The sequence below is a fragment of the Bacillus cereus group sp. BfR-BA-01453 genome, assembly GCF_022662915.1.
GTDB lineage: Bacteria > Bacillota > Bacilli > Bacillales > Bacillaceae_G > Bacillus_A > Bacillus_A paranthracis.
Map to the genome: position 1 here is coordinate 1 of NZ_JAKUEN010000024.1, position 43,422 is coordinate 43,422.

The following is a 43,422-nucleotide window of genomic DNA, read 5'->3' on the forward strand; positions in this document are numbered from 1 at the left end:
GGCATGAGGCAAAGTCTCCTTTCATTTTAGGTTCTGGATAAACCTAGGGGGTACTTTGCCTTATTTTTTGCCTAAAAATGTTTACACATACTTTTATACATCATCGATATAAGTGGAGAAATCGCCGATATATTTGAAAAATCGCTGATATAATCTGGTTGGTACTGGATGGGGTATATGGAAAAGAAGTTGCCGTGAAGGTAACTTCTTTTTATTGTAATGTCGGGGTATGCACAACAACATAAAAAAGCTGGAAGAACATCTTCCAGCTTACGAGTTACTTTCAATTTGGCGACCGTTTTCTTCTTCGTTGTCTTGTAATAGGTTGAATACATCTGCTAGACAGAATGCAATGAACCAAGTCCATAGACCGTGGAAGAAAGCTGAGCTTAATTGAAGTGGTAATGTATAGTTAGTCATTGAGTAGGAAATACATCCGCCAACGATTCCGATCATTGTTAATAACATTGTTTTTTGCGCATTTTCTTCTGGATTAAAGAGGAAGAAAATGTATCCACCTAAAATTGAAGCGCTTACAAGTGTTTCGATTCCATTAAAAATGATATTCTCTCCAAGCTGAGTGTTTGTCCAGAAGCAGATTGTTCCGCCGATAATAGCAAACAGGACAGCTATTGTATATCGTATATATTGATTCATATGTTCATCTCCTTATGTAATAAGATGATTTGGAAGTCAAAAAGGTAGGTATAGTATATTGAAGTGAGTTTTAGTTGTACGTATCTTTTTATAAAAAGATCATTGAAGAGTGATCGGTTTTTTAAACCGTTACGTGTATGGTGATTGAAATATACCCGACTTCTCGTTTCTTTTTGTTTGTAAAATATGAGAAACTTCCAAGTCTATATACTCTTTTTTTGTGAGTCTGTTTTCATTATAACACATTTAGAGGCATAATAATAGAATTATCTGATTTTGTAATAAGTGTAAAAAATAAAAAGCGCAAAGAAATACCAGTAACGGTGCAGTTTAGAGGAAGAAGGATTTTCATTTACTATGATGAAATATGTAATCAAGGTGGGATATAAGAAGGGGACTTAAATACTATAAAAATGTTTTATGCCATGAATGGAAGGGAGGAGAGCTAACTTGGAATTCACAACAGAAAGATTAACAGTTAGACCTTTTAAGAGTACCGATTTACAGGATGTATTTTCCATTTATAATAATGATGATACATGTAAGTTCCTATTACATAATAAGTGGACTCATGAAGACATGCAGAAAAGATTTAATAAGAAGCTAGAAAATAATGTACTTACTAAAGATTCAATATTAAGTTTAGCAGTTATATACAAAACGAAAGTAGTTGGTGATTTATCTGTATGGTACACAAATATGAAAGACACTGTTGAGATTGGTTATAGTTTTTCAAATGAAGTAACTGGAAGAGGTTTGGCAACAGAAGCAGTAAGTCGTTTGGTATTTAAATTATTTAATGAATGTAATGTACACCGTATACAAGCTAATCTTGATGCACGAAATACAGCTTCACAAAAATTGTGTGAACGAATAGGCATGAGAAAGGAAGCACATTTCATACAAGATTTCTGGAATAAAGATGAATGGACAGATAGTATTGTATATGGAATGCTATCCTCCGATTTGTAGTAATAAACTTAATGATTGTATTATGCTAAAGGGTACGTGAGTTGAATAACAAAGGGCATAACATACTATATGTTATGCCCTTTCATGTATTGACCTTTTTATATGCGTTTGAAACGGCCGACAATTTCAACTGTTTCAGTAATGTTCATAAATGCTTTATTATCCACTTGACGGATAATACGTTTCATTTCGCCTAACTCATAGCGAGTCACGACAGTGTAAATCATTTTTTTCTTATGGTTTGTATAGCCGCCGACAGCATCTACCATTGTCACGCCACGTATGCCGTGATGTAGTAGGGCGCTTTTTATTTCCTCGCCTTTTTCTGTAATTGTCATTATCGTTAATTTAATATGTTTCGTATGCACAGCATCGATCACTTTGCTGACTACAAATCGACTAATTAACGTATAAAGTGTAATATCCCATCCGAAAATAAATCCTGCTACAACAAGTAAGATTAAGTTGAATACAAATATGATTGCTCCAATTGAAACATCTCGATATTTCGCTACAATCAATCCAACAACATCAAAACCACCTGTTGAAGAAGCAAATCGGAATATGATTCCTGAAGCTGCTCCGCAGATTACACCGCCGAATACAGAAGATAGTAAAATATCGTCTGAAACTTGGTGTACAGGGATAATGTTCATCGCTAACGATGATACAGCTACAAAGTACGCTGTTAAAAAGGTTGTCTTCTTGCCTAAGTAAAAGTGACTTAAAATAAGAAGAGGAATGTTTAGTAAAAAGATAAGTGCACCGATATTGTAGTGCATTAAATAACCGATAATCATCCCTACTCCAGCGAATCCACCGCTAATCATGTTATGCGGGATAAAGAACATATTCATAGAAATTGCATACAAAATAGAAGCTACGAAAATAACAATCAACTGTATGATAAATTCTAAGTGAAATGTTTTAGCTGCTGGGAAGGATAAAAAGGCGGTGTCGGGAACGTAATCGGCGTCTCCTAGTTGACCCATAGTATGTTTCATCTCCATATTCATTTTTGATTACAAGAAGAGAATAAAGGTTTTTTCAAAAACTGGCAATAGTTTTATTATAATGCAAAAATTTTATAAATTTCTAATAAATCAAGCCTATTCATTGATGTGTGTGAATATACTAAAGAAAGCGAATACAATGTTTCTTAATTATTATTTTCTTGAGAAAATATGCAAAATACTTTTTTTGACGATAAAAGGAAATAGAGAATGTTTGCCGAATGTGCTAAAATGACCTTATTAAGGATGTGAAGCGATGGAATTTTTATTGCAGGATGCAATTCTATATATATCGTTTGTAACGACAGCACTTTGTTTATTAGAAGTTTTCTTCCTTGCTAACGTTTCTCGCTTTGTGCGTCAGCAAGCATCGAGCGGTAGACAAAGAGCATTTGCGTTAGTTGATACATGTGAAGATAGTGCGGGGAATGTACCGCTATTTTCTATTTTTTATAAATATGGAATGATTCGTTCTGTGCGCAGACAAGAATCGAGTGAAGAGAATGACGAGGTCGGTCCGTATACACCAATGTTTCGCTAAATAATTACGAAACATTGGAGGAATGAACATGTTAAAATCATACCGAGCTGTGCTCGTTAGTTTATCATTATTACTTGTTTTTGTTTTATCTGGTTGCAGTAATGCAGCCCCAATTGATGCACATAGTACGGGAATTTGGGATCATTATTTTGTCTATCCAATCTCGTTTATGATTCAATTTGTTGCTCATCATATACCGGGAGCTAGCTTCGGGATTGCTATCATTATTATGACGCTCGTTATTCGTTCAGCAATGATTCCATTAGCTGTTTCGCAATATCGTAGCCAAGCGAAAATGAAGAAAATGCAACCTGAATTGCAGAAGTTAAAGAAAAAATACGGTGATGTAAGTAAAGATCTTGAAAAACAAAAACAGTATCAAAAAGAAATGTCAGAACTAATGAAATCAGGCGGTTGGAATCCACTTGCTGGTTGCTGGCCAATCTTTATACAAATGCCGATTTTCTCTGCTTTGTATTATGCCATTAGCCGAACAGAAGAGATTCGCACATCTTCGTTTTTATGGGTGAACTTAGGACATGCAGATCCTTATCATATATTACCGATTATTGCAGCATTAACGACATTTATTCAGATGAAAGTTTTCCAATCTAATATTACACCTGGAGAACAAGTACAGATGCTAAAGATGCAGCAAATTATGATGCCAGCAATGATTCTATTTATGGGATTCGCAGCACCATCAGGACTTGTGGTGTACTGGATAACAGGTAACTTATTTACAATGACACAAACAATTGTATTAAGAAGAATAATGGAACGTGAAGAATTACAATTACAAAAAGCATAGAATAACGCCGCTCATCATGAGCGGTGTTTTTTTGTTAAGTCGTTAAGGAAATGTTAAGAAACCAACATTACTATAGGCATTGTATACGAGAGTGTACATGCATTAGAAATATGAAGGAGGAAATTTCCTATGAAGAAGAAAACAGTTGGGTATTTAGCGATTGCAGGTGCTTTATCATTCGGAATCATTGGGGGAGTCGGCATCCCGGCATTCGCGGCAACGAATACTCCAGCAGCTGAGCAATCTACAAAAACGGCGAAAAAAGATTTAGATGACGCTACAAAACAAAAAGTAAAAACGATTATGAATGATACAAAGAAACAGTTAGAGGAGCTAGGTGTAAAGCTTCCAGAGAAAGAAAAACATAAAGAAATGTTTGCGGGATTAGATGAACAGGCGAAAGAAAAAGCAAAATCAATTTTAGAGCAAGAGAAATCTGGAAAATTAACAAGAGAACAAGCAAACGAAGAATTAACAAAACTAGGAGTGAAGGTGCCGGAAAAGGGTAAACACAAAGAAATGTTTGCGGGATTAGATGAAGCGACAAAAGAAAAAGCAAAATCAATTTTAGAGCAAGAGAAATCCGGCAAATTAACACGTGAACAAGCAAAAGAGGAGTTAACGAAGTTAGGCGTGAAAATGCCGGAGAAGGGTAAGCGTAAAGATATGCTTGCTAATTTAGATGAACAGGCGAAAGAAAAAGCAAAATCTATTTTTGAACAGGAAAAGTCCGGGAAATTAACACATAAGCAAGCAAAAGAAGAATTAACGAAACTAGGTGTAAAACTTCCAGAGAAAGAGAAGCATGAAGACATCTTTGCGGGATTAGATGAGGCAACAAAAGCAAAAGCAAAAGCGATTTTAGATAATGAAAAGAAACAATTAGAGGCATTAAATGTGGATCTTCCGCATCATAAGTTTTTTATGAACAAAGAAGATAAATAAGCGAATTACATATCTTTCGTGTGGGCAACCGGAAGATACGTATGCGAGGAGGCTGTTTTTGGAACAGTCTCCTCTTACTTATTGTCGTTTTTTGTTGGTAAATCGATATATTTCGAAAATCGCCGATATAAATTAAGTTGCGGTCGATATATTTTGAAAATCGCTGATATAAATTAAGTTGTGGTCGATATATTTGAAAAATCGCTGATATAATTTTTTATCGCTACACTGTTCCAAAGATACTAGGAAATTAGAGAAGTGTCGTAACTTCTGTTATAATATAAGAAGAGAAATATTTCGCATGTTATATAAAAAAATATATTGATTTTTTCTAACAATTCAATATAATGAACAATAACTACAAAATTCGACATCGAGAAGTGATGATGAGGACACGATCAATTTTTTACGATTCTCAGAGAGGGAAGCCTTTGGCTGTGAGCTTCCTAATACGAAAAAATGGATTACCACCTCTGAACTGCAGCAGTGAACGAACATCTAGTAATTGCTTGCCGGCAAAAACCGTTATTTTAGACTTGAGAAATTGGTGAAGTGTGTTACTTTGCGAATTGAAACAAGGGTGGAACCACGAATATAACACTCGTCCCTTTTTTAGGGAGGAGTGTTTTTTTATTTCATTTTTGCATCACACTAGGATTGGAAGGAGGATACGCAGCATGCATCATGATGAGAAGAACAAAATTGGTTTAACGGTAGCACTTTCTATCGTAGTAGGAACGATTATTGGGTCTGGTGTGTTTATGAAACCAGGCAGCGTATTAGATTACTCAGGGAGTTCTAATATGGCGATTCTTGCTTGGGTAATTGGTGGTCTGTTGACGCTAGCAAGTGGTTTAACAGTAGCTGAAATAGGAGCGCAAATCCCGAAAAATGGTGGGTTGTATACGTACTTAGAGGAGATTTACGGAAGTTTTTGGGGATATTTATCAGGCTGGATGCAAACAATTGTTTATGGGCCAGCTATTATTGGAACATTAGGGCTATACTTTAGTTCTTTAATGATTAATTTTTTCTATTTAGATAAAGTATGGAATTTACCAATCGCAATTGGAACAGTTGTGTTCCTTGGCGTTGTAAATAGTATGGGAACAAAATATGGAGGTATCGTCCAAACAATCACGACAATCGGGAAGATGATTCCAATCGTATTAATTGTTGTGTTAGGTTTCTGGAAAGGGAATAGCGATATCTTTAATGTAGTTGTGCCAATATCAGAAAATCAAAGTATCGGGATGGCAATTTTAGCAACATTATTTGCTTATGACGGCTGGATTTTACTTGCTTCAATTGGCGGAGAAATGAAGAATCCAACAAAGTTATTACCGAAAGCTATGACAGTTGGGATTTTAATTGTAACAGCTGCTTACGTATTAATTAATTTGGCGTTACTGAATGTATTACCAGCAACGCAAATTGTAGACCTTGGAGAAAATGCAACAGCGACAGCTGCAGGAATGCTACTTGGAGAATATGGCGGGAAAATTATTAGTATCGGTATTATCGTTTCTATTTTCGGTTGTTTAAATGGAAAGATTTTAACGTTCCCACGTATCCCGATGTCGATGGCAGAACGTGGACAACTTCCATTTGCTAAGTTTATTGCGAAGGAAAGCCCAAGATTTAAAACACCAGCAAATGCGATTACTGTTGAAATCATTTTAGGAATTATTTTAATGCTTATTAGTGATCCGAATAAGCTATCTGAGATTTCCGTATTCATTATTTATATTTTCTACGTAATGACGTTTATTGGCGTCTTCATTTTAAGAAAGCGCAATAAGAATAAAGAGCGTGCATACAGTGTACCGTTATTCCCAATCGTACCAATCGTTGCGATTTTCGGCTCGCTCTTTGTAATTGGTAGTGCCATTATCAATGATCCGGTAAGTTGTTTCTTATCAATTGGAATTGTCTTTACTGGGCTGCCGGTGTATTGGTATTTAAATAAGAAGAATAAAGTGTCATGATTGAAGGGTAGGCGTATAATACGCCTACCTTTTTTACTGTAAAAAAATTGTACTTGTTTTCAATTTCTATTTTGGTTACTATAGTCGTAGTAACCAAAATAGAAAGCGTGGGGAAAGACTTGAATTTTCGTGTGTATATTTTAGCTATCGCGGCTTTCGTAGTCGGAACGGTTGAGCTAATTATAGGAGGAACGCTTGATTTAGTTGCCAATGATTTAGGTGTATCTATTAGTGCAGCTGGTCAGCTAATCACAATATTTTCAGTAGTATTTGCTTTATCAGGTCCTGTTTTATTAGCATTAACAGGGAAGTTTGACAGAAAAACATTGTATGTTGGGGCATTATCAATTTTCTTAATCGGAAATATTATTTCAGCATGTAGTGTGAATTACGGGATGTTAATGTTCTCAAGGGTGATTTGTGCGGCGAGTGGTTCGCTTATTATTGCACTGTCAGTAACACTTGCTTCTAGCGTTGTAGAACCGCATTTTCGTGCGCGTGCAATTGGAATCATTTTCATGGGGATTAGTGGATCACTTGTACTTGGAGTACCGCTTGGCCTTGTACTCGGAAATGCATACGGATGGCGTGCACCATTTGTACTCATTTCAATCTTAACAGTTATGGCAATCGCTTGTATTTCTCTATTTTTAACGAAAGTACCACCGACATCGGTATTATCAATAAGAGAGCAAATTGCTACGTTAAAAGATAAAAAAATCGTCAGTGCACAGTTAACGTCATTCTTATTTTTAACAGGTCATTTAACACTATATGCATATTTAACACCATTTTTAAAAGATGTTATGCATGTGGAAGCGAATTGGATTAGTGTATTTTACTTCATTTTCGGAATCGCAGCGGTACTTGGAGGCGGCCTTGGGGGCTTTCTTGCTGACAAATGGGGATCGAAGAAAAGTATTATCTCAATTATTATCGTATTTGCGTGTGCAATCTTCCTATTGCCGATGATGACATTCTCATTCCCGCTGTTCATTATTATGATGGGACTTTGGAGTATGCTGAGCTGGGCTATTTCGCCAGCACAACAAAATTATTTAATTGAAATTGCACCGGAATCAGCTGGTATTCAGCAAAGTTTAAATAACTCTGCCCTTCACTTAGGAATTGCGCTCGGTTCAACAGTAGGCGGAGTTGTTATTGAGAAATCGTCTGTTATATATAATGCTTGGGTAGGAGGCGGCTTTATTATATTAGCGCTGCTTTGTGCAATTTTCTCGATTACGAGAGGACGTTCTACTCAGTTTGCAAAAGAAGAATCTATCGTTTGATAGGTTCTTTTTTATTTGTAAAAAATTGCAGGTTTTAGTAGGAAGATGGAGAATTTGTATGTAGCGAGGTGATGTACATGTATACAAATTTTTCAATTATCGGCTTTCTAATTTCAATGCTTCCGTTGTTTCTCGTTATTCTTGCATTTAGATGGGTTCGTTTCATCTATCAAAATTCAGAGAAACAAGTGGAGCAAAATGAGAAAATGATTGAGCTGTTGATGGAGATAAAGGAAAAAGATAAGTAATATGTATTCATTTGAAATTTGTTTCTCGTAAGATATGAAGGCACTTATAAAGTGCCTTTTTTATTATGTTTGAAAATTGGAAACATGTAATGTTTATTTGTCAATAGCAGCATGACAACAAAACGTTTTAAAATGGCTTATTACTGTAAAACTTTCTCAACAATTCGACAAGATACTACAAAAAAAACACCTATTCTCTTTTTTTCACTATAAGTACAATGAAACAGTAAGATTGCTTCATGTAGAAATTTATATATGGTGGTGGAGAGAATGAAACGAAAGATGGTAGGAAAATGGTTTAGTTTTTTAAGTGCTCTTATTATTTTATTAGGAATTGCAATGCCACAAGTAAAGGCAGAAGTAATGAACAGGGAAACATATAAGATGGATTGGAGCTATAGTAATTCGAAACAGCGTGAAATAAAGACCGAAATAATTAAAACGGCTTCGGGGAGTATTGCGTATTGTTTAACGCCTGATTTACGTTCTCCCAATGGGGATGATTTGCCTGAAATGGGGAAAACATCTGATGCCGTATATCGTGTTTTATTAAATGGATATCCTCAAAAAGGCCCATCTGAATTAGGTGTAGCGACAACGGAAGAAGCGCATTATGCTACACAATTAGCAGTATGGATTGCAGCAAATGAATTAACGGAAGAAGATTTAGTTGCAAAAAATGAACGTGTACATAATCTTATGAAGCGTTTAGTAGAGGCTTCAAAAAAAGAAACTGGATCACAAAATGTATTCTTTAAAGTTAATCCTGTAGATTCACAAACTGCTACACAAAAAGGTGATTATTTAGAAACAGGATTTTATGCAGTGCAAACAAATGCGGTTTCTGGCTCTTATACAATTCTTCCTGAAAATGCTCCTAAAGGGCTTCGAATTGTAAATGAAAATGGTGAAGAGAAAAGTACATTATCAATTAACGAAAAATTCAAAATCTTAATACCGAAAAATACGAGTAGTGGTAACTTTAAAATGAAAGTGAAGTCTACTTTAACAAATTTACAAGCAATAGCTTTTAAAGGATCAGAAAAAGTTCAAAATACAACGGTATTGTTACAAAGAAATAGTGAGAAAATCAGTACAGATTTAGTTGTAAATTGGGAATCAGTAGGCTCTTTAAAGATTATGAAATTAGGAGAAAAAAAGGAAGTATTAAAAGGAGCGGTGTTTGAAGTTTCGAATGAAAACTTTAAACAAAATGTTACGACTAATGATAAGGGCATTGCGGAGTTAGGTAATCTTCCAATCGGTATATATAGCGTCAAAGAAATTCAAGCGCCAGCTGGATATGTGTTAGACGGAAGCGTTAAAAAAATTGAAGTGAAAACTGGTGAAACAGCTGTATTAGAGCTTAAAAATGAAAATGTAAAAGGTGAATTAGAAATAACGAAAGTAGATGTAGCGGATGGGAATACGAAACTGCCGAACGCAGAATTTACAATCTACAACGAACAAGGGAAAGAAGTAGTAAAAGGAAAAACGGATGAAAAAGGTGTAGCGAAATTTAAATTACCATACGGAAAGTACACGTATAAAGAAACAATAGCGCCAAATGGATATGTAATAAATGAAGAGACATTCGCCTTTGAAATAAAAGAGAATGGAGAAATTATTAAACATATCGTTCAAGATAAGAAAGTAGAAGGTGAATTAGAAATAACGAAAGTAGATGTAGCGGATGGAAATACGAAACTGCCGAACGCAGAATTTACAATCTACAATGAACAAGGAAAAGAAGTAGTAAAAGGAAAAACAAATGAGCAAGGTGTAGCGAAATTCAAATTACCATACGGAAAGTACACGTATAAAGAAACGATAGCACCAAATGGATATGTAGTAAATGAAGAGACGTTCGCCTTTGAAATAAAAGAGAATGGAGAAATTATTAAACATATCGTTCAAGATAAGAAAGTAGAAGGTGAATTAGAAATAACGAAAGTAGATATAGCGGATGGGAATACGAAATTGCCAAATGCAGAGTTTACAATCTACAACGAACAAGGGAAAGAAGTAGTAAAAGGAAAAACAAATGAGCAAGGTATAGCGAAATTCAAACTATCATACGGAAAGTACACGTATAAAGAAACAATAGCACCAAATGGATATGTAATAAATGAAGAGACGTTCGCATTTGAAATAAAAGAGGATGGAGAAATTATTAAACATATTGTGAAAAATAAGAAAGAAGAAAAGGCATCGTTTCCTTCTAAGCCAAATAAGCCAACACCGAATGGAGAAGTGAAACCTTCTGCTGATGTGAAGCAGGTGCAACAACATAATACTCATAATGAAGTGCGTTTGCCAGCTACTGGCGGCATCGGCAATGAATTTACGTCTTTATTCGTTTTAGGAATTGGTTTTATTATTGCTGGTGCTTATGTGTTAAGAATGAAAAATAGAAAAGAAATGTAGAAAAAAACGCCTTGTAATAGAGGCGTTTTTTTAGTATCTCAACTTCATCAATAAACTTTTAATTTCCTCATCTTCCATAAAGAGGTCATGGTGTTTCTGGGTAATCTTTGCAAGTGCAACGTCGTGATAGAAAAATTCTGTAAAGAACTTTACGAAAGGTTGTGACATTGTTTTCATCGCTTGCCATGACTCTTGCTCTACACCAGCAAATAAAATTTCACGGTCGTCAACGATGAGCAGTAAGTATCGCTCTAGCGCGTTAGGCTCTTCGGCTGGGATTAGAAAATGCATGTTTTCTAAGTCTGTTTTTACTTTTCCAACTATAAGGGATTCGGTTTTGACGCCTTGTTTTGCTTTTTCTTCTAATAAAGGAAGATATTCTAAAAGAGTATCATTCCAAGCTGAAATGCGAATTGATTCTTTTGCACTTTCGATGAGCTCTTTACTTTGAACGCGAATAGAAGATTGCATTTTTAAGCTCCACACACGGTCATCTGTAAATGATTTTTTCGATATAGTTGTCTCTAATTCTTTAATATTGGATTGAAATTCTGTCGTTAATTTTTCAATTGCTAGCTTGAGTGGTAATGCTGTATACATCTTTTTCTTCTCCGAAACAGAATCCATTACCATTCCTTTATCGATTAGACGTGCAAGCACTTCATATATTTTTGCTTTTGGCACGCCAGAATGCTTCACAATCGTTGTAGCATCTAATGGCTCGTTGCTTGATACGACAACTTCGTAAGCTTGGCTTTCATATTGTGAGAAACCGAATTTTTGTAACATAGTTACCTCCGAACGAATGAGATTATAGTTTAAGGATAATGAACTATTTGTTTTTGCACAAGTGGTAGTAGGTTTTCTATTCAGATTGAGGTGAGAATTAGTTTCAATTTTTTAATTTTATCTATTATACTTAATATAATGATTAATAAGATTTAAATTCAATGCGAAGGGGATGCTTTGGGGAAGATGTTAAGAAGTTTACGTTTAAAAATTGCGGTAGTATTTTCGGTACTTATTTCTATGATGTTCGTAATATTGGGTACAGCTATGTATGAATTACAGAAAGAGAAGGAAGTGCGCTCCTTAGACCAGTATTCTCAAAATACGATGGATCTTGTGACAGAGCAACTTACAACATTTGTTCAAAGAACGGATGAAGATATGGGGTATTATGCGAACAGTGAAATGATTCGTAATATGCTTCAAGATGGAGTTACTCCAGAAGAGGAAGCATTTTTGACGAAAGAGTTTTCGGAGTACAAAAAGAATCATCCTGGCATTTTAGACTTATATATTGGTACGAAAGATAAAAAAACATTAAGTGCCAACCTTGCTGAAGGTGGACAAGTGCCAGAAGGATATGACCCAACGACAAGACCTTGGTATAAAGACTCAGAAGCTGATGTGAAAACGGTTCACTGGGGACAACCCATGTATGAAATTGCAACAGGGAAGTTAAGCGTGGGAGTTTCTAAAGCAATTACAGCTCAAGATGGATCTATATTAGGTGTTGTTGCGATGGATGTATCGCTCGGAACAATTCAGAAATTACTTCATAATATTCAATACAATAACGGCGGAGAAATGTTTATTATAAATGATAAAAATATGGCTCTTGTTTACCCAGAAAAGATAGGGAAAGATGTTTCGAAAGAGCCACTTGTGAAGAGTTTAAATAAAGATGTAACAAAGTATGCTGTCACTACATTAAAAGGTGAAGATGTAGTTGCATATAGTCAGTCATTTGATTTGATGAAATGGAAGATAGGAATTTTTTATCCGAAAGAAACGATTGATGGGCTATTAAATAGTACGAGAAATACAGTCATTATAATGGCATGTATTAGCTTATTAGTTGGAATTGCAGCTTCATACTTGTTCTCAAGAAGATTAGCAAGACCGCTGCAACTATTAACGAATCACGTTCAAAAAGTAGCAGAAGGTGATTTAACGTTGCAAATGAAAGTGACAAGTAAGGATGAAGTTGGAGAACTGACGAACCATTTTAATCATATGGTTGAGCAAATGAATGAAATGGTAAGCAAAATTAAAAATAGTGTATCAACTGTGCAACAATCAACGAATAATCTACATTATTTAACGAATGAAACTGTAGCAGCTAGTAAAGAAGTGTCAGGTGCAATGGATGATGTGAGCGGAGGAGCGTCCACTCTTGCTAATAGTGTCGATGAAGTTTCAGAACAGCTCGAGAATATGGCACAGTCAGTGGAACAAATGAATAATTCGGTCGGTGATATAAAAGATGTGGCTGGCAAAGCTGAAGAGGCATCTAAGCAAGGATTAAATACGATGCGTAATTTAGTTCGTACAAGGAGCCAATCATCTTCGATTGTTGTTCATACAGAGGAAGCATCTGGAAAGTTAGAACAACGAGTTGGATCGATTCAAAATGTTGTAGAGCTTATAAAAGGTATTTCGGATCAAACGAATTTACTTGCTTTAAATGCTTCAATCGAGGCAGCACGTGCGGGTGAACAAGGTAAAGGCTTTGCTGTTGTTGCGGAAGAGGTTCGGAAATTAGCGGAACAATCAAAAGAAGCAACAGTAGAAATTGCGACGATGATTGGTGATGTACAAGTAGAGGTAAGAAGAGTTGTAGAAGTTGTAAGTAAATTAAAAGATATTGCGGATATACAAAATAATGTTACGACAGAAGCAGAGGCGGAATTCCGCACAATTATGTCAGTTGTTAATACCATCAGTACTTCAGTGGAACAAATTGTAGAAGAGGTACATAACATCGGTCATGAGCAAGGGGAAATTACAGCGGTCATGCATACAATTGCTGGTACGAGTCAAGAAAGTGCAGCTGTTTCGGAAGAAGTAAATGCTGCAACTGAATCACAAGTGAATCATCTAGAAAAGGTAGCTCATACGATGGAAAGCTTGACCGAGCATATGAGAGACTTGGAAAGATTGGTTGAGCAATTTAAAATAGAGGAATAACAAATTAGTAAAATGATGCGTATTTCGGTAAAATAGATAATGGATATATAAGAAGCAATTATAGGAGGAAGACTACTATGGCAATTGTTGACGTATCGATTATTCCAGTAGGAACAGGTAATCCAAGTGTTAGTGAATATGTAGCAGAAGTACAAAAGGTGCTAGAGAAAAATGCAGATCGCGTGAAGTATCAATTAACACCAATGAATACAATTATTGAAGGAGATCTTCCTGTCATTCTAGAAGTAATTCAACAAATGCATGAAGTTCCATATACGAAAGGTGCACAGCGCGTTGCAACAACAATTCGTATCGATGATCGTCGTGATAAAGTAAGCACAATGGAGAAGAAATTAAACTCTGTTCGATCAAAATTATAAAGAAAAGCAGCGATCTTCGCTGCTTTTTTCATATAGGAGGTAGATAAGATGAGTGAAAAATTTAACGAACAATTTGACGGGTTGTTAGAGAAATACACGGAACTATTACTTGGAGAGAGCAATGAAGAGAGAAAAGAACAGGTACAGAAGTGGGCACTGTATTCTTACATAGCGAAGACGATGCCGGCTTTAGTGAAGCATTGGAATGAGACGTATCCCGATGCGAAAGAAGAGATGGTGCAGTTAATTACACATATTAAAAGGCTGAATGAAGAGAAGAGAAATGAGCAATAAAAAAACTTGAGGTAAATATAATCTCAAGTTTTCTGTATTAATATCCTCATATAATTTACATGGAATATAAAGGGTTTTATAGGCATGTCGAATATTTTCGGCATGCCTATTTTGTGCCTATTAAACTCTATTTTTCTAAATGTCGAAAAATATTTCAGACATATTTATAAGCGAGAATATAGGTTTTTAAATGTTTTTATAGTATTTTATAAATTATCTAAATAATTATTTGTATCCAATAATTTTAAACAATGATATAATTTCGAAGAGGGGTAAAAAACAGATAAATTAAGTCATAGGGGTGAATTACATGGAACAATTAATGCGAAATTCGTTTCTTTTCTTATCTAAAAATAAAGCGCTAACAAAACTGGCTAAAAAGTACGGTTTACGCTTTGGCGCAGGTCGCTTTGTCGCAGGGGAGACAATTGAATTAGCGACAGCAGCTATTAAACAATTAAACAAGCAAGGACTTTGCGTAACAATCGATTATTTAGGGGAATTCGTTGATAATGAAGCGGAAGCAAATGAAATGGCTAACCAATCGATTGAAGCAATCCGTGCAATTGGAAGAGAAGGTCTTGATTCGCAACTTTCTTTAAAGATGACTTCTATGGGGCTAGATATCTCTGATGAAATCGTAATGAACAATATGCGCCGCATTTTAGAAGCTGCAAAAGAAAATGGTGTGTTCGTTACAATTGATATGGAAGATTATACACGCTGCGGAAAGACAATTGATATCTTTAAACAGTTAAAGTCTGAGTACGATAATATTGGTACTGTTATTCAAGCTTACCTATATCGTACAGAAAAAGATATTGAAGACTTAAATGCTTATAATCCTAATTTACGTCTTGTAAAAGGGGCTTATAAAGAACCTGAAGAAGTGGCGTTCCCGGACAAGAAAGATGTAGATGACAATTATAAAAAGATTATTAAGATGCACTTATTAAATGGAAATTATACTGCAATTGCTTCACATGACGAAGCGATTATTGAATATACAAAAAAACTTGCCGAAGAACACAACATTCCAAGGGATCAATTTGAATTCCAGATGTTATATGGTATTCGTAATGAGCGTCAACTTGAGCTAGTAAAAGAAGGTTACAAAATGCGTGTTTACGTACCTTATGGAAACGACTGGTATGGCTACTTCATGCGTCGTCTAGCAGAGCGTCCAGCAAACGTTGCGTTCGTATTAAAAGGTATGGTTAAAAAATAACCAAGGAGAAAATACTCCTTGGTTATTTTAATTGCTGAAATGCGTAATGTGCCATTTTCTTCGTATCAGGATACAGTTGCTTGCGAGTAGAAGATAATACAACATTAATGACGCGTTTACCGTCTTTCTCATCCACTGTTACGACTGTATATTTTCCGAGTGCTGATAGACCGCTTTTACTTCCAATTGCATATGGATCATCATATAGTTCTTCTCGTCCATAGTTTGCAATCTTTGGAGAGCGTTCTGAAGTATGTAGAGTTGTACGCGTTGAATTCATATATTCTAAAACAACTGGGTACTTTAATGCTTCTTTCGTAATTATAGCAATGTCATATGGTGATACTTTGTTTCCTAGTGCATCAGCACCACTTGCGTTTTTGAAAGTCGCATGCTTTGTACCGAGTTCCTTCGCTCTAGCATTCATCATTTTTACAAATTCATTTTTTGATCCTGCGATATGTTCTGCGATGGATTCAGCTATTGGGTCTGCACTAATGATAAGCATCAGTTTTAATGCCTCATCACGTTTTAACTTTTCCCCAGCACGAAGTTTAATTTTCTTACTTTGACTTTCTGTTTTAATTGCGTTTTCTGTAACTGTAATTTCCTCATCCTCTTTTACATTCTCTAGTAAAAGAAGGGTTGTCATCATTTTGGCTATACTAGCCGGATAAGAGCGTTCGTCTTCTCGTTTTCCATACAAAATTTCACCTGTGTCTGCATCGATTGTAATCCCGTATTGCCCAGTGATGCTAGGTTGATCGGCTCTTACAGCTTGTTGTCTTTGTGCGTAAGAGAAGAAAATCATCCCTGTAAATAGTGTGGCAATCATTACAATCATAACTATTGTTCGTTTCATTATAATTCCCTCATTTGTTACAAATAAATTGGGCAGAAAAAGCAGCCATTACCCATTATGCCACGTTCTCTGCCCAAAAATATAGCGTTATTTTTCGCCTATATTATGCTTCTTATATTGTTGGTTATTACCTTGACGTCCTTTTTCCACGCCTCGATCAGTTGGTCCAGCGTTTCCTGTCACACTTGCTGCGCTAATTCCAGCCTTTGAAGGGTTCTTCTTAAGTTTTGCCATATATATTCCTCCAGTTTCGTCAGATTATAAAAAGGGAAAGTGTATTTTAGTGAAGAAAATACATATATAGCATAGCCAAATAAAAGAAAAATATTTATTTCAGAAAATTTTATCAATAAATATATTGCGAAAATTTAAACAGTATCATATATTTATTAGTAGAGGCTCACTCATTGATTGCGACTTATGTCGAAAAATTGAATGAGCATTCATTCAAGAATAGGGGGAGAATTGGATGTTCCAAATTAAAAAGGCTGCTGTTCTAGGGTCAGGCGTAATGGGTTCAGGAATTGCGGCACACTTAGCTAATATTGGTATTCCGACATTATTGCTTGATATTGTACCACCTGCGCTTACGAAAGAAGAAGAAGCGAAGGGACTTACATTAGAACATAAAAGTGTGAGAAATCGTTTTAGTAATACGGCACTACAAAAACTATTAAAGCAAAAACCAGCTCCTCTGACAGTGAAAGGAAATTTAGCACTGATTGAAGCAGGTAACTTAGAAGATGACCTTGAGCGTCTAGCTGATGTAGATTGGATTATTGAAGTAGTAGTTGAAAACTTAGATATTAAAAAGAAACTATTTGAAAAAGTAGATGCTGTTCGTAAACCGGGTTCTATCGTAAGCTCGAATACGTCAGGCATTTCAGTGGAAAAAATGGCAGAAGGTCGTTCAGACGACTTCCAGAAACACTTCTTAGGCACACACTTTTTTAACCCACCACGATATTTAAAACTTCTAGAGGTAATACCGACGAAAGAAACTGATCCACAAGTATTAAGCTTCATGAAACTATTTGGCGAAGACGTTCTTGGAAAAGGCGTTGTTATCGCGAAAGACACACCAAACTTTATTGGAAACCGCATCGGTACGTACGGTTTATTAGTAACTCTTCAAGAGATGGTAAAACGCGGCTATAGCATTGGGGAAGTTGATTCAGTAACAGGCCCACTTATTGGTCGTCCGAAGAGTGCAACGTTCCGTACATTAGATGTTGTCGGATTAGATACATTCGTACACGTTGCAAATAACGTATATGAAAACGTACAAGAAGAAGAGCGCGATGTATTTAAAGTACCAGCTTTCATGCATGACATGCTTGATAAAAAATGGCTTGGAAGCAAAACAGGTCAAGGCTTCTTCTTAAAACAAGGAAAAGAAATTTTAGAATTAAATCCAGAAACGATGGAGTACGAAGCTCGTAAAAAATTAAAAGCTGCATCGATCGAGTTAAGTAAACAAGAAAAAGGTTTATCGAATAAATTGAAAGCGCTTGTATATGCGAAAGACCGCGCAGGAGAGTTGTTATGGAACATCATTACACCAACTCTTTTATACTCTGCAAAACTTCATAAAGAAATTGCTGACGATATCGTTGCAATTGACCAAGCGATGAAGTGGGGCTTCGGCTGGGAGCAAGGACCGTTTGAAGTTTGGGATGCAATCGGCGTTGAAAAATCCGTTCAAAAGATGGAAGAAAACGGCGTAGTTGTTCCGACTTGGGTGAAAGAAATGTTAGAGAAAGGTTTCACTACTTTCTACAAACATGATAACGGAGATAGCTACTATTACGATAATGGCGAATATAAGCTAATTGAGCGTAATAAAAAAGCAATTTCTCTTAAGCAATTAAAAGCGAAAAATGGCGTATTAAAGAAAAATAGCGGAGCGAGCTTAATTGATTTAGGCGACGGCATCCTTTGCTTAGAATTCCATTCGAAGAGCAATGCAATCGGCATGGATATTACGCAAATGATTAACTACGCTGTTGATGAAGTAGAAAAGAATTATAAAGGTCTTGTTATCGGTAACCAATCGAAGAACTTCTGCGTTGGTGCGAATCTAGCAATGATCTTAATGGAAGCACAAGACGACAACTACTTTGAAATTGAGTGGGTTGTGAAAAACTTCCAAGATGCGATGATGAAAATTAAATACTCTTCTAAGCCAGTTGTAGCAGCGCCATATGGTATGACGCTTGGCGGAGGTACAGAAGTTTGCTTACCAGCAGCGAGCATTCAAGCTTCTAGTGAAACGTATATGGGCTTAGTAGAAGTTGGTGTTGGCTTAATCCCTGGCGGAGGCGGTAATAAAGAGCTATACATTAAACACTTAAATAAAATGGCAAACGGCGTAGAATTTGACTTGCAAAAAGTTGCAAATAAAGTGTTCGAAACAGTCGCAATGGCGAAAGTTTCAACTTCAGGACAAGAAGCGGTTTCTCATAACTTCTTAGGTGATAAAGACGGTATTAGTGTGAATGGTGATCACTTACTATACGATGCAAAACAGAAAGCACTTGCTTTATATGAAGCTGGTTATAAAGCACCGATTCGTAAAAAGATACCGGTTGTTGGTGAAACAGGATATGCAACTCTTGCACTTGGTGCAGAAGCAATGCATTTATCTGGCTACATTTCAGAGTACGACCTTCATATTGCGAAGAAACTTGCATATGTCATCGCAGGCGGAAAAGTGCCGTACGGAACAGAAGTTGATGAGCAGTATTTATTAGATGTAGAACGTGAAGCATTTATTAGCTTAGTAAGTGAGATGAAATCACAAGCAAGAATGCAGCACATGCTTGTAAAAGGAAAGCCATTACGTAACTAATAACGAGGGGAGATATCGTTCATGAGAGAAGCTGTCATTGTTGCGGGAGCAAGAACACCAATTGGAAAAGCAAAGAGGGGTTCATTAAAAACAGTTCGTCCTGACGATCTAGGGGCGTTAGTAGTAAAGGAAACGTTAAAGCGTGCGAATTATGAAGGACCAATCGATGATTTAATTTTCGGTTGTGCGATGCCAGAAGCAGAGCAAGGTTTAAATATGGCTCGTAATATCGGCGGATTAGCAGGACTTTCTTACGATGTTCCAGCTATTACAATTAACCGTTACTGTTCTTCAGGTTTACAAAGTATCGCTTACGGAGCAGAGCGCATTATGCTTGGTCACTCGGAAGCGGTATTATCAGGCGGAGCGGAATCAATGAGTTTAGTTCCGATGATGGGACACGTTGTTCGTCCGAATAGTCGCCTTGTAGAAGCAGCTCCAGAATATTATATGGGTATGGGACATACAGCAGAGCAAGTTGCTGTGAAATATGGAATTTCTCGTGAAGAGCAAGATGCATTTGCAGTAAGAAGTCATCAACGTGCTGCGAAAGCATTAGCTGCAGGAAACTTTGCTGATGAAACAGTATCTGTAGATGTAACGTTACGTACTGTTGGAGCAAATAACAAACTGCAAGAAGAAACAATTACTTTTGCGCAAGACGAAGGTGTAAGAGCAGAGACGACGCTAGATATTTTAGGTAAATTACGTCCAGCATTTAACGTTCGCGGTTCTGTAACAGCTGGTAACTCTTCACAAATGAGTGACGGCGCAGCATCTGTACTATTAATGGATCGTGAAAAAGCAGTGAGCGATGGTATGAAGCCACTTGCGAAATTCCGTTCATTTGCAGTAGCTGGCGTACCACCAGAAGTAATGGGAATCGGCCCAATCGCTGCCATTCCAAAAGCGTTAAAATTAGCTGGCTTAGAGCTATCTGATATTGGCTTATTCGAACTAAATGAAGCATTCGCTTCTCAATCGATCCAAGTTATTCGTGAACTTGGTTTAGATGAAGAAAAAGTAAACGTAAACGGCGGTGCAATCGCACTTGGACATCCACTTGGCTGTACAGGAGCAAAACTAACACTATCTCTTATTCACGAAATGAAACGCCGCAACGAACAATTCGGTATCGTAACAATGTGTATCGGCGGCGGAATGGGAGCAGCGGGAGTGTTTGAATTACTATAAAAAAAGTGCAGGTGGCTTGCTCAGAACAGGAGGTCGTTGGAAGCCCTGACGAAGAGGCGCTTTTTGCCTCACAGGAAGGGGTGAAACGACCGACTGTTCTAGCCACTGGAACTGGATTATGAAAAAAAGTGGAAGCGGCTTGCTCAGAATGTGAGGGGGATGGAGCTTCAGACGTAGAGGCGCTCTTTGCCTCGCAGGAAGAAGCGAAGCCACCGAACATTCTAGCCGCTGGAACTGGATTGAAAAAAGTGGAAGCGTCTCGTTCACAACGAGACGCCGACAATGCAAAGAATGGAAGCAACAAAGGTTTATAAAAAATAAACGGGAGAGCTAGCTTCTTTCGAAATGAAAGAAGCGGCTTATGAAAATATGAAGGAGGAAATTTTCATGGAAAAAACAGTAGGAAATGCGGTTAAAGGCGGTAGCTTTTTAGTAGATGAGATTACAATTGATCAAGTGTTTACGCCAGAAGATTTTTCATCTGAGCATAAAATGATTGCAAAAACAACAGAGGACTTTATCGTAAATGAAGTTCTTCCAGAGCTTGAATATTTAGAGCAACATGAGTTTGATCGTTCTGTTCGTCTTTTAAAAGAAGCTGGGGAACTTGGTTTATTAGGCGCTGACGTACCAGAAGAGTACGGCGGAATTGGTCTTGATAAAGTAAGCTCAGCGTTAATCGCAGAGAAATTCTCTCGCGCTGGTGGTTTTGCAATTACTCACGGTGCTCACGTAGGTATCGGATCTTTACCAATCGTGTTATTCGGTAACGAAGAGCAAAAGAAAAAGTATTTACCATTACTTGCAACTGGTGAAAAATTAGCTGCATACGCATTAACAGAGCCAGGTTCAGGATCTGACGCATTAGGTGCAAAAACAACGGCACGTTTAAATGCAGAAGGTACACATTACGTATTAAATGGTGAAAAACAGTGGATTACAAACTCTGCATTCGCTGACGTATTTATCGTATACGCAAAAATTGATGGAGAGCACTTCTCAGCATTTATCGTAGAGAAAGACTACGCTGGTGTATCTACAAGCCCAGAAGAAAAGAAAATGGGTATTAAATGTTCTTCAACTCGTACGTTAATTTTAGAAGATGCGTTAGTACCGAAAGAAAACTTACTTGGTGAAATCGGTAAAGGTCATATTATCGCATTCAACATTTTAAATATTGGTCGTTATAAATTAGGTGTTGGTACAGTTGGGTCTGCGAAACGTGCAGTAGAAATTTCAGCACAATATGCAAACCAACGTCAACAGTTCAAGCAACCAATCGCTCGTTTCCCATTAATTCAAGAGAAACTTGCGAATATGGCAGCAAAAACATATGCAGCTGAAAGCTCTGTATATCGTACAGTAGGCTTATTCGAAAGCCGAATGAGCACATTATCTGAAGAAGAAGTAAAAGACGGTAAAGCAGTAGCAGCTTCTATCGCTGAATATGCAATCGAGTGCTCTTTAAACAAAGTATTCGGTTCTGAAGTACTAGACTATACAGTAGATGAAGGTGTTCAAATTCACGGTGGTTACGGATTTATGGCAGAGTACGAGATTGAAAGAATGTATCGCGATTCTCGTATTAACCGTATTTTCGAAGGAACGAATGAAATTAACCGCCTAATCGTACCAGGTACGTTCTTACGTAAAGCGATGAAAGGTGAATTACCACTTCTTCAAAAAGCACAAAAATTACAAGAAGAGTTAATGATGATGATGCCAGAAGAAGTAGGCGATGAGCCATTAGCACTTCAAAAATATTTAGTAAATAACGCGAAGAAAATCGGCTTAATGGTAGCTGGATTAGCTGCTCAAAAATACGGTAAAGCATTAGATAAAGAGCAAGAAATTCTTGTGAATATCGCTGACATCGTAAGCAACTTATACGCAATGGAATCAGCTGTTCTTCGTACAGAAAAAGCAATTAAAACAACTGGTCTTGAAAAGAATAAACAAAAAGTGTTATACACTGAAGTATTCTGCCAAGAAGCATTTAACGAAATCGAAGCACATGCGAAAGAAACACTTATCGCAGTTGAAAACGGCGACATGCTACGTATGATGTTATCATCATTACGTAAATTAACTCGCCACACACCACTTAACGTAATTCCAAAGAAACGTGAAATCGCTGCGAAAATTTTAGAAGATGAGCGTTATACAGTTTAATACCTTTAAAGAACAGTAGTCGTTTATACGGCTACTGTTCTTTTTTCTGAAAAAATGAAATTTTTAGTGGCATAAAACTAATACCATTAGTATAATAAAACTAACGGTATTAGTTTTCGTGAAGAGGGAGATGGGAATATGAGAATGATGCATGAAAAAACGGTATATCAATTGTCATTTTTGCCAAGAGTGTTTCCTGTGAATTGTTACTTTGTGGAGGAAGAAGATGGTTTAACTTTAATTGATGCTGCTTTACCATATAGCGCAAAAGGAATTTTACAGGCGGCTGAGAAAATAGGAAAACCAATTACTAAGATTGTATTAACACATGCGCATGATGATCACATCGGTGCATTAGACGCATTAAAGGAAGTAATTCCTCATGTTCCAGTCTACATTTCTAAGCGGGACGCAAAGCTGTTAGAAGGAGATACGACGTTACAAAAGGATGAACCAAATACGCCAATAAAAGGCGGTGTACCTAAAAAGATAAAAACGGTACCTGATATTTTATTAGAAGATGGTGACCGAGTTGGATCGCTGCTTGCGATTATGACACCGGGACATACACCGGGCTCCATGTCGTTTCTTGATATAAGAAATAAAGCTCTTATTGTTGGGGATGCATTTCAAACAAGAGGAGGTACGGCTGTTTCGGGACAAATGAAATTTTGGTTTCCGTTTCCAGCGATGGCAACGTGGAGTAAAGAAATATCATTACAAAGTGCAGAGAAGTTAAGAGAATATGAGCCGTCCTTGCTTGCGGCAGGGCATGGGAAAATGATAAACGATCCAGGGGCTGTCATAGAGCTTGCTATTAAGGAAGCGAAGCGAAATATAGAAAGTAGAAAAGAGGGTTAATTTATGTCACCGAGAATCGGACTTACATTACAGAAAATTGTAGAAACAGCAGCAGAAATTGCAGATACAAATGGAATACAAGAAGTAACGTTAGCTTCATTAGCGCAAACATTAGGGGTACGTTCACCTTCGCTATACAATCATGTGAAAGGTTTACAAGATGTACGGAAACATCTTGGTATTTACGGAATCAAGCAGCTGTATAACAAACTGGAAGAAGCGGCCGAGGGTAAACGGATGGATGAAGCAATTCATGCTTTAGGAGAAGCGTATGTAGCATTCGTACGTAAACACCCTGGACTGTATGAAGCAACCTTTTTACGAGATGAAGAAGTAAGAAAAGCAGGTGACGGAATTGTAAAGCTTTGTCTTCAAGTTTTACAACAGTACGGCTTAGAAGGAGAGAATGCACTTCATGCGACACGTGGATTCAGAAGTATTTGTCATGGATTTGCGTCGATTGAACAGCAGGGCGGATTTGGTTTGCCGTTAGATTTGGATATAAGTTTACATGTATTGTTGGAAACGTTTATTAAAGGATTACATGTAATGCGAAAATGAATAAGAAGAAAGAAAACATCTGATTATGCTTTTGTACGGTAAGTTGCGGTTTGTTGGAGGCACATGACAAAAGGATGTGATGTGAAATGTTTGCAGGGCATTTTGGCTTAGCGGCAGTAGTAAAAGCCAAATCACCTAAACTACCACTTTGGGCTCTTATGGTAAGCACACAATTGTTGGATGTCATTTTTTTGCCGCTGTATATTTTAGGAGTAGAGACAATTGAACCTATTAATAGTAATGGTTATGGTGAAGCAATCATTCACGCGGATTATTCACACTCTTTAATCGGAGCACTGTTTATTGCTTTTGTTGCAGGAATAGTCGGTACGAGGCTGTGGGGAAAGCGAAATGGCTTTGTTATTGGAGCTGTAGTTTTTAGTCATTGGATTTTAGATTTACTTGTGCACCGTGCTGATTTGCCGTTACTTCCAGGGAATTTTGGAGACTTACCTATGCTTGGGTTTGGTTTGTGGCGATTTCCGGCTATTAGTATCATATCGGAATGTATTCTTATTGCGATAGGTGGTATATTATATTTCCGTTTTATTGTTTCAAGTGCGGGCGAACAAAAGAAATTTATAGCAAGAATAACCGGCGGGTTGGTAGTTATATTATTAATTTTTTCGTTGCTCATCAGTATAGTGTCTTGAATATGGATAGCCGGAAACCTTAGAAGCGATTCTAAGGTTTTTTAGTGCATATGATTCGAAAAGAATGGTAGGTGGGGGTGGATGGATTAAAGTTTCATTTTATTGATGTTAAAAATAATTTACATCATGTTAAAAATAAATTACAATTGAAATATAGAAAATAATGTAAAAAGGAGAGGTTATGAAACAGAGTGGAATTTTACAAAATAATCTCGTTGTACTCAGAGCGGAAAAACGCTGGTCACAAACTGATTTAGCGAACAAAGCTGGGGTAAGCAGACAAACGATCGCCTCAATTGAAGCGAATCGTTACAATCCATCTTTAATTTTAGCTTTTGAAATTGCACATATTTTAGGTAAGGAGTTTCATGAAGTTTTTCAATATAAGATAGAGGGGGAAACGGAATGAGTATTGTAATAGGGATCATAATCTCAGTAGCAGGACTAATAGGTGTTTTATATGCAACACGTTTTCAGAAGAATGAGGGGGAAGACGAAAGAGGCGAGCATATTACAGGAAATGCTGCTAAAATTTCATTATTTGTATTTTTATTTCTATATTTAGTTATCTTCTTAATTGGGAATGTATATTCGTTAACGGGCGAACAGTATAAATTAGCAAATGCATGTTTATTAGCTGGAGTGCTTTGTTCTTATGCTTTAACTATCGTAGTTTTGAAAAGAAGATATTAGATGAGAAAGAGCCTCTAGTGGTTTAGAGGCTCTTTTTTGTTAAATGATATTATTTTGCAGGTTTGAAAAATGTGCATATAGCTAAGGACAGGCAAACGAAAATAAATGCAATAGGATCTTGATATGGACTAGGCTCAGAGCCCTTCTGGATTTCTGTAAGGAAGTCGTGGGTTTTCATGTTCATTGCTCCTTTAACTATTAAGTTTTATATGATGCGAGGTTTATGGTGAATAGGAAGTGTTTTTTGAAATTTCATATAATAATTATTGCATAGCAATTCTATTCCTAAAACTATAAAATATAAAGTTTTTATAATATGTAAAATTGCATATTATTCTTTTTGTAAAAATTGTTATATTATCTTTATATTTAAATTAAATGATTTTAATGATATAAATGAGAATAACTGGAGGGATACTGTGAGTAAAACAGTGTTAGAAGCGTATAGTGCAGAAAGAAAAATAGAGAATATAACATATAAAAATCTATTTGTAATGATAGCAATGATTATAGGGATTTCACTCCTAGGAGGATTATTCCTTGGTTTAGCCTTTGGGATTTATGGAGAAGAAGCATTAAGTACTAAATTAGAAGGATATTATTTGCTCTTATTCGATGCATCTGTTGTTGCTATCGTTTTATTAGCTTATAAACCGGTTCTTCATTTTATTAAATCTATTTGGGATTTATCCGTTTTGAAGAGTGGGAAGACATATTTATATCTATTAATTGGTTTTATTATCATTGCAGTATCACAATATTTAATGTTACATGTATTTAGCTTTGAAAGTGCAGCAGAACAAAAGGAACAATTAGGGAGTTTAGGGCTTCAAAATAGCATACAAAGTATTATATATGTGTTAAGTGTTGCTATCATTACACCGGTTAAAGAAGAAATTCTATTTCGAGGTATTTTATATCGATTTTTAGAAAAGAGATATAATTTTTTAGTTAGTATCATGATTTCTTCCTTCGTTTTTGGAATTCTTCATGGAGGTCTTCTAATTACGGCAACGATTATGGGAATGGTATTTGCAATGTTATACAAAAAGACACAATCTATTATACCTAGTATTATTTTACATATTGTATGGAACTTACTTGTGAGTATAAGTATGATTGTATCTCTATAAAAATAAATACATAACCAGTATAAAAGATGAATGGCTTAGCTATTCATCTTTTATTTTGTATGCACGTGAAAAAGTTAATTTATGTATACAATCAAAAAATAGCTAAATACTAACAGTGAACGAACAAAGAAAGGTAGGAGTATTCTATGCAAAACTTAACAGAGCTTGAAGTAGAAAACTTACGTCATTTAATTGGTGGACACGCAACAATTATTAACAAGTTAGAGCAGTATGCACAAACGTGTACAGATCCACAATTGAAACAAATGTTACAAAAGGATGCGCAAGATGCACGAAATACGAAGCAACAATTAATGACTTTCCTAGGATAGGAGGAAGCGGAAAATGAATGAAAAAGATATGGTAAATGATTATTTAGCAGGGTTAAATGCAAGTTTAACAAGTTATGCAAATTATATTGCTCAGTCTGATAATGAACAGTTACACCAAACGTTAATCCAAATTCGTAATCAAGATGAAATGCGCCAACGTAATATGTATGAATACGCAAAGCAAAAAAGTTATTACAAACCGGCAGCACCTGCAAATCCAATGATTGTACAACAATTAAAAAGCCAATTAAGTGCGGAATAACAGAAAAAAGAAAACGAGCGAATCTATTCGCTCGTTTTCTTTTTGTATATGTCAATAAATACATAATAAATATTTTTCCAGTTGTAACAAATATGACGAAAATGGAATATAACAATTCACAAAAAGGACAAAAACTTTGCTCAATATTTCACAAAGTATCCATGGTTTCTATCGTGGGAACCTCTATAATTAGGAGTGTAAGGAACAAAAGAAATAGATTATATGATCAATTAGGAGAGATTGCTATGAAAAGACATACAAGAAAAATTGCAATTATCGGTACTGGATTAGTTGGATCAAGTTGTGCATATTCCATTGTCAATCAAGGCATTTGCGAAGAGCTATTATTAATTGATATAAATCATGAACGTGCAGTTGGGGAAGCAATGGATTTATCACACTGCATTAACTTTACAAATACAAGAACAAAAGTATATGCAGGAAGTTATGAAGACTGCAAAGATATGGACATTGTTATTATTACAGCAGGACCAGCACCAAAACCAGGGCAAAGTCGCTTAGATACTTTAGGAGCAAGCGCAAAGATTATGGAAAGTGTTGTTGGCGGCGTAATGGAAAGTGGATTTGATGGTATTTTCTTACTTGCATCAAACCCAGTTGATATTATTACATATCAAGTGTGGAAATTATCTGGATTACCTAGAAATCGTGTGATCGGTACTGGTACATCACTAGATTCTTCTCGCTTACGAACAATTTTATCTGAAATGTTACATGTAGATCCTCGTAGTATTCACGGGTATTCATTAGGAGAACATGGTGATTCTCAGATGGTTGCTTGGTCACACGTAACTGTTGGTGGAAAACCAATTCTGCAAATATTAGAAGAACAAAAAGAACGATTTGGTGAAATAGATTTAGATGAAATCGTTGAGAAGACTGCAAAAGCCGGATGGGAAATTTATAAACGAAAAGGTACTACTTATTACGGAATCGGAAACTCTCTAGCATATATTGCAAACTCAATCTTTAACGATGATCATCGTGTAATTGCTGTATCAGCTATTTTAGATGGTGAGTATGGTGAATATGATATTTGTACAGGAGTGCCAGCTATTATTACTAGAGATGGTATAAGAGAAATTGTAGAACTAAATTTAACAGAGGATGAAGAATCTCGATTCGCAAAATCAAACGACATTTTACGTGATTATATGAAAACAATTGGCTACTAACTTATAGGAGAAGGTGAAACAAATGAAGGAATATATAATGTCTCGTGTATTTAAAGCATCAGCTGGAATCGCACAAGGTATTTTCGTATCCCTTGGAATTGGTTTACTAATCGAAAATATAGGAAGAATTGTTGATATTCCGTTGCTTATTACAATCGGAGTTGTTGCAAAATCACTTATGGCACCAGCCATTGGTGCCGGAATTGCTTTTATGCTCGGTGCGAACGGTCTTGTAATCTTCTCAGCTATGGTAGCTGGAGCAATTGGTGCCGGATCCATTTCAATTACTGAAGCAGGTCTAATTATTAAAACAGGTGAGCCAATCGGTGCATTATTAACAGCGACTTTAGCTGTATATATTGGTAAACGTTTAAGTGGAAAAACTGCGTTAGATATGATGCTCGTTCCATTTGCGGCAATATTAGGTTCTGGTTTAGTCGGCATTTGGTTATCTCATAATATTACTCCTGTTTTAAATGCAGTTGGAGCATTCATTAAAGATAGTTCAGCTGGTAGCCCGTTCATCGCTTCTATCGTCATTGCAGTCGTTTGGGGATTATTACTTATCTCTCCAGCTTCATCAGCTGCGTTAGCGATCGCACTTAGCTTAGACGGTGTTGCAGGTGGTGCTGCTCTTGCAGGCTGCGTTGCTCAGTTTATCGGATTCTCTGTCATCTCTGCGAAAGAAAATAATTTAGGTGGCATATTAGCTCAAGCTCTTTGTACTCCGAAAGTACAGTTGCCAAATATCACTAAAAATCCAATGATTCTCGTCCCAACTGTCGTCGCCAGTGCGATAGTTGGTCCAGTATCTGCATTAATTTTCCAACTGGAAGCAGGAAAAGAAATTGCAGGTCTTGGATTAAGTTCTCTTATCGCACCAATTAATTTAATTTCCAGCGAAGGATGGGAAGTTGTCCCAGCGATGGTAATCACTTATATCGTCATTCCAGTAGCTGTTTCTTATATACTTTACATTGCTCTTAAAAAAGCAGGTCGTATTCACTCTGGTGATATGACTGTACCGCAATCTTAACTTGAAAATCTCCTTTTATATAGAGAAAAGCAGACTGAGAAGCCACAGTCTGCTTTTTACATTTTTTGATTTTGTTTTACTGGAACACGTACTGTTTCTTTTGCTAATAAAAGCTGAACGCCGAAGTAGAGTATGCTTGCAAGAGTCATTCCAGAAATGGCGTCTACAAATGCATGTTGCTTCGTAAATAGCGTTGATAAAATAATAAGCGTACCGAAGAAGGTAAGGATGTAATATTCAAAAGCATGCTGTTCTCTACGTTTAAAGGCAGCTAGCATAATGACAAATGTAGTAAGAACATGAATGCTCGGGAAACAATTTACCGGTTGATCGATACTATAAATATAGCGGACTAGTTCGGAAAATACGTCTGTTCCAACGACGGTTGGACGTGGTACAGTTGTCTGCCAAAAATAATAAATGGAAAAACAAGCAAGTTTTCCAAGAATGATACTACTTAAAGTGACATAATATTGCTTTCTATCTGCAAAGCAGTAATAAATAAGTGCGCCGTATAAGTAAGGAAACCAAAGTAAATAAGGAATAATAAATGCTTTCACAAATGGAATCCAATCATCTACTACAGTTGTGACATCTACTGCGTGTACAGTCGATTTATTTAATACATCGTAAAGGGGACTTACGAGTACGAGTAGAAGTATATAACTTAACGGAAGAAAAGATGAAAGTTTAAATTTCTTCATGATAATCTCCTATGTTTAGTAATGTAAGTAAATTCAATTGATTATAATATAGAAACGCAATTTGGGCTATCGATTTTGCTTACATTTTCTTGAATTCACCTTACGTTTTTGTCACTTGACTGAAAAGAAGGGGAGGGTGCTAAATGAAGCGTTTATCGTATTTCTTAGTTTTTATATTGATATGCCTAGCGAGTGCTGGGTGTGCAAAGGATAAAGAAGGAGAGAAATTAGAATATAACGGAAGAGCACTCGTAATTGGAGTTGTTGGAGAAAAACCGAAAGATACGTTTAGGAATGTAAAGTTTGAGGAAATAAAGTTAGAGGAACTGGAAAAGAAATCTAAGGAAGTAGATGGTTTTCTAATAATGAAAGATCACTTTCAAGAAGCCTCAACAGAGCAATATAAAAATGTATTTTCATCACTAAAGAAACCAGTATTTTTTATCGGTTTACAAGATAAATCATATTCGATTTTTATTACAAAAGGGATAGAGTATAACAGTGCCCGAAAAGATGTAAATGCGATGTATACGCAAGGGTTTGCAAATATCGGAAGTGGTGAAGGACAACAATGGGCAGTTGGTTTATCTAATGGCGGAAATACTGAAGAAAGCATTCATAATATGTATATCGTCGTATTTCAAACCATTGCAGATTATTTGAATAGATAATGAAGGAGCCTGCAAAAGAGGCTTCTTATTTTTTTAATCAAACGTTTGTTTAAGAGGTATGTTCGGTAGGAAGAAACTGATGTAGCTAAAGGGTGAACAAGGGAAAATAGGAATTTAATCAAACGTTTGTTTAACATATATGTTCGGTAGAAAGAAAACGATGTAGCTAAAAGAGTGAACAAAGAAAAATAGGGAGTTAATCAAACGTTTGTTTAACATATATGTTCGATACAGAATGAGAGGAAAATCTAAAAAAATTTATATATTTATTTTTCCTTAACAAATGGCGGAAAAATAAGAAAAATTTGCAGGATTATTAAAAATTATCACGAAATAAGTAAAAGTTTAGCGAATAATCGTTTGAAATAATAAAACGTTTTCTATATGATAAAGGTAAAGGTTAGTAAAAAAGTAGGTGAATTTATGACAGTAACATTTTATTCATATCCAAAGTGTGGCACATGTCAAAAAGCAAAGAAATGGTTTGAGGCAAACGATGTAGCATATGAGATGATTCATATTGTTGAAAATCCACCATCAAAAGAAGATTTACGTAATTTACATGAAAAAAGTGAATTACCATTAAAAAAATTCTTTAATACAAGTGGAATGCGTTACCGTGAACTTGGTCTGAAAGATAAGTTAAAAGATGCAAGTGAAGACGAAATGTACGAGCTTTTAGCATCTGATGGCATGTTGATTAAACGTCCAATTGTAACAGATGGAACGAAGGTAACACTTGGTTTTAACGAAGAGCAGTTTGAAAGTGTGTGGAAAAAGTACCAATAAGGTATTTTTACATAATTAATACATTCACTGGAGGTACAGTCATGAGCATTCCAAATAATTTACGTTACTCTGAAGAACACGAATGGGTAAAAACTGAAGGTAATGAAGTTGTTATCGGTATTACTCACTTTGCACAAAGTGAGCTAGGCGATATCGTATTCGTTGAACTTCCAGAAGTAGGTGCAACAATCGAAGCTGACGAGCCATTCGGAAGCGTAGAATCTGTTAAAACAGTTTCTGAATTATACGCACCTGTAAGCGGTAAAGTTGTAGCAGTAAACGAAGAATTAAGTGACCAACCAGAACTTGTTAACGAATCTCCATACGAGGGTGCATGGATGGTTAAAGTTGAACTTTCTGATGCAAGCCAAGTTGAAAAGTTATTAACTGCTGAAAAATATGCAGAAATGACAAACCAAGACTAATTATAGTCGACTGAAGGACAGCCTTTGTGCTGTCCTTTTTTATTTTGTGTTACATAATGCATTTAAAAACGAGCGCAAATGAATAAGCTATTATAGGAATGAATGTTTTTCGATAAGGTTTCATGGGGCTTTGTAATCTGAACGAGCCGCTTGCGCTTTTCTTTTGCAAAAATAAACAGGAAACAACATGAAAATAACGAATATACTATATACTAAGTTAAAGGTTGTATAGTATATGGTGATCGGGTGATGACATATGATTTATGTAGAAAAAGTCATTATTGTAGAAGGTACATCAGATAGAAGAAAGATTGAATCTATTATTCGTGAACCGGTGGAAATTGTTTGTACAAATGGTACAATTGGTTTGTCGAAAATGGATGAGCTCGTCGATCAGTTTTTTGATAAGGAAGTGTATGTGCTAGTGGATGCTGATGATGCTGGAGAAAAGTTAAGGAAACAGTTTCGAAAAGAATTTCCGCAAGCAGAGCATATTTATATTGATCGCTCGTACCGGGAAGTGGCAACAGCGCCATCTTCACACTTAGCAAATGTATTATGGGGAGCTGACATTGACGTTTATACAGAATATTTACGGTAAGGAATGATAGAAGTGATTGACTGGACAGGAGCCGAAGCTACAGCCCTAATAGAGAATGAAGAAAAAACAGTGTTATATGTATATACTCCAATGTGTGGAACATGCCAATTAGCAAAAAAGATGTTAACAGTCGTTGAGATGACAATTGAAGATCTCAAAATTGGAATGTTAGATTTAAATTATGCTCCGCATTTCGCGAAAGAGTATGGAATTGAAAGTGTACCTTGTTTACTTGTTTTTGAAAATGGGACACTCATGAAGAAGATATATGCATTTCATTCGGTTGAATATTTATATACGGAATTAAAGTAGGCGGCAAAGTTTTTGCCGCCTCGACATATTTCTTGGGAAATATGTCGAGATGCAGGGTGGTTACAGTATTTGTCGAGCGAAAGTAACAGGATTGCTCTTTAGTGAGAGGGAATGGTATGTAATAGAAAGTGATATGAAGGATGTGATTTAGAGTGGAATTATATTCTTTGCTTCAATCATTTGTAAATTACGCTAATGGTCAATATCATTTAGAGCCGCTTTTAAGACAAGGAGAAAAAACTGTTAATTTCCGCTTTGGAGATGAAAGTTGTTCGTTACAAATTTCAAGAGATTATATAGAACTGTTGAAAGAAGAAAGAGGAACGGAGCAAATCGTTTGTGTAGATGAAGAAGATGTAAAACAATTGGTGAATGGCAATGTACGATTGCAAACGTTAATGAACGATGGACGTATACAATATTCGGGAACGTATCGAACGATGTTATTAATTGAATCGATGTTTCATATATGTAAACCGATGTCAGTGGGCGCTTAAAATTCTGAAGTTTCGTTTTTTACGAAAATTTCTGTTGACATGGTGTGTGGATATTGATACAATTCAATTCATAAAATATAGACAATTTCATAAATTACAAATCAGACGAAAATGTAATCTGATTTCTCTTATCAAGAGAGGTGGAGGGACTGTGCCCTGTGAAGCCCGGCAACCGTCAACTTATGTTGAAATGGTGCCAATTCCTGCAAAGCAAATGCTTTGAGAGATGAGAGAGAGGGATAATGTTGTTATATACGCATATAAACCTTTCTGCTTCTCTAAAGCGGAAAGGTTTTTTTATTGTTTGAATGTGGAGGACATTCAAATAATAAAAGTAATGAGAACGGTGGACTACACGCATCAAAAATAAAAAATTGCGGAGTCGATCAAAAATCTAGCTTCAGCGGCTAGAACAGTCGGTCGTTTCATCCCTTCCTATGAGGCAAAAAGCGCCTCTACGTCTGGGATTCCAACGCCCTCTTGTTCTAAGCGAGCCGCTTACGCTTTTTATTAAAAAAAGGGGTGATACACCATGATTCTATTAGAGAATGTAAAGAAAATATATAAAGCAAAAAGCGGTGATGTCACTGCTGTAGATAATGCCAATTTAAAAATAGATAAAGGTGAAATATTTGGTGTTATCGGATATAGTGGCGCTGGAAAAAGTTCTTTAATTAGATTGTTCAATCAGTTGGAGAAACCAACTTCTGGCCAAATTACAATTGCAAATCGTGTCATTTCAGCGATTACAGGAAGCGAACTTCGTAAGGCAAGACAAGAGATCGGAATGATTTTTCAACACTTCAACTTACTTTGGTCACGAACTGTACGTGAAAATATTGAGTTCCCACTTGAAATTGCAGGTGTTGATAAGACGAAGAGAAGGAAACGCGTGGATGAGTTAATTCATCTTGTTGGATTAGAAGGAAGAGGAGACGCGTACCCATCTCAGCTGAGCGGAGGACAGAAGCAACGTGTTGGTATTGCGAGAGCGTTAGCTAACAATCCGCAAGTACTTTTATGTGATGAAGCAACGTCCGCTCTTGATCCAGAAACGACAGATCAAATTTTAGATCTATTATTAGATATTAATAAACGTCTCGGCTTAACAATTGTACTTATTACACACGAGATGCACGTAATTCGAAAGATTTGTAATCGAGTGGCGGTAATGGAGAAAGGAAAGATTGTAGAAACGGGTCCAGTACTTGATGTGTTCCGTAATCCGCAGCAAGATATTACGAAACGATTTGTACAGCAGTTAACGGATTCTGAAGATACAAATGAAACGATTGAAAGTTTAATTGAAAAATATCCAGATGGAAAAGTAGTTCGTTTGCAGTTTATCGGTGAAGCTGTAGAAAGACCAGTACTTCAAAGATTAATGCAACGCAGTGATATAGAAGTTAGCATTTTGCAAGGAAATATCGCACAAACGAATAACGGCTCTTACGGTAGTTTAGTTGTTCATTTAAATGGTGAGGAAACAGCGATTCAGCAAGCAATAGAGGGAATACATCAAGATCAAGTAGAGCTGGAGGTGATTGCACATGGATAAATTACTCACAAATGTTGATTGGAATCAAATGTTAGAAGCAACGGGTGAAACGTTATATATGACGGCAATCGCAGCTCTTGCCACATTTGTTTTAGGACTCATTTTAGGATTGTTACTCTTTATGACAGCGAAAGATAATTTATGGGAAAACAAAGCGGTTAACACGGCGATTGGAGCGTTCGTAAACATTTTCCGCTCGATACCGTTCATTATTTTAATCATTTTATTAATCCCATTCACAAAGATTCTGCTTGGAACAATTCTTGGAGCGAGTGCAGCACTTCCAGCTTTAATTATTGGAGCGGCACCGTTTTACGCGAGAATGGTTGAAATCGCCCTTCGTGAAATTGATAAAGGTGTAATTGAAGCTTCAAAAGCGATGGGAGCAAAAACAAGCACAATTATTTTGAAGGTGTTAATTCCAGAATCGTTACCAGCATTAGTATCTGGTATTACGGTTACGACAATTGCTTTAGTAGGCTATACAGCAATGGCGGGAGTTGTTGGTGCTGGTGGCCTTGGAACACTTGCTTATTTAGAAGGATTCCAACGAGGAAATAACGACGTAACAATCGTTGCGACAATTTGTGTATTACTAGTTGTATTTTTCATTCAATGGATTGGTGATCGTGTAACGACTCGAATAGATAAACGATAATAAAAAACGGGAGGATGTTTCAAATGAAAAAGTTATTACTTACAGCACTTATTTCAACTTCTATTTTTGGGTTAGCTGCTTGTGGCGGCAAAGATAAAGATGAAAAGAAACTTGTTGTTGGTGCTTCTAACGTACCGCACGCTGAAATTTTAGAAAAGGCAAAACCGTTACTTGAGAAAAAAGGAATTGAATTAGAAGTGAAAAAATTCCAAGATTACGTGTTGCCAAATAAATCGTTAGCAGATAAGGATTTAGACGCAAACTATTTCCAACACATTCCGTATTTAGAAAAAGAAATTAAAGATAAAAAATACGATTTTGAAGTAGCAGGAAAAATTCATTTAGAGCCAATTGGTGTATATTCTCAAAAATATAAGAGCTTAAAAGAACTTCCAGACGGAGCGACAATTATTATGAGTAATTCAGTTGCTGATCATGGACGTGGTTTAGCAATTTTACAAAAAGAAGGCATTTTAAAAATTAAAGATGGGGTGGATCCAGTTAAAGCAACTCCAAAAGATATTGCGGATAACCCGAAAAACTTGAAATTCAAAACAGATATTGAGCCTGGTTTATTGCCACAAGTGTATAACAATAAAGAAGGCGACGCGGTTCTAATTAACTCGAACTATGCAATTGATGCGAAGTTAAACCCAGAAAAAGATGCAATTGCAATTGAAAGTAATGATTCACCATACGCAAACGTAGTAGCTGTTCGTAAAGGTGATAAAGATAAGAAAGAGATTAAAGCTCTTGTAGAAGTATTACATTCTAAAGAAATTGAAGATTTCATTAATAAAGAATATAAAGGGGCAGTTGTTCCTGTAAAAGAATAATTGCTGTAAAAGGGCTGGTGTATGCCAGCCTTTTTTATAACTACATAATTATACGGGAGAAGGGGACATCAAATGAAAAAGATTCTATTGTCAGTTGTTACAGCGCTGTCTGTATTTACATTAGCTGCTTGCGGAGGAAAAGAGGAGAATAAGCTTGTTGTGGGAGCTTCTAACGTACCGCACGCTGTTATTTTAGAAAAGGCACAGCCAATATTAGAGAAAAAGGGTATTAAATTAGAAATTAAAAAATTCCAAGATTATGTGCTGCCGAATAAAGCGTTAGCGGATAAGGAAATTGATGCAAACTACTTCCAGCACATTCCTTACTTAGATAAAGAAATTCAAGAAAAAGGATATAAAATTGTAAACGCAGGAAAAATTCATTTAGAGCCAATGGGCATTTATTCTAAGAAATATAAAAGCTTAAAAGACTTACCAGATGGCGGGACAGTGATTATGAGTAATAACGTAGCGGAGCGTGGCCGTATGCTAGCACTGTTACAAAAAGGCGGCGTTATTAAATTAAAAGACGGAGTAGATGTTGTGAAAGCAACAGTAAAAGATGTTGTAGAAAATCCGAAAAACTTAAAGTTTAAAACAGATGTAGAGCCTGGTCTTTCACCGAAGTTATATGAAAATAATGAAGGTGATGCATTATTTATTAATTCAAACTATGCAATTGATGCAAAATTAAATCCAACAAAAGATGCGATTGCGATTGAAGGATCAGACTCTCCGTATGCAAATATTATTGCAGTTCGTAAAGGTGACGAGAAGAAAAAAGAAATTAAGGAGCTAGTAGAAGTGCTGCATTCAAAAGAAATTCAAGATTTTATTAATAAAGAATATAAAGGTGCTGTACTTCCGGTAAGTGAATAGATATAAGGAAAGGGCTGGAAATTTACCAGTCCTTTTTTCTTTATATAAATAAGAAGAAAGGTGTATCATATAAGGATGCAAGTGAAATACTTATATACATTTGTGAAAAAATTGTTACTTTTTTTCATCGTTTGCGATATCATTTTATTTGATATAAAATTAGAATGAGAATAAAATGAGAATATGAACGTTTTAGGAATTTTTAAAATGTATATATAGGATTAATGGAGGTATTGAGATGGCTGGTTCTACATTAACGGTTAAAGACTTACACGTATCAATTGATGGCAAAGAAATTTTAAAAGGTGTAAACCTTGAAGTAAAAGGTGGAGAAATCCACGCAATTATGGGACCTAACGGAACAGGTAAATCAACTTTATCTTCTGCAATTATGGGTCACCCAAAATATGAAGTAACAGAAGGTAGCATCATCATCGACGGTGAAGATGTATTAGAAATGGAAGTAGACGAGCGCGCGCAAGCAGGTCTATTCCTAGCAATGCAATATCCAAGTGAAATTAGCGGAGTAACAAACGCTGACTTCTTACGTTCTGCAATTAACGCACGTCGTGAAGAAGGCGATGAAATTTCTCTTATGAAATTTATCCGTAAATTAGATAAAAACATGGAATTCCTAGAAATGGATCCAGAAATGGCACAACGTTACTTAAACGAAGGTTTCTCTGGCGGTGAGAAAAAACGTAACGAAATTCTTCAATTAATGATGATTGAGCCAAAAATCGCAATCTTAGACGAAATTGACTCAGGTCTTGATATCGATGCATTAAAAGTTGTATCTAAAGGTATTAACGAAATGCGCGGCGAAGACTTCGGTTGCCTAATGATTACGCATTACCAACGTTTATTAAACTACATCACTCCAGACTTCGTTCACGTTATGATGAACGGTCGTATCGTTAAATCTGGTGGACCTGAGCTTGCACAACGTCTAGAAGCTGAAGGTTACGACTGGATTAAAAAAGAATTAGGTATTGAAGACGAAACAACAGAGCAAGAAGCGTAAGAGAGGAGCATAAACATGACAATCGGTACATTACCTTTCGATCAAGAAACAATCCGTCAACGCGCAAGCGAAGTAAACGAAGCAGCTTGGTTGACTGAGTTCCGCTTACAAGCTCTTGCACAAGCAACTGAACTTCCAATGCCAACTCCTGATAAAACGAAAATTGACAAATGGGACTTTATCGGAAAAGGCGACGCTGCTAAGCAAGAGCCTGTAAGTTCTTTAACAGAGCTTCCAGAAGCAGTGAAAAACTTAATCGATGAAAATAACAGCGTATTAGTGCAACGTACTGGTACAACTGCATTCGTTTCTTTAGCAGACGAAGCAAAAGAAAAAGGTGTTATTTTCACAGACATCGTAACAGCTGCAACAGAGCATGCTGAACTAGTACAAAAGTACTTAATGAAAGACGGCGTGAAGGTAGACGAGCATCGTCTAACTGCACTTCATGCTGCATTAATCAACGGTGGTGCATTCGTATATGTTCCGAAAAACGTTGTTCTTGAAACTCCACTTCAAGCTGTATTCTTAGTAGACGGCGAAGAAGCTAACGTATATAACCACGTATTATTCGTAGCTGATGCGAACAGTACTGCAACTTATGTAGAAAACTACGTTGCAAATGAAAATGCTAAAGGTATTGCAAATATCGTAGCAGAAGTAATCGTGGAACAAGGCGCACAAGTGAAATTCGGTGCGGTTGATTTATTAGCAAAAGACGTAACAACTTACGTTAACCGCCGCGGTATTGTTGGACGCGACGGCCGCGTTGATTGGGCTCTAGGCCTTATGAATGACGGAAACACAATTTCAGAGAACGTTACAAACTTAATGGGCGACGGTTCATATGCTGATACGAAAACAGTAACAATTGGCCGTGGTAACCAAACACAAAACTTTACAACTAAAGTTGTTCACTTCGGTAAACACTCTGAAGGTTGGATTTTAAAACACGGTGTACAAAAAGATAGTGCAACATCTATCTTTAACGGAATTGGTAAGATTGAACACGGTGCATCTAAATCAAATGCACAACAATCTTCTCGCGTTCTTATGTTAGATGAGAAAGCACGCGGTGATGCAAACCCAATTCTTTTAATTGACGAAGATGATGTTATGGCAGGGCACGCAGCTTCAGTAGGTCGCGTAGATCCAACTCAACTATACTACTTAATGAGCCGTGGTATTCCAAAACGCGAAGCAGAACGTTTAGTCATCCATGGATTCTTAGCACCTGTAGTTAATGAGCTTCCAATTGAAGGAGTAAAAGCACAGCTTGTTGAGGTAATTGAAAGGAAAGTTCGCTAATGAATATTCATGAAATACGCAAACAGTTTCCAATTCTTGATCAAAAAGTGAACGGCAAACAACTTGTTTATTTCGATAGTGCAGCAACTTCTCAAAAACCAATTCAAGTCATTGAAACGTTAGAACGTTACTATAAAGAATATAACTCTAACGTGCATCGCGGTGTTCATACGCTCGGTACGAAGGCTACCGACGCGTATGAAGGTGCACGCGAGAAAGTTCGCAAGTTTATTAATGCGAAATCAATGGAAGAGATTATTTTCACGCGCGGAACGACAACTGCATTAAATACAGTAGCGGCTAGCTATGGTCTTGAAAATGTAAAAGAAGGCGATGAAATCGTTATTTCTTACATGGAGCACCATAGTAACATCATTCCGTGGCAACAAGTTGCGAAGAAAACTGGTGCAACTTTAAAATATCTTCCGCTTCAACCAGATGGGACAATTTCAATAGAAGATGCTCGTCAAACAATTACAACGAATACAAAAATCGTTTCTATCATGTATGTTTCTAACGTACTTGGAACGATTAACCCTGTAAAAGAAATCGGAGCAATCGCACACGAAAATGGCGCAATTATGGTTGTTGACGGTGCACAAAGTACACCTCATATGAAAGTGGATGTACAAGATTTAAACTGTGATTTCTACGCATTATCTGCTCATAAGATGTGCGGCCCTACAGGTATCGGCGTATTATATGGTAAGAAAGAATTGCTAAACAATATGGAGCCAATTGAATTTGGCGGTGAAATGATTGATTTCGTAGATCTACAAGAATCTACTTGGAAAGAGCTTCCGTGGAAGTTCGAAGCAGGTACGCCGATTATCGGTAATGCAATCGGACTTGGTGCGGCAATTGATTTCCTAGAAGAAATTGGTCTTCATAATATTGAAAAGCATGAGCATGAATTAGCGCAATACGCTTTAGAAAGACTATCAGAAGTAGATGGCGTTACAATTTATGGTCCAAAGCATCGCGCTGGTCTTGTTACATTTAATATTGAAGACGTACATCCTCATGATGTAGCGACAGTATTAGATGTAGAAGGTATTGCGGTTCGCGCAGGACATCACTGTGCACAACCGCTTATGAAGTGGCTGAAAGCTTCTTCAACAGCACGTGCGAGCTTCTATTTATATAATACAAAAGAAGAAATTGATACATTTGTTGAATCGCTAATCAAGACAAAGGAGTATTTCACAAATGTCATTTAATAATTTAGATACGTTATATCGTCAAGTTATTATGGATCATTATAAGAATCCTCGTAACCATGGCGTGTTAGAAGATAGTGTTACCGTTAACTTGAACAATCCAACTTGCGGCGATCGTATTCAACTTACGATGAAAGTAGAAGAAGGTATTGTGCAAGAGGCGAAGTTTGAAGGCGAAGGATGTTCAATCTCAATGTCTTCAGCTTCAATGATGACACAAGCAGTAAAAGGTAAGAAAATTGAAGAAGCACTTCAGCTTTCGAAAATTTTCTCTGACATGATGCTAGGAAAAGAGTACGATGACAGCATCGATTTAGGAGATATTGAAGCATTACAAGGCGTATGCAAGTTCCCTGCACGTATTAAATGTGCAACATTAGCGTGGAAAGCGTTAGAAAAGGGCTTAAACGAAGATAAGTAATGTTAAAGGTTCCTAAAAACGAGGTTATCTAAGGAGGGACACACCAACATGGCGAAGCAACTGCCAGATATCGGCGATTATAAATATGGTTTCAAAGACAAAGACGTTTCGATTTTCCGTGCTGGACGCGGTTTAACAAAAGAGATCGTTGAAGAGATTTCACGTATGAAAGAAGAACCACAGTGGATGTTAGACTTCCGTTTAAAATCACTGGATAAGTTCTACGAAATGCCAATGCCACAATGGGGCGGCGACTTAAACGACTTAGATTTCGATGAAATTACGTACTACGTAAAACCATCTGAGAAATCTGAGAAGTCTTGGGATGAAGTACCTGATGAAATTAAAGCTACATTTGATAAATTAGGTATTCCAGAAGCTGAGCAAAAATATTTAGCTGGTGTATCTGCACAGTACGAATCTGAAGTTGTATACCACAACATGAAAGAAGACCTAGAAGCTCTAGGAATCGTCTTCAAAGATACAGATAGCGCATTAAAAGAGAACGAAGATATTTTCCGTGAGCATTTCGGAAAAGTAATCCCGCCAACAGACAACAAATTCGCAGCATTAAACTCTGCAGTTTGGTCTGGTGGATCATTCATCTACGTTCCAAAAGGTGTGAAAGTTGATACACCACTTCAAGCGTATTTCCGTATTAACTCTGAAAATATGGGACAATTCGAGCGTACGCTTATCATCGTAGACGAAGGCGCACACGTACACTACGTAGAAGGTTGTACAGCACCTGTTTACACGACTAACTCACTTCACAGTGCGGTAGTAGAAATCATCATTAAGAAAGATGCATATTGCCGTTATACAACAATCCAAAACTGGGCGAACAACGTATACAACCTAGTTACAAAACGTGCGGTTTGTGAAGAAAACGCAACGATGGAATGGATTGACGGTAACATCGGATCTAAATTAACGATGAAATACCCAGCAGTTATCTTAAAAGGCGAAGGCGCTCGTGGTTTAACATTATCTATCGCGATTGCTGGTAAAGGCCAACACCAAGATGCTGGTGCAAAAATGATTCACTTAGCACCAAACACGTCTTCAACAATCGTTTCTAAATCGATTGCGAAGCATGGTGGTAAAGTAACTTACCGTGGTATCGTACACTTCGGACCAAAAGCGAAAAACTCTCGCTCTAACATCGAATGTGACACGTTAATCATGGATAATCAATCTACATCTGATACAATTCCTTACAACGAAATCAAAAACGATTACGTTTCACTTGAGCACGAAGCGAAAGTATCGAAAGTATCAGAAGAACAATTATTCTACCTAATGAGCCGCGGTATTTCTGAGCAAGAAGCTACAGAAATGATCGTAATGGGCTTCATCGAGCCATTCACTCGCGAACTTCCAATGGAATACGCAGTTGAAATGAACCGCCTAATCAAGTTTGAGATGGAAGGTTCTATTGGTTAAATAGAAATGCGGAGCCGACTGTTCAGACCCGTTGGCTAAGGTTCTTTCGCACAGAAGATGCTTTTTATCTTCTGGTGCGGAAGGTTCTTAGACATGAGGGTCTAGGAGGCAAAGCTGGACAATATTTAAAGTGGAGGCGGCTCGTCCAGAATGTGAGGGGGATGGAGCTTCTGACGTAGAGGCGCTTTTTGCCTCATAGGAAGAAGTGAAGCCACCGAACATTCTAGCCGCTGGAACTGGATAATATATAAAGAAAGCGCCCTGCTGTGCAGGGCGCTTTTTTATTGTGTGAGCTGGGCTCGGGGTGGGGTTAGCCGAGATACCCAGGTGGGTTTCCAGCTGGATATATCAGCGATTTTTCAAATATATCGATCACAACTCGGAATATATGATGATGTATAAAAGTATGTGTAAACATTTTTAGGCAAAAAATAAGGCAAAGTACCCCCTAGGTTTATCCAGAACCTAAAATGAAAGGAGACTTTGCCTCATGCC

At 36.7% G+C, this 43,422-nt stretch carries 47 protein-coding genes, 1 riboswitch and 1 other annotated feature; of the genes, 41 read left to right on the forward strand and 6 right to left on the reverse strand.

All coding sequences use genetic code 11. The features are described from left to right. Positions 1-270: 270 nt before the first annotated feature. On the reverse strand, positions 271-657 hold the full coding sequence (locus tag MR070_RS25590) for a DUF3938 domain-containing protein (RefSeq protein ID WP_001077770.1): 387 nt from the start codon (positions 655-657) through the stop codon (positions 271-273). Positions 658-1,107: 450 nt separating this feature from the next. Between MR070_RS25590 and MR070_RS25595 the strand changes: the two genes are divergently transcribed. Continuing rightward, positions 1,108-1,629, forward strand: coding sequence for a GNAT family N-acetyltransferase (locus MR070_RS25595; RefSeq protein ID WP_242262223.1), 522 nt, complete (start codon positions 1,108-1,110; stop codon positions 1,627-1,629). A gap of 98 nt (positions 1,630-1,727) precedes the next feature. Here the strand turns inward: MR070_RS25595 and MR070_RS25600 are convergent, their stop codons facing one another. Further along, the gene (locus MR070_RS25600) at positions 1,728-2,621 is read right to left on the reverse strand and encodes a YitT family protein (RefSeq protein WP_242262224.1); all 894 of its coding nucleotides are present in this window, start codon (positions 2,619-2,621) and stop codon (positions 1,728-1,730) included. A 277-nt stretch (positions 2,622-2,898) separates the two neighbouring features. Between MR070_RS25600 and MR070_RS25605 the strand changes: the two genes are divergently transcribed. From MR070_RS25605 to MR070_RS25635, 7 genes are all read left to right on the forward strand, one after another. Then, positions 2,899-3,183: a hypothetical protein gene (locus tag MR070_RS25605; RefSeq protein WP_000394930.1), complete on the forward strand. Its 285-nt coding sequence runs from the start codon at positions 2,899-2,901 to the stop codon at positions 3,181-3,183. 28 nt (positions 3,184-3,211) lie between these two features. Next, entirely contained in the window at positions 3,212-3,994 is a 783-nt protein-coding gene (gene yidC, locus MR070_RS25610; RefSeq protein WP_242262226.1) for a membrane protein insertase YidC, read from the forward strand. 129 nt (positions 3,995-4,123) lie between these two features. After that, positions 4,124-4,939: a hypothetical protein gene (locus MR070_RS25615; RefSeq protein WP_242262227.1), complete on the forward strand. Its 816-nt coding sequence runs from the start codon at positions 4,124-4,126 to the stop codon at positions 4,937-4,939. Between the two features lie 374 nt (positions 4,940-5,313). Continuing rightward, positions 5,314-5,551: a binding site (T-box leader), on the forward strand. A gap of 65 nt (positions 5,552-5,616) precedes the next feature. Beyond that, positions 5,617-6,927, forward strand: a complete 1,311-nt coding sequence (locus tag MR070_RS25620; protein WP_070807107.1) for an APC family permease — start codon at positions 5,617-5,619, stop codon at positions 6,925-6,927. Between the two features lie 47 nt (positions 6,928-6,974). Next, entirely contained in the window at positions 6,975-8,219 is a 1,245-nt protein-coding gene (locus MR070_RS25625; protein ID WP_277931347.1) for an MFS transporter, read from the forward strand. Between the two features lie 77 nt (positions 8,220-8,296). Then, on the forward strand, positions 8,297-8,467 hold the full coding sequence (locus tag MR070_RS25630) for a hypothetical protein (protein ID WP_167495095.1): 171 nt from the start codon (positions 8,297-8,299) through the stop codon (positions 8,465-8,467). Positions 8,468-8,737: 270 nt separating this feature from the next. Continuing rightward, positions 8,738-10,894: a SpaA isopeptide-forming pilin-related protein gene (locus MR070_RS25635; RefSeq protein WP_242262228.1), complete on the forward strand. Its 2,157-nt coding sequence runs from the start codon at positions 8,738-8,740 to the stop codon at positions 10,892-10,894. A 30-nt stretch (positions 10,895-10,924) separates the two neighbouring features. Here MR070_RS25635 and MR070_RS25640 read toward each other — a convergent pair whose 3' ends face one another. Then, positions 10,925-11,683, reverse strand: a complete 759-nt coding sequence (locus tag MR070_RS25640; protein WP_000939492.1) for a TrmB family transcriptional regulator — start codon at positions 11,681-11,683, stop codon at positions 10,925-10,927. A 186-nt stretch (positions 11,684-11,869) separates the two neighbouring features. On the opposite strand from MR070_RS25640, the gene MR070_RS27335 reads away from it, so the two are divergent. The 4 genes from MR070_RS27335 (at position 11,870) to MR070_RS25660 (ending at position 15,772) form a co-directional block, all read left to right on the forward strand. Then, on the forward strand, positions 11,870-13,870 hold the full coding sequence (locus MR070_RS27335; protein WP_242262239.1) for a methyl-accepting chemotaxis protein: 2,001 nt from the start codon (positions 11,870-11,872) through the stop codon (positions 13,868-13,870). 77 nt (positions 13,871-13,947) lie between these two features. Continuing rightward, the gene (locus MR070_RS25650) at positions 13,948-14,250 is read left to right on the forward strand and encodes an MTH1187 family thiamine-binding protein (protein WP_001018860.1); all 303 of its coding nucleotides are present in this window, start codon (positions 13,948-13,950) and stop codon (positions 14,248-14,250) included. 48 nt (positions 14,251-14,298) lie between these two features. Continuing rightward, complete coding sequence (locus tag MR070_RS25655; RefSeq protein WP_001290596.1) at positions 14,299-14,544, forward strand: YusU family protein; 246 nt, start codon at positions 14,299-14,301, stop codon at positions 14,542-14,544. A gap of 310 nt (positions 14,545-14,854) precedes the next feature. Then, positions 14,855-15,772 (forward strand): proline dehydrogenase family protein, encoded by a 918-nt coding sequence (locus MR070_RS25660; protein ID WP_000436772.1) that lies wholly within the window; start codon positions 14,855-14,857, stop codon positions 15,770-15,772. A 22-nt stretch (positions 15,773-15,794) separates the two neighbouring features. On the opposite strand, the gene MR070_RS25665 is transcribed toward MR070_RS25660, so the two are convergent. After that, positions 15,795-16,634 (reverse strand): D-alanyl-D-alanine carboxypeptidase family protein, encoded by an 840-nt coding sequence (locus MR070_RS25665; RefSeq protein WP_000831472.1) that lies wholly within the window; start codon positions 16,632-16,634, stop codon positions 15,795-15,797. A gap of 87 nt (positions 16,635-16,721) precedes the next feature. Then, positions 16,722-16,868 (reverse strand): YuzL family protein, encoded by a 147-nt coding sequence (locus MR070_RS25670; RefSeq protein ID WP_242262229.1) that lies wholly within the window; start codon positions 16,866-16,868, stop codon positions 16,722-16,724. Positions 16,869-17,103: 235 nt separating this feature from the next. On the opposite strand from MR070_RS25670, the gene MR070_RS25675 reads away from it, so the two are divergent. The 14 genes from MR070_RS25675 (at position 17,104) to MR070_RS25740 (ending at position 29,578) form a co-directional block, all read left to right on the forward strand. Continuing rightward, positions 17,104-19,485: a 3-hydroxyacyl-CoA dehydrogenase/enoyl-CoA hydratase family protein gene (locus tag MR070_RS25675; RefSeq protein ID WP_242262230.1), complete on the forward strand. Its 2,382-nt coding sequence runs from the start codon at positions 17,104-17,106 to the stop codon at positions 19,483-19,485. Positions 19,486-19,506: 21 nt separating this feature from the next. Continuing rightward, positions 19,507-20,679, forward strand: coding sequence for an acetyl-CoA C-acetyltransferase (locus tag MR070_RS25680; protein ID WP_001206335.1), 1,173 nt, complete (start codon positions 19,507-19,509; stop codon positions 20,677-20,679). Positions 20,680-20,807: 128 nt separating this feature from the next. Further along, a complete protein-coding gene (locus MR070_RS25685; protein WP_242262231.1) occupies positions 20,808-20,993 on the forward strand; it encodes a hypothetical protein in 186 nt (61 codons plus the stop codon). Positions 20,994-21,066: 73 nt separating this feature from the next. Further along, complete coding sequence (locus tag MR070_RS25690) at positions 21,067-22,851, forward strand: acyl-CoA dehydrogenase family protein (RefSeq protein WP_000416279.1); 1,785 nt, start codon at positions 21,067-21,069, stop codon at positions 22,849-22,851. A gap of 138 nt (positions 22,852-22,989) precedes the next feature. Beyond that, the gene (locus tag MR070_RS25695; protein WP_001242585.1) at positions 22,990-23,712 is read left to right on the forward strand and encodes an MBL fold metallo-hydrolase; all 723 of its coding nucleotides are present in this window, start codon (positions 22,990-22,992) and stop codon (positions 23,710-23,712) included. 3 nt (positions 23,713-23,715) lie between these two features. Beyond that, the gene (locus MR070_RS25700; protein WP_074606434.1) at positions 23,716-24,273 is read left to right on the forward strand and encodes a TetR/AcrR family transcriptional regulator; all 558 of its coding nucleotides are present in this window, start codon (positions 23,716-23,718) and stop codon (positions 24,271-24,273) included. An 86-nt stretch (positions 24,274-24,359) separates the two neighbouring features. Next, the gene (locus tag MR070_RS25705) at positions 24,360-24,926 is read left to right on the forward strand and encodes a permease (RefSeq protein ID WP_242262232.1); all 567 of its coding nucleotides are present in this window, start codon (positions 24,360-24,362) and stop codon (positions 24,924-24,926) included. Positions 24,927-25,107: 181 nt separating this feature from the next. Continuing rightward, complete coding sequence (locus tag MR070_RS25710; RefSeq protein WP_000813828.1) at positions 25,108-25,335, forward strand: helix-turn-helix transcriptional regulator; 228 nt, start codon at positions 25,108-25,110, stop codon at positions 25,333-25,335. Continuing rightward, the gene (locus MR070_RS25715) at positions 25,332-25,619 is read left to right on the forward strand and encodes a DUF2178 domain-containing protein (protein ID WP_242262233.1); all 288 of its coding nucleotides are present in this window, start codon (positions 25,332-25,334) and stop codon (positions 25,617-25,619) included. Before MR070_RS25710 ends, MR070_RS25715 begins: the two co-directional genes overlap by 4 nt. A gap of 419 nt (positions 25,620-26,038) precedes the next feature. Continuing rightward, positions 26,039-26,752, forward strand: coding sequence for a CPBP family intramembrane glutamic endopeptidase (locus MR070_RS25720; protein ID WP_242262234.1), 714 nt, complete (start codon positions 26,039-26,041; stop codon positions 26,750-26,752). A 146-nt stretch (positions 26,753-26,898) separates the two neighbouring features. Then, on the forward strand, positions 26,899-27,084 hold the full coding sequence (locus tag MR070_RS25725; RefSeq protein ID WP_001180555.1) for a hypothetical protein: 186 nt from the start codon (positions 26,899-26,901) through the stop codon (positions 27,082-27,084). A 13-nt stretch (positions 27,085-27,097) separates the two neighbouring features. Beyond that, positions 27,098-27,346 carry a spore coat protein gene (locus MR070_RS25730; protein ID WP_001002987.1) on the forward strand — a complete coding sequence of 83 codons (249 nt, stop codon included), beginning with the start codon at positions 27,098-27,100 and terminating at the stop codon, positions 27,344-27,346. 245 nt (positions 27,347-27,591) lie between these two features. Next, the gene (locus MR070_RS25735) at positions 27,592-28,542 is read left to right on the forward strand and encodes an L-lactate dehydrogenase (protein ID WP_000820657.1); all 951 of its coding nucleotides are present in this window, start codon (positions 27,592-27,594) and stop codon (positions 28,540-28,542) included. A 22-nt stretch (positions 28,543-28,564) separates the two neighbouring features. Beyond that, on the forward strand, positions 28,565-29,578 hold the full coding sequence (locus MR070_RS25740; protein ID WP_000666170.1) for a PTS sugar transporter subunit IIC: 1,014 nt from the start codon (positions 28,565-28,567) through the stop codon (positions 29,576-29,578). Between the two features lie 56 nt (positions 29,579-29,634). On the opposite strand, the gene MR070_RS25745 is transcribed toward MR070_RS25740, so the two are convergent. Beyond that, positions 29,635-30,282, reverse strand: coding sequence for a phosphatase PAP2 family protein (locus MR070_RS25745; RefSeq protein WP_242262236.1), 648 nt, complete (start codon positions 30,280-30,282; stop codon positions 29,635-29,637). Between the two features lie 143 nt (positions 30,283-30,425). On the opposite strand from MR070_RS25745, the gene MR070_RS25750 reads away from it, so the two are divergent. The 15 genes from MR070_RS25750 to sufB all read left to right on the forward strand — a co-directional run bounded on the left by MR070_RS25750 (position 30,426) and on the right by sufB (position 42,927). After that, entirely contained in the window at positions 30,426-30,953 is a 528-nt protein-coding gene (locus MR070_RS25750) for a hypothetical protein (RefSeq protein ID WP_044791041.1), read from the forward strand. A gap of 423 nt (positions 30,954-31,376) precedes the next feature. Next, positions 31,377-31,742, forward strand: coding sequence for an arsenate reductase family protein (locus MR070_RS25755; RefSeq protein ID WP_000218967.1), 366 nt, complete (start codon positions 31,377-31,379; stop codon positions 31,740-31,742). Positions 31,743-31,783: 41 nt separating this feature from the next. Then, on the forward strand, positions 31,784-32,167 hold the full coding sequence (gene gcvH, locus MR070_RS25760; protein ID WP_000026900.1) for a glycine cleavage system protein GcvH: 384 nt from the start codon (positions 31,784-31,786) through the stop codon (positions 32,165-32,167). Between the two features lie 256 nt (positions 32,168-32,423). Then, a complete protein-coding gene (locus MR070_RS25765) occupies positions 32,424-32,768 on the forward strand; it encodes a toprim domain-containing protein (protein ID WP_000640869.1) in 345 nt (114 codons plus the stop codon). A 3-nt stretch (positions 32,769-32,771) separates the two neighbouring features. Further along, on the forward strand, positions 32,772-33,080 hold the full coding sequence (locus MR070_RS25770; protein ID WP_001998544.1) for a thioredoxin family protein: 309 nt from the start codon (positions 32,772-32,774) through the stop codon (positions 33,078-33,080). A 152-nt stretch (positions 33,081-33,232) separates the two neighbouring features. Beyond that, entirely contained in the window at positions 33,233-33,577 is a 345-nt protein-coding gene (locus MR070_RS25775; protein WP_000424933.1) for a hypothetical protein, read from the forward strand. A gap of 125 nt (positions 33,578-33,702) precedes the next feature. Further along, positions 33,703-33,810: riboswitch (SAM riboswitch) on the forward strand. 299 nt (positions 33,811-34,109) lie between these two features. Next, positions 34,110-35,135, forward strand: a complete 1,026-nt coding sequence (locus MR070_RS25780) for a methionine ABC transporter ATP-binding protein (RefSeq protein WP_242262237.1) — start codon at positions 34,110-34,112, stop codon at positions 35,133-35,135. After that, the gene (locus MR070_RS25785) at positions 35,128-35,793 is read left to right on the forward strand and encodes a methionine ABC transporter permease (RefSeq protein WP_000359556.1); all 666 of its coding nucleotides are present in this window, start codon (positions 35,128-35,130) and stop codon (positions 35,791-35,793) included. The genes MR070_RS25780 and MR070_RS25785 overlap by 8 nt, the downstream gene beginning before the upstream one ends. A gap of 23 nt (positions 35,794-35,816) precedes the next feature. Next, a complete protein-coding gene (metQ, locus tag MR070_RS25790) occupies positions 35,817-36,629 on the forward strand; it encodes a methionine ABC transporter substrate-binding lipoprotein MetQ (RefSeq protein WP_044791042.1) in 813 nt (270 codons plus the stop codon). Positions 36,630-36,701: 72 nt separating this feature from the next. Further along, positions 36,702-37,508, forward strand: coding sequence for a methionine ABC transporter substrate-binding lipoprotein MetQ (gene metQ, locus MR070_RS25795; protein WP_000722401.1), 807 nt, complete (start codon positions 36,702-36,704; stop codon positions 37,506-37,508). A 238-nt stretch (positions 37,509-37,746) separates the two neighbouring features. Then, positions 37,747-38,532: a Fe-S cluster assembly ATPase SufC gene (sufC, locus tag MR070_RS25800; RefSeq protein ID WP_000929157.1), complete on the forward strand. Its 786-nt coding sequence runs from the start codon at positions 37,747-37,749 to the stop codon at positions 38,530-38,532. A gap of 15 nt (positions 38,533-38,547) precedes the next feature. Further along, positions 38,548-39,840, forward strand: a complete 1,293-nt coding sequence (gene sufD, locus MR070_RS25805) for a Fe-S cluster assembly protein SufD (protein WP_000152165.1) — start codon at positions 38,548-38,550, stop codon at positions 39,838-39,840. Continuing rightward, complete coding sequence (gene sufS / locus MR070_RS25810; RefSeq protein ID WP_242262238.1) at positions 39,840-41,060, forward strand: cysteine desulfurase SufS; 1,221 nt, start codon at positions 39,840-39,842, stop codon at positions 41,058-41,060. The genes sufD and sufS overlap by 1 nt, the downstream gene beginning before the upstream one ends. After that, complete coding sequence (gene sufU / locus MR070_RS25815) at positions 41,050-41,481, forward strand: Fe-S cluster assembly sulfur transfer protein SufU (RefSeq protein ID WP_000009523.1); 432 nt, start codon at positions 41,050-41,052, stop codon at positions 41,479-41,481. The genes sufS and sufU overlap by 11 nt, the downstream gene beginning before the upstream one ends. A gap of 48 nt (positions 41,482-41,529) precedes the next feature. Continuing rightward, positions 41,530-42,927 (forward strand): Fe-S cluster assembly protein SufB, encoded by a 1,398-nt coding sequence (gene sufB / locus MR070_RS25820; protein WP_001118823.1) that lies wholly within the window; start codon positions 41,530-41,532, stop codon positions 42,925-42,927. Positions 42,928-43,422: the final 495 nt, after the last annotated feature.

Coding starts and splice junctions, on each gene's coding strand:
- gcvH (WP_000026900.1), top strand. CDS start 31,784: ATGAGCATTCCAAATAATTTACGTTACTCTGAAGAACACGAATGGGTA.
- MR070_RS25700 (WP_074606434.1), top strand. CDS start 23,716: ATGTCACCGAGAATCGGACTTACATTACAGAAAATTGTAGAAACAGCA.
- MR070_RS25690 (WP_000416279.1), top strand. CDS start 21,067: ATGGAAAAAACAGTAGGAAATGCGGTTAAAGGCGGTAGCTTTTTAGTA.
- MR070_RS25660 (WP_000436772.1), top strand. CDS start 14,855: ATGGAACAATTAATGCGAAATTCGTTTCTTTTCTTATCTAAAAATAAA.
- MR070_RS25630 (WP_167495095.1), top strand. CDS start 8,297: ATGTATACAAATTTTTCAATTATCGGCTTTCTAATTTCAATGCTTCCG.
- sufC (WP_000929157.1), top strand. CDS start 37,747: ATGGCTGGTTCTACATTAACGGTTAAAGACTTACACGTATCAATTGAT.
- MR070_RS25780 (WP_242262237.1), top strand. CDS start 34,110: ATGATTCTATTAGAGAATGTAAAGAAAATATATAAAGCAAAAAGCGGT.
- MR070_RS25605 (WP_000394930.1), top strand. CDS start 2,899: ATGGAATTTTTATTGCAGGATGCAATTCTATATATATCGTTTGTAACG.
- MR070_RS25725 (WP_001180555.1), top strand. CDS start 26,899: ATGCAAAACTTAACAGAGCTTGAAGTAGAAAACTTACGTCATTTAATT.
- MR070_RS25590 (WP_001077770.1), bottom strand. CDS start 657: ATGAATCAATATATACGATATACAATAGCTGTCCTGTTTGCTATTATC.
- MR070_RS25620 (WP_070807107.1), top strand. CDS start 5,617: ATGCATCATGATGAGAAGAACAAAATTGGTTTAACGGTAGCACTTTCT.
- MR070_RS25755 (WP_000218967.1), top strand. CDS start 31,377: ATGACAGTAACATTTTATTCATATCCAAAGTGTGGCACATGTCAAAAA.
- MR070_RS25680 (WP_001206335.1), top strand. CDS start 19,507: ATGAGAGAAGCTGTCATTGTTGCGGGAGCAAGAACACCAATTGGAAAA.
- MR070_RS25650 (WP_001018860.1), top strand. CDS start 13,948: ATGGCAATTGTTGACGTATCGATTATTCCAGTAGGAACAGGTAATCCA.
- MR070_RS25675 (WP_242262230.1), top strand. CDS start 17,104: ATGTTCCAAATTAAAAAGGCTGCTGTTCTAGGGTCAGGCGTAATGGGT.
- MR070_RS25635 (WP_242262228.1), top strand. CDS start 8,738: ATGAAACGAAAGATGGTAGGAAAATGGTTTAGTTTTTTAAGTGCTCTT.
- sufU (WP_000009523.1), top strand. CDS start 41,050: ATGTCATTTAATAATTTAGATACGTTATATCGTCAAGTTATTATGGAT.
- metQ (WP_000722401.1), top strand. CDS start 36,702: ATGAAAAAGATTCTATTGTCAGTTGTTACAGCGCTGTCTGTATTTACA.
- metQ (WP_044791042.1), top strand. CDS start 35,817: ATGAAAAAGTTATTACTTACAGCACTTATTTCAACTTCTATTTTTGGG.
- MR070_RS25730 (WP_001002987.1), top strand. CDS start 27,098: ATGAATGAAAAAGATATGGTAAATGATTATTTAGCAGGGTTAAATGCA.
- yidC (WP_242262226.1), top strand. CDS start 3,212: ATGTTAAAATCATACCGAGCTGTGCTCGTTAGTTTATCATTATTACTT.
- MR070_RS25655 (WP_001290596.1), top strand. CDS start 14,299: ATGAGTGAAAAATTTAACGAACAATTTGACGGGTTGTTAGAGAAATAC.
- MR070_RS25640 (WP_000939492.1), bottom strand. CDS start 11,683: ATGTTACAAAAATTCGGTTTCTCACAATATGAAAGCCAAGCTTACGAA.
- MR070_RS25740 (WP_000666170.1), top strand. CDS start 28,565: ATGAAGGAATATATAATGTCTCGTGTATTTAAAGCATCAGCTGGAATC.
- MR070_RS27335 (WP_242262239.1), top strand. CDS start 11,870: ATGTTAAGAAGTTTACGTTTAAAAATTGCGGTAGTATTTTCGGTACTT.
- MR070_RS25735 (WP_000820657.1), top strand. CDS start 27,592: ATGAAAAGACATACAAGAAAAATTGCAATTATCGGTACTGGATTAGTT.
- MR070_RS25710 (WP_000813828.1), top strand. CDS start 25,108: ATGAAACAGAGTGGAATTTTACAAAATAATCTCGTTGTACTCAGAGCG.
- MR070_RS25615 (WP_242262227.1), top strand. CDS start 4,124: ATGAAGAAGAAAACAGTTGGGTATTTAGCGATTGCAGGTGCTTTATCA.
- MR070_RS25665 (WP_000831472.1), bottom strand. CDS start 16,634: ATGAAACGAACAATAGTTATGATTGTAATGATTGCCACACTATTTACA.
- MR070_RS25705 (WP_242262232.1), top strand. CDS start 24,360: ATGTTTGCAGGGCATTTTGGCTTAGCGGCAGTAGTAAAAGCCAAATCA.
- MR070_RS25745 (WP_242262236.1), bottom strand. CDS start 30,282: ATGAAGAAATTTAAACTTTCATCTTTTCTTCCGTTAAGTTATATACTT.
- sufS (WP_242262238.1), top strand. CDS start 39,840: ATGAATATTCATGAAATACGCAAACAGTTTCCAATTCTTGATCAAAAA.
- sufD (WP_000152165.1), top strand. CDS start 38,548: ATGACAATCGGTACATTACCTTTCGATCAAGAAACAATCCGTCAACGC.
- MR070_RS25715 (WP_242262233.1), top strand. CDS start 25,332: ATGAGTATTGTAATAGGGATCATAATCTCAGTAGCAGGACTAATAGGT.
- MR070_RS25785 (WP_000359556.1), top strand. CDS start 35,128: ATGGATAAATTACTCACAAATGTTGATTGGAATCAAATGTTAGAAGCA.
- MR070_RS25750 (WP_044791041.1), top strand. CDS start 30,426: ATGAAGCGTTTATCGTATTTCTTAGTTTTTATATTGATATGCCTAGCG.
- MR070_RS25770 (WP_001998544.1), top strand. CDS start 32,772: ATGATAGAAGTGATTGACTGGACAGGAGCCGAAGCTACAGCCCTAATA.
- MR070_RS25600 (WP_242262224.1), bottom strand. CDS start 2,621: ATGGGTCAACTAGGAGACGCCGATTACGTTCCCGACACCGCCTTTTTA.
- MR070_RS25765 (WP_000640869.1), top strand. CDS start 32,424: ATGATTTATGTAGAAAAAGTCATTATTGTAGAAGGTACATCAGATAGA.
- MR070_RS25695 (WP_001242585.1), top strand. CDS start 22,990: ATGAGAATGATGCATGAAAAAACGGTATATCAATTGTCATTTTTGCCA.
- sufB (WP_001118823.1), top strand. CDS start 41,530: ATGGCGAAGCAACTGCCAGATATCGGCGATTATAAATATGGTTTCAAA.
- MR070_RS25670 (WP_242262229.1), bottom strand. CDS start 16,868: ATGGCAAAACTTAAGAAGAACCCTTCAAAGGCTGGAATTAGCGCAGCA.